This is a genomic window from Saccharopolyspora sp. NPDC047091 (assembly GCF_040643635.1).
Lineage (GTDB): Bacteria > Actinomycetota > Actinomycetes > Mycobacteriales > Pseudonocardiaceae > Saccharopolyspora_C.
This window is the reverse complement of sequence record NZ_JBEYUS010000013.1, coordinates 56915-110339: the sequence shown is the minus strand read 5'-3', so window position 1 is coordinate 110339 and position 53425 is coordinate 56915. Positions and strand designations below refer to the sequence as shown.

Here is a 53425-nt window from a genome sequence, read left to right as displayed (position 1 = left end):
GCCCGGCGGGGCCCCTCCCCCCCGGCGGGCCTCCACCCCCCCCGTCGGGTTTTAACCGCCCCTTACCACAAATATTTCTGGACGAACGGTCCGTTCACTCCCGCTCAGCCGATGGCGCGCCCCGCGTACTCCGGCGCCGGTTCGGTGCACTCCGCGATGCGCGCCGCGATCTCGTCCGGGAACGGCACCGCGCGGCCCGCGGCCGAATCGACGTGCAGCGCCAGCAGCTCCTCGGTGGCCACCGCGGTCCCGTCCACCACCATCTCGTGGCACAGCACCAGCTTCTTCGGCCCGCCGCCGACGATCCGCGAGGTCACCACCAGCTCTGCGTCCGGCCCGACCTCGCGCAGGTAGCGGACGTGCGCCTCCACGGTGTATAGCGACCGGCCGGTCTCCAAATACGCGGCGTCCAGGCCGAGCCGGTCCATCACCGCGTCGGTGGCGAAGCCGAACACCAGCACGTAGTAGGCCTCGCTGAGGTGCCCGTTGTAGTCGATCCACTCGGGCCGCACCCGCTGCCGGAACTCGGTCACGCGCCACCACTCCGGACGGCCCGCACCGCGCGCAGCACCGCGATCACCGCGCGGTCCCGGTCGGCGACCAGCTCGGCGATGCTGCGCCCGTCGGCGGTCTCCTCGCAGCCCTGCACCATCCGGTCCCGCAGCTCGGCGGTCAGCTCCGGTGCCTCCAGCCGGGTCCACGGCGATTTCAGCGAGGGCCCGAAGTGGTCGAGCATGTGCGCCATGCCGCCTTCGCCGCCCGCGAGGTGGAAGGTCAGGCAGGGCCCGAGGAACGGCCAGCGCAGCCCCGGCCCTTCGGTGATGGAGGCGTCGATCTGCTCCACGGTCGCCTCGCCTTCGGCGACCATGTGCAGCGCCTCCCGCCACAGCGCCTCCTGCAACCGGTTCGCGATGAACCCGGGCACCTCCCGGTCCATCGTGATCACCGATTTCCCGGCGACCTCGAAGAACCGGGACGCCCAGGCGACCGCCTCCGGGGAGGTGCGCTCGCCGCCGACGACCTCCACCAGCGGGATGAGGTACGGCGGGTTGAACGGGTGCCCGACCACGAGGCGTTCCGGGGTGGCGCAGCGCTGCTGCATCTCGGTCATGCCGTAACCGGAGGTGGACGAGGACACCACGACGCCGGGCGGGGTGGCCGCGTCGATCCGGGCCAGCAGGTCCTGCTTGAGCTCCAGGTCCTCCGGCGCGCTCTCCTGCACGAACTCGGCGCCCGCGACCGCGTCCTCCAGGGTGGCGGTGACGGTGAGCGCGTCCCGGGACGCGCCGGGGGCCAGGTCCAGTTCGGTCAGCGCGGGCCACGCCGCGTCCACCAGCCGCCGCAGCTTCTCCGCCGCGTCCGGCGCCGGGTCCCACGCCGTGACCCGGTAACCGCGGGCCAGGAAGTGCGCCGCCCAGCCGCCGCCGATCACGCCTGCGCCGATGCAGGCGACCTCGCGCACCGCCTCCGGTGCCACCGGGGCCGCCATCAGGCGGTCCGCCGCTTCAGGCCGAGCTTCGCGCGCGCCTGGTCGGGGGTGGCGATCCGTGCGCCCATGCCCTCGATGATCGTCACGGCGCGCTCGACGAGCTGCGCGTTGGTGGCCTTCACGCCCTTGCTCAGGTAGAGGTTGTCCTCCAGCCCGACGCGGACCTGGCCGCCGAGCAGCGCGGACTGCGCCACCCACGGCAGCTGGTTGCGGCCGATCGCGAAGCTCGCCCAGTTGGCGCCCTCCGGCAGCATGTTCACCATCGCCTGCAGCACGCCCGGGTCGGCGGGGGCGCCGTACGGGATGCCGGTGCACAGCTGGAAAAGCGGCGGCGGGTCGATGAGGCCCTCGTCGATGAGCTTGGTGGCGAACCACAGCTGCCCGGTGTCGAAGATCTCCAGCTCCGGCTTCACGCCGAGCTCCTGGATGCGCTTCGCGCCGGCCCGCAGCATGTCGGGGGTGCTGATGTAGAGCTGGCTGCCCTCGCCGAAGTTCAGCGAACCGCAGTCCATGGTGCAGATGTCCGGCAGCAGCTCTTCGACGTGCGGCAGCCGGTCGAGGCCGTTGACCAGGTCGGTGCCGTCGACGGGCTTGAGCGGGTCGTCCGGGTCGATCACCAGGTCGCCGCCCATCCCGGCGGTCAGGTTGATGACGACGTCCACATCGGACTCGCGGATGCGGCGCACGACCTCGCGGTAGAGCGGGACCTCGCGGGAGCCCTGGCCGGTCTCGACGTCGCGCACGTGGATGTGCACCACGGCGGCGCCCGCGTTGGCGGCCTGCACGGCGGACTCGGCGATCTGCTCGGGGGTCACCGGTACGTGCTCGCTGCGGCCGACGGTGTCGCCCGCTCCCGTCAACGCGGCGGTGATGATCACTTCCTCGTTCATGCGCCCTCCCTGTCGCGGTCGGCCCGGCGCGGGCCGCGGTGACGCTAGCAAGCGAGTTGCGAAATTCGCAATGCTCCGTCCGGGGAGGGATGCACCGGGAGGCAGAAAGGCCGGAAATCCAGCGAAAGAACCGGCCGCGAGTGCGGGGGAGAACTGATCATCGAGTCAGTCGATCGCACGGTCCGGCCGCCGCGCCCGTTGGCCGGCGAACCGGGGGAGCGCGAACAAGGCGGACCGCGACCGGCCGGATCAAGAGGAGGACCCCGACGGCCGGATCGAGGAACGGACCGCGAGGGAGCGGATCAAAAGGCGGACCGCGAACGGGTGAACCAAGGGGCGGACTGCGAGTGAGCGGGCCGAAGGGCGAGCCAAGGACGGGCCACGAACGTCCGGATCAAGAGGAGCCCTACGAACGTCCGGACCAAGGGGCGAACCAGGATCCGGCCTACGAGCGAGCGAACCAGCGAGCGGATCACGAACGCGCCGACCACGAGCGGACCCGGCGCGCCGACCGCGCCGCGCTCACCGGCTGAACCAGAACGCCTTCGTCACGGCCAGGAACTCGCGCCGCGCACCGCGCGCGGACACCCGCCGCAACCCGTCCGCCGCCGCGTCGTGCCCCACCCCGCAGGCGTCCATCCCGGCGCGGCGGCACAGCGCGATCGACCGGCGCAGGTGGAACTTCGAGGTCACCACGGTCACCGCGTGCAGCCCGAAGTCCGCGACCGCGCCGCGGCAGGACGCCCAGGTGTCCACACCGGACTCGTCCATCACCACCGCCCGCTCCGGAATCCCGTGGCGCAGCAGGAAGTCCCGCATCACGACCGGTTCGCTGTACCCGCGGGAGTGCGGGCTGCCGCTGACCAGGATCCACCGCACCCGGCCCGCCCGGTGCAGCTCCACCGCGACGGCGAGCCTGCCCTGCAGGATCCGGCTCGGCAGCCCGTCGCGGCGCACCCCGGCGCCCAGCACCAGCGCGACCTCGGCGTCGGGCACGTCGGCCACCGTCCGCACCCGGCCACGGCTGCGCACCAGCACCCACCACGACGGCGCCGCGGCCACCGCCGCCGCCATCACCGCCGCACCACACCATCGCCCGCGCACCCGGCAAGTGTGCCGTGCCGCGGCCGGGTCGCCGACAGCGGCTGAACGGGTGCCGCCCGGACCGCGCCGGACGGCACCCGCGCCGGATCAGGCCCCGCGCAGCCTCGGTTCGCCGTCGGCGACGGTGAAGCTCTGCGCGGTGCTCGCCGCGCCGTCCGGCTTCGTCACGTGCGGCACCGTCCGGTAGTCCGCCCGCAGCTCGTCCGCGCCGAACCGGGTGCGCACGTAGCCGCGGCGGTTCCGGTGGAACTTGATGTGCGGGTTCTCCGCCAGCACGGCCGACTTCGGGTCGTCGTCCCCGTCGCCGCCGCTGGTGATCGAGGTGGTGACCAGCTCGGTGCCGACCACCGCCGAGTCCGGGTCCTCGTGCGCGGCCTGCACCTCCGCGGCCCAGTGCCGGTGCACGTCGCCGGTCAGCACCACCGCGTTGCGCGCCTGCGCGAGCCCCGCGGCGATCCGGTCCCGGTTCGCCACGTAGCCCGCCCACGAGTCGGTGCTGAACGCGACGCCCTCGTCCACGTCGTTGTCCAGCCGGGAGAAGAACACCTGCTGGCCCAGCACGTCCCAGCGCGCCTCCGAGGCCGCGATCCCGTCCAGCAGCCAGCGCTCCTGCTCGGCGCCGGTGATCGTGCGGTCCGGTTCCAGCCGCTCCGCGCAGTCCACGTTCCCGGCGTCGTCGCAGGGCTGGTCGTCGCGGTACTGGCGGGTGTCGAGCATGTGGAACGTGGCCAGCCCGCCCCACTCCAACCGGCGGTACAGCCGCATGTCGGCGCCGACGGGCTTGGCCGAGGAGCGCAGCGGCATGTTCTCGTAGTACGCCTGGAACGCGGCGGCGCGCCGGTCGAGGAAGTGCTCGTCGGGCGTCTCCGGCACGTCCCCGGCCCAGTTGTTCTCGGTCTCGTGGTCGTCCCACACCACGATCCAGGGCGCGGTGGCGTGCGCGAGCTGCAGGTCGGCGTCGGTCTTGTACTGGGCGTGCCGCTGCCGGTAGTTCGCCAGCGTGCGGGTCTCCGGCCCGAGCACCCGCCGCACGTCCTCGTCCTCCGCGGCGTACTCGTACTGGTAGTCGCCGAGGTGCAGGATCAACCCGGGCTGGTCCTCGGCCATCCGCCGGTAGGCGGTGAAGTGGCCCTGGCCGAAGTGCGCGCAGGACGCGAAGCACATGGTCAGCGGGTCGAGCGAGCCGGGCGCGGGGGCGGTGCGGGTGAAGCCGGTGCGGGACACGGCGCCTCCGGTGCGGAACCGGTAGTAGTACTCGGCGCCGGGCCGCAGTCCTTCGAGCTCGACGTGCACGCTGTGGCCGAGTTCCGGGGCGGCCTGGGCCCGCCCGCGCTGCACGACGCGGCTGAACCGCTCGTCCTCGGCGACCTCCCACTCCACGTCGACGGCCTTGCCGGGCATGCCGCCGCGGCCGTCGTCGGCGGTCGGGTCGGGGGCGAGCCTGGTCCAGAGCACGACGCCGTCCGGCGCCGGGTCGCCGGAGGCGACGCCGAGGGTGAACGGGTCGCCGAGCGGGCGGCCGGTGCCCGCGCCGGGCAGCGAGAGCGGTCCGGCGAGCGCGGTTCCGGCGAGTGCGGTGGTGCCCAGCGCCGCGGCGCCGCCGAGCAGCACGGCACGGCGGGACACGGATCGGGACGTGGTGGGGTCGGGCATTCGGGCGGTCCTCCCAGAGACGTCGGTGGTCGCCGCGGCCGACGTGCTCGGTGCACGTCGAAGCAGGGTTGCGTCCTGCTTTCGGCTTCACTCGAACGAGTGGAAAGGTATCCGCGCCCGGTGGGCATCCGGTTAACTTCTGGCGAAGACGGGTTGTTGATCACCGCGACCGCGCCGGAGGGTCCTCCCGAGGAGCGGGAGGAACGTTCAGCGCGGGCGCCAGCCGGACCGGCCGGGAGGCCCGGACGGGCCGGGTGGACGAGAGGGGCGAGGGCGGCGTTCCCACGGACGGTTCGTGGGCTTCGTCGGAGCCATGCGGCAGAACCTAAGCCACAGCCCCTCGATGGTGTGAACCGCCATCGGGTTCCGGTGACATTTCCCGCATGCCGATCTACCTGCGAAGATCGGCAGCAGGGGCCGGTCGGCGGCGACCGCGCCGCGCCGCCGGCCGGCCCGCCCCTCGCGGGGTGGACCCGGCCCCACCTCGGCGGTTCCGCGCCGGGAAGATCGGCTGCCGGAACGTCCTCCGCGATCACCGGAGATCCACTCCTCGGTATCCGAGCGCGCACTGCGGGTGTCCGCCGTCCGGAGCGGGGCCCGGGAGCGCCCGGCGTCGCGCGCTCCGCGCCTTCGAGTGACGGCGGATCGGGTGCCCGGTTGTTGAGGCTTGGCACTCGCGTGGGTAGAGTGCCAATCAGCACGGCGCCGCTGCGCCCCGGCACCCGCGACGACGGGGAGCCACGGAGCCGTCACCCAAACCACAGCCAACGCTTACGCAGGCCCCAGAAGGTGGAGGTCACACCGTGGCGAGCATCAAGCCGCTTGAGGACAAGATCGTTGTCCAGGCGAGCGAAGCCGAGACGACCACTGCGTCCGGCATCGTGATCCCGGACACCGCCAAGGAGAAGCCCCAGGAGGGCAAGGTCCTGGCCGTCGGCCCGGGTCGTGTCGACGACAAGGGCAACCGCGTCCCCGTCGACGTGCAGGAAGGTGACGTCGTCATCTACTCCAAGTACGGCGGCACCGAGGTCAAGTACAACGGCGAGGAGTACCTGATCCTCTCCGCCCGCGACGTGCTGGCCGTCGTCAACTGACGATCCCGCACCATGCGCATCCCACCGCCCCGGTGGTCCCGCCTCCGGGACCCCGGGGCGGTGGTCTATCCCAGGCCGGACGTCGTGCCCGCACGCTGCGGCGACTCCGCCGACCCGACGCCGCACCCCGGCGGCCCACCGGACCGCTTCGGCGCGCCGGGTCGAACCGAGCTCGCGCCGGGGCGATCGCGACCGGCCTCCGAACACCCCATGCTGAAGGGCTGTTGAAACATGGCTAAGCAGATCAGCTTCGACGAGCAGGCGCGCCGCGCGCTGGAGCGCGGTGTCAACCAGCTCGCCGACGCCGTGAAGGTGACCCTCGGGCCGCGCGGCAGGCACGTGGTGCTGGACAAGCAGTTCGGCGGCCCGCAGGTCACCAACGACGGCGTCACCATCGCGCGCGAGATCGAGCTCGACGACCCGTACGAGAACCTCGGCGCCCAGCTCGCCAAGAACGTCGCCACCAAGACCAACGACGTCGCGGGCGACGGCACCACCACCGCGACCGTCCTGGCCCAGGCCCTGGTGAAGGAAGGCCTGCGCAACCTGGCCGCCGGCGCCAACCCGGCGTCGCTCGGCAAGGGCATCCAGGCCGCCACCGACGCGGTCGTCGAGGCGCTCAAGGCCAAGGCCACCCCGGTCAAGGGCCGCGACAACATCGCCCAGATCGCCACCGTCTCCTCCCGCGACGAGAACATCGGCGCGCTGGTCGGCGAGGCGATGGAGAAGGTCGGCGAGGACGGCGTCATCAGCATCGAGGAGTCCTCGACGCTGGCCACCGAGCTCGAGGTCACCGAGGGCGTCCAGTTCGACAAGGGCTTCGTCTCCCCGTACTTCGTCACCGACGCGGAGCGGCAGGAAGCGGTCCTCGAGGACACCCAGATCCTGCTGCACCGGGACAAGATCTCGAACATCCAGGACCTGCTGCCGCTGCTGGAGAAGGTCGCCCAGAACGGCAAGCCGCTGCTGATCATCGCGGAGGACGTCGAGGGCGAGGCGCTGTCCACCCTGGTCGTCAACGCGATCCGCAAGACCTTCAAGGTCGTCGCGGTCAAGGCCCCCTACTTCGGCGACCGCCGCAAGGCGTTCCTGGATGACCTCGCCGCCGTCACCGGCGCGGAGGTCATCGCCCCCGAGGTCGGGCTCAAGCTCTCCGAGGCCGGCCCCGAGGTCCTGGGCAGCGCCCGCCGCGTCACCGTCACCAAGGACGACACCATCCTCGTCGACGGGCACGGCAGCAAGGACGACGTGCAGGCCCGGGTCGAGCAGATCCGCAAGGAGATCGAGGCCAGCGACTCCGACTGGGACCGGGAGAAGCTGCAGGAGCGGCTCGCCAAGCTCGCGGGCGGCGTCGCCGTGATCAAGGTCGGCGCGGCCACCGAGACCGAGCTCAAGGAGCGCAAGTCCCGCATCGAGGACGCCGTCGCGGCGTCCAAGGCGGCGGCCGAAGAGGGCAGCGTCCCCGGCGGCGGCTCCAGCCTCATCCACGCGTCCAAGGCGCTGGAAGGCGACCTCGGCCTCACCGGCGACGAGGCCACCGGCGTGCGGCTCGTCCGCAAGGCCCTCGAAGCCCCGCTGTTCTGGATCGCCAGCAACGCGGGCCAGGAAGGCGCCGTCGTCGTCTCCAAGGTCCGCGACCTGGACTGGGGCGCCGGCTACAACGCCGCGAACCTCACCTTCGGCGACCTGATCGAGCCGGGCATCGTCGACCCGCTGAAGGTCACCCGGTCCGCGGTCGCCAACGCGGCCTCCATCGCGCGCATGGTGCTCACCACCGAGAGCGCCGTGGTGGAGAAGCCGGAGGAGGAAGCGGAGCAGGCCGCGGGCCACGGCCACGGCCACTCCCACTGACGACCGGGTCGTTCCGCTCGTCCCGCTCGGCGGGGCGGGCGGCGGCCCGCCGGCGGCCGAGCCACCGAGCGGGAGCACCGGGTGCTTCCGGGCGGTGCGCCTGCCGCCGGGGGAGGACGTGAATCAGGGGCGGCACCTTCGGGTGCCGCCCCTGATCTCTTTTCGCGCTCGCCCCGGGGGCCGCCGCGGATGACGCCCCTCGCAGTCATCCGATTCGGCCCGCCCGGCGCGGGCACCGCCACCGCCGTTCGCGCGGCGGTCGCGTCTCAACCGGCCAGTGCGGCCACCCGGCGCTTGCGGGTCTTGATGATCACTTCGCGCTCGGACTCCGAAAGCCCACCCCAGATCCCGTAAGGCTCCTGCACCGCCAGCGCGTGCCGACGGCACTGGTCCAGAACCGGGCAGTGCTGGCACACCTCTTTCGCCTTCGACTCACGCCGTGCCCGTGCCGGGCCGCGTTCGCCGTCGGGATGGAAGAAGTACGCGCTGTCCATCCCGCGGCACGAGCCCTTGATCTGCCAGTCCCAGATGTCCGCGTTCGGGCCTGGAAGACGTCGAGTGTCGGCCATTGCGACAACCACCTCCCACCGGTGGATCCCCTCCCCGCCACGGCGGCTGCCGTGGCCTCGCATGATCCAAGGTAGAACCGCGCCAATGCTTGTTCAACCCCTTTCGCGCCGAAAGCTGTTCACTGACGGGTGATCTCTGACCGGTGGCATCCGGGTGCACCCGCTTGCCAGCGGCCGCCACGATCCGGAACATGACCGCGTGACCATGCGGGAGGAACCCCTGTCCGGGCAGCACGGCGCCGCCCGGGCGGTTGATCCACGACTTGCCGACCACCCGGACGGCCCGGCACCCGCCGGAGGAGCCGGGGCCGCCGACGAAGATCGGAACGGCGCCCGCCGCAAGATCGCGGAGGGGACGTCCGGGGCGGACGCGCACCGGGGCGGCAGGCACCGCCGCGACCCGGAGCCCGAGGCCCGGCCGGACGTGGAAACCGCGGGCTCCGCCGAGACCGGGACGACGTCGGGGGAGTCGGGTTCGGGAGCCGTGGCGGACGACCGGCGGGACCCGCCGCGCGCCGACTTCGCCGCCGGATCGCTCGGCACCGACGCGGAGCTCGACGCGAGCCCGTCCGGAACCGAGCCGCACGACGCGGTCGAGCCGGAGGAACCCCGCCTCTCCGTGGCCGCCGTCGCCCGCAGGCTCGGCGTCGCGCCCGCCACCCTGCGCACCTGGGACCGCCGCTACGGCCTGGGGCCCACCGACCACGCCACCGGCCGCCACCGCCGCTACGGCCCCGAGGACGTCGCGCGGCTGGAGCAGATGCAGCGCGCCCTGCTGCGCGGCGCATCCCCGGCCGAAGCCGCCCGCTACGCGCTCGCCGCGACCCCGCCGCTGCCCCGGCACGGCGACGGCGCCGCGGCGCCCGCGGTCCCCGCGACCGGCGAGCCGGTCCTCATCTCCGGCGTGCTCGACCCGCTCGACGAGGAACCCGTCGCGGAGTCCACCGCCAACCCGGGCGGGCGCGGGCTGCGCCTGACCGGTGCCGGGCCGCGCGCCCGCGGGCTCGGCCGGGCGGTGCTCGCGCTGGACGCCTGGCACCAGCAGCGCCTGCTCGCCGAGTCCATCGAGCAGCAGGGCGTGCTCGCGACCTGGTCCGAGGTGCTGTCGCCGGTGCTGGCCGCGGTGACCGGGCGCTGGCAGCACACCGGGACCGGGGTGGAGGCGCTGCGGCTGCTCACCGACAGCGCGGCGACCGCGTTACGCGCGGTCCTGGCCGCCGCTCCCGAACCGCGCAACCCGCGTCCGGTGCTGCTGGCGCCGGTGCCGGGGGAGCAGCAGGAGCTGGAGCTGGTCGCGCTGGCCGCCGAACTGGCCGCCCGCGGCGTGGGGATCCGGTTGTTCGGCGCGGGCCTGCCGCCGGAGGGCCTGAACGCGGCGGTGCGCCGGGCGGCGCCCGCGGTGGTGGTGCTCTGGGCGGAGCAGCCGCACTACGCGGCGCCCGCCCTGCTGGCGGGCTTGCCCGGAACGCGGCAGCGGGCCCGGGTCTTCGCCGCCGGCGCGGGCTGGGCGCCGGGCCGGTTGCCGGGTCACGCGGAGACGGTTTCGACGCTCGCGGAGGCCGCGAAAGGCGTCGTTCGAGTCGTGCTCGATTGACCTGTGACGCAAATCACTTTTGGCAAGTTTCGGCTGACTGCCGGGTGTCGCGAGATCGGGTGTCTGATCGCCCGACAGGGCCACAACAGAGTGAATATCGCAGGTATGGGCCTTGAGCGAGGGGTGACATCGTCTCTCGCCCGTGCCCGCGTCGGACCCTGCTCCGTTCCGGTGAATATCTCGAACGAGTGGCGTGAGCCGATCTCTGGACGGATTCAGCACTAGATCGTGTCAAGGTTCCCCGGCTTGCGTCCGATAGGGGAAGAGGAACGTCACTCGCCTGCAGGAAGGAGTTCCCGTGACGACGGTCCTGATCTGCGATGACCGACGCAGCGTCCGGGAAGGGCTCACTCGCGTGATGTCTGCTGTCCCAGGAGTGAGTCGGATTGATTGCGTAGCACACGGTGACGAGCTGCTCGCGCGCTTCGCGCGGCAAGCGGTGGACGTCGTGCTGGTCGGCACCCAACGCGCGGTGCCGAACGGTGTCGAGGCCACCAGGCGGCTCGTCTCCGCCCACCCCCAGGCCAATGTGATCGTCTTCGGTGCGCCGGACGACGCGGGCAGCATCGCGGCGGCCATCGCCGGCGGTGCTCGTGGATATCTGCGCTGGGACGCCTCGCGGCCGGAGCTGGTCGCCGCGCTGGCGCACACCTTGGCCAGCACGTCCGTCCCCGCACCGCGGCAGCCGTCCGATCCGGGCGTGCAGCTCACCGAGCGCGAGCTGCAAGTGCTGCGGGGGATGAGCCAGGGGAAGAGCAACGGCCAGATCGGCCGCGAGCTCTACCTGTCCGAGGACACCGTCAAGACCCACGCCCGCCGGCTCTTCCGGAAGCTCGGAGTGCGGGATCGGGCGCAGGCGGTGGCGCACGGGTTCAGACGAGGGCTGGTCGCCTGAGTCGAACGGGACTCCGCGGAAGCCCACCTGCTCGCTCGATCATCCGGGTTCCGGTCGGCGCACCCAGTGCACCGATCGCCCGCGGGCGGCGGGCCGCGCCTCGCATCGCGCTCGTCCAGGGCGGTACGCCCCGGACGACTCCGGTGCCCGGCACAGCCCGGCGACCGGGTCCTCGCTCGCGAGGGCTCGACGGATGAGCCGAGGAGGTTCTGCGGGAGCTCCTTCCTGCTGTGTGACGCCCCTCGCCGGAACGCGGCCAGCGGCCGCCGCCCGGTTCACCTCGACGCCGCCGTTCGGGCTCGGCGGCGTCGACAGGACTTCGGTGTCCACCGTCATGTCCCGGTGCCGCATCGCCGGGACATGACGGCGGACACGTCTCATGACCCGGCCGGGACGAGCCGGGAGCCGACCGCCGTGTCGCGAACGCCCCCTACCATCCGTCGATCAGTGCCGGTTCCGGACTGGGCGGACGATGCTCGGGTGGATATCTGGTAGTTATGGTTACGTGACAACGACCGCAGCTGGCCCCCACTCCCTGTTCAGGGATCAGTCCTTTCCCGGTACGGTGACCTCGGCGCTGCGTGCGGTGCACGTGATGTTCGCCGAGCAAATCCGAGTCGCTTGAACGCGTAACACCAGGGCTGCTGTCTGCGATGAGCAACGTGGGGGACGGGCTGGACGCACTTGTAGGCGCCGCCGTCGACGGCGATCGTCAGTCGATCGAGCGCTTGCTGGCCGAAATCCGTCCTTTGGTGGTGCGGTATTGCCGCGCCAGGGTAGGACGAAACGAACGGTCGTTCGCTTCGGCGGACGACGTCGCCCAGGAAGTGTGCCTCGCCGTGCTGACGGCGTTGCCCAGCTACCGGGATCAAGGTCGTCCTTTCCTGGCGTTCGTATACGGCATCGCCGCGCACAAGGTGGCTGATGCTCATCGGGCGTCGGCCCGCAACCGCTCCGAGCCGGTGGCGGATGTTCCGGACACCCCGGAATCCGAGGCTGGACCGGAGCAGCGGGCCATGCAAGGTGAGCTTTCGGGCAGGATGGCGCAGCTGTTGCGCGTCCTCCCGGCCAAGCAGCGGGAGATCCTGCTGCTCCGGGTGGTCGTCGGGTTGTCCGCGGAGGAAACGGCCGAAGCGGTCGGTTCGACTCCGGGAGCGGTGCGAGTGGCACAGCACCGCGCACTGGCCCGGCTGCGCAAGACGCTGTCCGCGGAGGAGGTGGTCTGAATGGTCGAGCGGGAAGAACCGGAGCGCGCCCCGAAACGGGAGCACGCCTCGGACGATCCCGTCGATTCCGGCCGGCAGGACGACCGTGCGGGCGGAACGCGTGCGCCGGAGGATTCTCCGGCCGTGCCCGCCGCTGGCGAGGGAGCCGAGCTGATCGACAATCGAGAGTCCGACTCCGCCACCCCGGCGGCGTCCGGGTCGCACATCGCCGACGTCGCCGACGGTCCGGGATCGGACGCCGGGGACCACCCTACCGTCCATTCGGCCCATTCGGCCACGTCTTCGGAATCCGCTGAACGGACCGGCGGCTCCGGACCGGTGGGCGAACACGGCGAAGCGGTCGCGGACGCGGCGGACGAGCAGCGCACGATTCGCGTGGCGCGCCCCGAGGACGAGGTCACGACCGAACTCGGCACCTCGGCCGCGGAGGCCGGCGCCACCGTGCTGGACTTCCGACGACGACCGCTGCTCACCGACGCCGACACCGAGCAGGCCGCGGTCGCGGGGCTGATCGACGCCGACGAGGTCGGCTCGGAACCGCTGAACCTCTCCGAGCTGCAAGCCGACGACGCGCTGCTCGACGCGCTCGGCGGCACCAACCCGAACGTGCCCGCGGAGTCGGCCGACACCGCGCCCGCGCTGGAATCACTGCTGGTCGCGTGGCGGCGGGAGGTGGACGCGGCGCCGATCGGCGACCTGGTGGACACCGATGCCGCGGTCGCCGCGATCGCCGCGGGCAGCAGGCCGCGCCGCAAGTCCCGCCGCAGGCACCTGGTCCCGGTGGCCTCGGCCGCCGCGGTGCTGATGATCGGGTTCACCGGGGTCGGCCTCGCCGCCCGGGACGCGATGCCCGGCGACATGCTCTGGGGCGTGGCGCAGGTGCTCTACAGCGACGACCACACGGAGGAGGCCGCGGCCGCGCAGCGGGCGCAGTCGCAGCTGGACGAGGCGGAGCGCCTCTTGAACTCGGGCTACTACAGCGACGCGAAGGTGTCGCTGCAGCTGGCGCACCAGACCATGCAGAACGCCGGTTCGCGCCTCAAGGACCTGGAGCTGCGGCACCAGCTGCTGGAGTACCGCGTCCAGCACCCGCAGGTGCCCGACGATTCCACCTCGGAGTCCTCGTCGAGCTCGCGCCCGACGTCGACCTCCACCGTCGAACCGCCCCCGCCGTCGAACCCGCAGCTGCCGCCGCCGGACTGGCCGACGCCGACCTCGCCGACCACGCCGAGCTCCTCGCAGGAGCCGACGGAGCCGACGACGCAGCCGAGCGAGACCAGCGACAGCACCGACATGCCGTCCAGCGGGAACCCGGACGGCTCCACGTCGGCGCCGAACCACGGCGGCGGGCTGTTCCCGACGCCGAACTGACGCACGCAGCACTGACGCACGAATCCGGATCCGCGCCCGCGAAGGGCGCGGATCCGTTTCACGTTCTGGTGGGGAGCGCGCGAGGATCGCCGGCCGACGCTGGACCGCCGCTGACCGGCCACTGCTCGACCGGTGGTCAGCGGGTGTTCTCGTTCTCCGTCTCGGTGACGCCGTCGGCGAAGCCGCGGCAGTACTCCCAGCTCATGTACTCGCTGGGGTCCGGGGCGAACGCGGGCTCGTGCGGGCGCATCCGGCCATCGTGCAGCAACTGCTCGAGGCTGGAGCGCAGCAGCTCCCAATCGTGGTAGTGCGGTTCACCGCAGTCGGTGCAGTCCACGACGATGCCGCGGACACCACGCGGTTCCAGCAGCGCCTGGTAGACGGCCAGGTCGGTGAGGTCGGAGAGGAGCTCGGCCCGTTCGTCCTCGCCCAGCGGCGGGCCGAACTCGGGCTCCTGGTCGTCGAGCGCTCTGCTCGGGTCGTCCGGGTCGCCCGCGAACGGGTCTGGGGGCAGCGGATCGTGCGGCACGCCCGGCACGGTACCGCCCACCGCGACCTGCACCGCCCCTCGGGGCGCCCGCGCGGGTGCGCCCGTGCGTTGCACCACCGCTTCCCATGTCTGACCAGCGGGGTCTCTATCATGGGTCAATCGCACCTGCCGCTCGCGCCGGGGACGTCGTCGAACCGCCGCCTCCGGTGCCCGGTATCGCCGATGAGCCCCCGCCCGGAACCTTCGGTCACCACACCGTTGCTTGCAGGAAGGCACACCGCCTCGCCATGACCAGCGAACTCACCGCCCCCGGTTTCCCTGCGAAGTTCGCGACGCTCGGGTTGACCTTCGATGACGTGCTGCTGCTTCCCGATGAGTCCGATGTGATCCCCAGCGGCGTCGACACGGGAACGCAGCTGTCGCGCAACGTGCGCCTGCGGGTTCCGCTGCTGTCCGCCGCGATGGACACCGTGACCGAGGCGCGGATGGCGATCGCCATGGCCCGCCAGGGCGGCGTCGGCATCCTGCAGCGGAACCTGTCGGTGGAGGAGCAGGCCGCGCAGGCCGAGGTCGTGAAGCGCTCCGAAGCCGGCATGGTCACCGACCCGGTGACCTGCTCGCCGGAGGACACCATGGCCGAAGTGGACGCGCTGTGCGCCCGCTTCCGGATCTCCGGCGTCCCCGTCACCGACCCCGACGGCACCCTCGTCGGCATCATCACCAACCGCGACATGCGGTTCGAGGTGGACCACACCCGTCGGGTGCGCGAGATCATGACGCCCGCGCCGCTGGTGACCGCGCAGGTCGGCGTCACCGCCGAGGCCGCGCTCGGCCTGCTGCGCAGGCACAAGGTCGAGAAGCTGCCGATCGTGGACAACGCGGGCAAGCTGCGCGGCCTGATCACTGTCAAGGACTTCGTCAAGACCGAGCAGTACCCCAACGCCACCAAGGACCCGGACGGCCGGCTGCTGTGCGGCGCCGCGGTCGGCGTCGGCGCCGACTCGCACGAGCGGGCCATGGCGCTGGTCGACGCCGGGGTGGACGTGCTGGTCGTGGACACCGCGCACGGGCACTCCCGGGCCGTCGTGGACACCGTGGCCACCCTGAAGAAGGAGCTGGGCCACTCGGTCGACGTCATCGGCGGCAACGTCGCCACCCGCGCCGGGGCGCAGGCGCTCGTCGACGCGGGCGCCGACGCCGTCAAGGTCGGCGTCGGGCCGGGCTCGATCTGCACCACCCGCGTCGTCGCGGGCGTCGGCGTCCCGCAGATCAGCGCCATCTACGAGGCCGACCAGGCTTGCAGGCCCGCCGGGGTGCCGATCATCGGTGACGGCGGCATCCAGTACTCCGGGGACATCCCGAAGGCCATCGCCGCCGGTGCCAGCAGCGTGATGCTGGGCAGCCTGCTCGCGGGCACCGCCGAATCGCCCGGGGACCTGGTGCTGGTCAACGGCAAGCAGTTCAAGGTGTACCGGGGCATGGGTTCGCTCGGCGCGATGCAGAGCCGCGGGCAGGGCCGGTCGTACTCGAAGGACCGCTACTTCCAGGACGACGTGCTGTCCGAGGACAAGCTGGTGCCGGAGGGCATCGAGGGCCGGGTGCCGTTCCGCGGGCCGCTCGCGCAGGTGGTGGACCAGCTCGTCGGCGGGCTGCGCTCCGGGATGGGCTACACCGGCTCGACCACCGTTCCCGAGCTGCAGCGGGCGAACCTGGTGCGGATCACCGCGGCGGGACTGAAGGAATCGCACCCGCACGACATCACGATGACCGTCGAGGCGCCGAACTACACGACCCGGTGAGGTGCGGGGCGCGGGAGCCGAGGGTTCCCGCGCCCTACTCCGCACCGGGTCACCCGCGCAGCTGCGCGGTCGCCCATTCCTCGAACGAGGTGGTCGGCAGGCCGAGCTCGGCCGCGAACTCCGGCCGGGCGGGTTGGCCGACCGCGTTCAACCACTCGTGCGTCGAACCCATCTCCGGCATGCCCGCCGCGCGCGCCGCCTCGACGTCCAGGTCGGGTGCGGTGAGCGGGACGCCGAGCGCGCCGGTGAGGATCTCGGCGATCCGCGTCATCGGCAGCCGGTCGCTCGCGAGCTCCAGCTCGACCCGGTGGAACCGCTCCGGTTCGGCGAAGGCCGCCGCGGCCGCCGCGCCGATGTCGGCGACCGCGATCAGGGCCAGCTCGGTGTCCGGCTTGATGACGCTGACCAGGCCGCCCTCGACGCCGCGGGGGAACAGGAACGCCATCTCGGGCCGGAAGTTCTCCATGAAGAACGGCGGCTTGAGCAACGTCCAGCTGGGGAAGTCGGCCGCCCGCACCAGGTCCTGGACGGCGCTCTTGGCGTCGAGAGTGGGGGCCATGTCGCGCCAGCGGCCCTCCGCCCAGCCGGGGGCCCGGGTGTGCTGACCGGCGCCGCTGACCGAGGTGTGCACGAATTGCGGCACCTCGGCGGCGCGCGCCGCCTCGACGAGGTTGCCGCCCTGGCTGACCTCACCGGCGAAGTCGAACCCGTCGGCGGTGATCTCGGGCATCTGCACCGAGAAGACGGCGCGGGCGCCGCGCACCGCGTCCGGCAGGGAGGCGGGATGGCGGAGGTCGCCGGTGACGAGTTCGGCGCCGAGCGCGCGCAGCTCGGTGGCGGGTCCGGTGGTGGCGTCGCGGACCAGGGCGCGGACGGGGACGCCCGCGGCGAGCAGGGCGCGGGCGGTGGCGCCGCCCTGCTTGCCGGTGGCGCCGGTGACCAGGACGGGTGCGGGGTTCGGGGGCATGCTCGGCTCCTCAGACGGTAAACGGCGGGGTCCGCCGTTTCTAGCATCGTACGATACGGCGGACCCCGCCGTTTCGGTAGCTGGAGGTACCGCCATGCCCGCCGGTCAACGCTCGGACGCCCGGCGCAACCACGCGCGCATCCTCGCCGTCGCCGCCGAGGAGGTCGCCGCCCGCGGCGCCGACGCCTCCCTGGAACGCATCGCCCGCACCGCGGGCGTCGGCTCCGCCACCGTTCGCAGGCACTTCCCCACCCGTCGAGCCCTGCTCGAAGCCGTGTCGCACGACCGCATCGACGACCTGCGCCGCCGTGCCGCCGAGCTGACCGGCGCCCCCGACGGCCGCGCCGCGCTGCTGGAGTGGCTCGGCGAGGTGCTCGCGTACTCGACCGACGTCCGCGGGCTCGCCGCCGCGCTGTCCTACGCGGACGCCGCCGAGCCGGTGCAGGGCAACTCGTGCGCGGCACTGCTGGAGGGCGCGGGCGCGCCGCTGCTCGCGCGGGCCGTGCGGGAAGGGGCGGTCCGGGCCGAGATCGACCTCGCCGACCTGATCACCCTCGTCGTCGGCATCGTGCTCGCCGTCGAGCACCGCGCCGACGCCGCCGCCGAAGCCGAGCGGCTGTTCCGGCTCGCCGTGACCGGACTCGCACCGCAGCGCTGAACCGTCCGGGGAGGGGCGGCTGCGAGACTGGGCGCGGCGGCAGCGAGAATGCTCCGTCGGAGTGCTGCGGTCCACCTAGGAGGAACTGACGTGCGGGATCTGGTGGAGATCGGCATGGGCCGGACGGCCATGCGCGGGTACGAGCTGGACGACATCGAGATCGTCCCGTCCCGGCGGACCCGTTCATCGCAGGACGTGTCGCTGTCGTGGCAGATCGACGCGTACCGGTTCGGCATCCCGCTGGTGACGCACCCGACCGACGCCGTGGTGTCCCCGGCGACGGCGATCCGCGTCGGCGAGCTCGGCGGCCTGGGCGTGCTCAACGCCGAAGGGCTCTGGGCCCGGCACGAGAACGTCGAGGAGCGGCTGTTCGAGGTCGTGCGCGTCGCGGAGGAGAGCGAGGAGCCCACCGCCGCGATCAAGCTGCTGCAGGAGCTGCACGCCGCGCCGGTGCGGCACGACCTGCTCACCCGGGCCATCAAGCAGATCAAGGACTCCGGGGTCACCGTCGCCGCGCGGGTCAGCCCGCAGCACGCCGAAGAGCTCACCCCCGACCTGCTCGCCGCGGGCGTCGAGGTGCTGATGGTGCACGGCACCATCGTCTCCGCCGAGCACGTGGCCCGGGACGGCGAACCGCTCAACCTGAAGCGCTTCATCGCCGACCTCGACGTGCCGGTGATCGCCGGTGGTGTCGGCGACTACCGCACCGCCATGCACCTGATGCGCACCGGCGCGGCCGGCGTGATCGTCGGCTTCGGCGAGTCGATGGCCACCACGACCACCCAGGTGCTGGGCATCGGCGTGCCGATGGCCACCGCCATCGCCGACGCCGCCGCGGCCCGCCGCGACTACCTCGACGAGACCGGCGGCCGGTACGTGCACGTGCTCGCGGACGGCGCGCTGTCCCACTCCGGTGACATCGCCAAGGCCATCGCCTGCGGTGCGGACGCCGTCGTGCTGGGCGAAGCCCTCACCGAAGCGGAGGAGGCGCCGGGCCAGGGCTACTACTGGACCGCGGCCGCCGCGCACCCGAACCTGCCGCGCAGCGAGATCATGGGCTTCACCGGCGCCGGTGTGGACCTGGAGACGCTGCTGTTCGGACCGAGCAGCGACGCGTCCGGCACCATCAACCTGTTCGGCGGGCTGCGGCGCGCGATGGCGAAGACCGGCTACTCGGAGCTCAAGGAGTTCCAGAAGGTCGGCCTGACGCTGCGGCGGTGATCCTGCCGCGCCGCTCCGCGGTCCTGATCGTGCGCGCCCGGTCTGCTCGGCAGGCCGGGCGCCGCTCGTCCTGAACCGGACGGATCGGGCCGAGGGGCGGAAATTCGTCGGCGGGGGAGCGCCGGAAGGTCTAGCTACCCGCGAGTAATGAAGGCTAACGTGTCCGGCATGGCTTCCAGCAACGGTGCTCAGGGTCAGCGCGGTCCGCAGCACTACGACGTCGTCGTGATCGGCTCCGGGTTCGGCGGCAGCGTCGCCGCGCTGCGGCTCACCGAGAAGGGCTACCGGGTGGCCGTGCTGGAAGCGGGCCGCCGCTTCAGCGACGACGAGTTCGCCAAGACCTCCTGGGACCTGCGCCGATTCCTGTGGGCACCGCAGATCGGCTGCTACGGCATCCAGCGCATCCACCTGCTCCGCGACTGCCTCATCCTCGCCGGAGCCGGGGTCGGCGGCGGTTCGCTGGTGTACGCGAACACGCTGTACCGGCCGCTGAAGCCGTTCTACAACGACTCGCAGTGGGCGCACATCACCGACTGGGAGGACGAGCTCTCCCCGCACTACGACCAGGCCAGCCGGATGCTGGGCGTCGTCACCAACCCGACGACCACCCCGTCCGACGTGGTGATGAAGAAGGTCGCCGCCGACATGGGCGTCGGCGACAGCTACCACCCGACGCCGGTCGGCGTGCACTTCGGCGAACCGGGGCGCACCGTCGCCGACCCCTACTTCGGCGGCGCCGGACCGGAGCGCACCGGCTGCACCGAATGCGGCTCGTGCATGACCGGCTGCCGCGTCGGGGCGAAGAACACGCTGGTCAAGAACTACCTGCACCTCGCCGAAGCCGGGGGCGCGGAGGTGTTCCCGCTGACCACCGTGCACCGGCTCGCCGAAGGCCGCGACGGCCGCTGGCGCATCGGCACCCGCCGCACCGGCGCGAAGACCGCGCTCGGCAGCCGGGTGTTCACCGCCGACCAGGTCGTCGTCGCCGCCGGGACCTGGGGCACCCAGAACCTGCTGCACCGGGCGCGGGACCGGGGCGACCTGCCGCGGCTGTCGGCGAAGCTCGGCGAGCTCACCCGCACCAATTCCGAAGCCATCATCGGCGCGCAGGTGCCGCAGCTCGGCGAGCAGGACTACTCCAGCGGCGTCGCCATCACCTCCTCGTTCCACCCCGACGAGGACACCCACATCGAACCCGTCCGCTACGGCAAGGGCAGCAACGCGATGGGGCTGCTGCAGACCTTCCCGACCAAGGGCGACCACCCCGACCCGCGCTGGAAGCAGTGGCTGCGGTTCGTGCGCACCGACCCGCTGAAGGCGCTGAAGATGGCGGTGGTGCGGAACTGGAGCGAGCGCACGATCATCCTGCTGGTGATGCAGAGCCTGGACAACTCGCTGATCACCCGGGTCAAGCGCGGCCTGTTCGGCTCCCGGCTCACCTCCCGGCAAGGCCACGGCGCGCCCAACCCCAGCTTCATCCCCGCCGGTGAGGAGGCCAACGAGCGGGTCGCCGAGCAGATCGGCGGCATCGCGGGCGGCACCTGGGGCGAACTGGTCGACATGCCGATGACCGCGCACTTCATCGGCGGTTGCGCCATCGGGGAGGACGCCGAGCACGGCGTCATCGACCCGTACCACCGGGCCTACGGGCACCCGACGCTGTCGATCGTGGACGGCTCCGCGATCACCGCGAACCTCGGGGTGAACCCGTCGCTGACGATCACCGCGCAGGCGGAGCGGGCGTTCTCGATGTGGCCGAACAAGGGCGAACCGGACCGGCGCGCCGCGCAGGCCGACGGCTACCACCGGATGACCCCGATCGCGCCGAAGCACCCGGCGGTCCCCGCCGAGGCGCCCGCGGCGCTGCGCCTGCCACTGGTCTGACCGGAGCCGCTGCCCGGGCGGTGGGGGCTAGCTGGGATGATGGGTCCCAGCGCACGCATTCGCCTGGAGGTTTCGACGACGTGTCCGGTAACGCCAACACCCCTGACCAGTCCCCGGCATCGGGTCCGCCGCGCGAGGGGAAGGGGCCGGTGCTCGTCGTCGACTACGGCGCCCAGTACGCGCAGCTGATCGCCCGCCGCGTCCGCGAGACGCAGATCTACTCCGAGGTCGTCCCGCACGACACGCCCGTCGAGGAGATCGTCCGCCGCGACCCGGCGGCCCTGGTGCTCTCCGGTGGCCCGTCCAGCGTGTACGCCGCGGACGCCCCGCAGGTCGACCCGGCGCTGTTCGAGGCGGGCGTGCCGGTGTTCGGCATCTGCTACGGGTTCCAGGCCATGACCGCGGCCCTCGGCGGGACGGTGGAGCACACCGGCACCCGCGAGTACGGCCGCACCGAGCTGGAGATCACCGGTGACGGCGGTGCGCTGCACGAGGAACTGCCCGGCCACCACCCGGTGTGGATGAGCCACGGCGACTCGGTCAGCAAGGCCCCCGAGGGCTTCACCGTGACCGCGGGCAGCAAGGACACCCCGGTCGCCGCCTACGAGGACCGGAACCGCCGGCTGGCGGGCGTGCAGTACCACCCGGAGGTCGCGCACTCGCCGCACGGCCAGGAGGTGCTGCGCCGGTTCCTGCACGACATCGCGGGCATCAAGCCGCAGTGGACCACCGCGTCGATCGTGGACGACACCGTCCAGGCGATCCGCGAGCAGGTCGGCGACCGGCGCGCGATCTGCGGACTGTCCGGCGGCGTGGACTCGGCGGTCGCGGGCGCACTCGTGCAGCGCGCCATCGGTGAGCAGCTGACCTGCGTTTTCGTCGACCACGGGCTGCTGCGCGCGGGCGAGCGGGCGCAGGTGGAGCGGGACTTCGTCGCCGCCACCGGCGTCAAGCTGGTGACGGTCGACGCCACCGAGCAGTTCCTGGGCGCGCTGGCCGGGGTCACCGACCCCGAGGAGAAGCGTAAGATCATCGGGCGGGAGTTCATCCGCAGCTTCGAGCAGGCGGCCCGCGACCTGGTGCAGGGCTCCGAAGGCGACGTGGACTTCCTGGTGCAGGGCACCCTGTACCCGGACGTCGTCGAATCCGGCGGCGGCAGCGGCGCGGCGAACATCAAGAGCCACCACAACGTCGGCGGGCTGCCCGACGACCTGCAGTTCGAGCTGGTCGAGCCGCTGCGCGCGCTGTTCAAGGACGAGGTGCGCCGGGTCGGCCTGGAGCTGGGCCTGCCGGAGACCATCGTGCACCGGCAGCCGTTCCCCGGGCCGGGCCTGGGCATCCGGATCATCGGCGAGGTCACCGCGGACCGCCTGGAGACGCTGCGCGCCGCCGACTCGATCGCCCGCGAAGAGCTGACCGCGGCCGGGCTGGACCGCGACATCTGGCAGTGCCCGGTGGTGCTGCTGGCCGACGTCCGCTCGGTGGGCGTGCAGGGCGACGGCCGCACCTACGGGCACCCGGTGGTGCTGCGGCCCGTCTCCAGCGAGGACGCGATGACCGCGGACTGGACCCGACTGCCGTACGACGTGCTGGAGCGGATCTCCACCCGCATCACCAACGAGGTCGCCGAGGTCAACCGGGTCACGCTGGACGTGACGTCGAAGCCGCCGGGCACCATCGAGTGGGAGTGACCGGACTCCGGAGCCACGGGCCGCGCGGAACACCGCGCGGCCCGTTCTCGTTCCCGGGCCGGGACGGCGGTGCTCTCCCGGCAGGCGAACGGGCCGTGCCGCCGGAAGGGAGCCTCGGGTGCGACCGCGTCCGGGGGTGGACGTGCGTGAACGGACCGTCCGTCCAATCGGGTTGGGCGAACGGTCCGTTCACTCGGAGGTCGGGGGCGGAGCCGCGGTGCTGCCGGGATCGGACCGGGGCGCACCGGGCCCGCCTCCACCCGGTTCACGGGCGTCGCGGGCGCGGGTCACGACGCACGTGAGCGGGAATCACTGCTCGACGCGGACCCAGTCGACGAGGTAGCGCGCATTGCCCGCCTTCACCTTGTCCACCGATTCCTGCGGGAGACCGAAATAAGGTTCGGTGACGCCGTTGACGCCGTTCGGGAACTGGCCGCCGAGTGCGAAGTTCAGAATCATGAACTGCGGGTCGTCGTAGACCCAGGTCCAGCCGTTCTGCTCCATTTCGGCCTTGGTGATCTTGTAGATCTCCTTGTCATCGACGAGGAAGGTGATTCCTTCCGGCGTCCAATCGGCCGTGAAGACGTGCCAGTCGCCCGGGTCGGAACCCTCGAATTGCTGCTGCCCGTTGATCGGGGTGTCGCCGTTGTACTCGGGACCGTGCAGCGCGACGCTGGTCCACGGCTCGCCGACGCTCTCCATGATGTCGACCTCGCCGCACTGCGGCCAGTTCACCTCGTCGATGTTGGCGCCCAGCGACCACCACGCCGGCCACAGGCCCTGGCTGGTGCCGCCCTCGGGCAGCTTCACCTTCGCCGAGTAGCGGCCGTAGGTGAACTCGAAGTTGTCCTGGGTGTTGACCCGGCCGGACTGGAAGTCGTAGGTGTTCCCGTCCGGGGCCTGGAAACCGGGAGTGCTGCGCGCGTGCAGGGCGAGTGCGCCGTTCTCGGCGCCGGTGTTCGCGTCGTCGTGATCGATGTAGATCGTCTCGGGCGAGTCCACGTAGGCCTGCTGCTCGGAGTTCACCGTGGTGAAGTTGTCCCCGGTGACCTCGACCTTCCACTTGGAGCGGTCGAGCTGGTCGCCGGAGAAGTCGTCGAAGAACACCTCCTTCTTCGGCGCGGCCGCGGGCTCGGCCGGAGCCGCCACCGCGGAGGTGGCCGAAGAGGTGACGAACGGGAACAGGCACAGCGCGGCGAGGGTCGTTCCTGCCGCCTTGAATCCGGTTCGGGGCACGAGAAGTCTCCTTCGGGGGGACGTTGAAGGATGAGAGCGCTCTCAACGGGACAGGCTGCTCACCTGAAACGTTCCGGTAAAGGCTATATCGATGCAGTCCGGAACTGATTAGGCCGATCGGCTGCTATTCGCCGCTCAACGGGACCCGGTTGCGCAATTCGAGGTACTGAATATCGCCGTTTTTGCCAGTTGCGGCGAGCGCGTGATCACGGTTCGAAGTCGGGCGAATGCGATTGGTTCGTTCCCATTATTCCTGCCCGCGGATTGCGAAGATCAATTGCGCGGGAGTCGCGCGGGCTCGCGGCGGATCGGTACCACCGGCAGCGCTTCGCGGGGCGGAATCACCGGCCGCGGTGTGGCGACCGGCCGTTGCGCCGAGACCGGCCGGAGTGCTGAGACCAGCCGGAGTGCCGAGACCGGCCGGAGTGCCGAAACCGGTCGCAACGTCCAGAGGGTCCGCAGCGCCCGAGGGAGTCGGCCGCGCCCGGCAGGGTCCGCCGCGCCAAGACCGCCCACGCGCCAAGACCGCCCACGCGCCACACGCCACCACCGCCCGCGCCACCACCGCCCGCGCCACCACCGAGGCGGCAGCGCGGGCAGCGGTCAGCGATTCAGCGGCGGCGCATCGACGCGATGAGCAGGAAGATCCCCACCACCACCGCCAGCCCGGCCAGCGACCACTCGATCCAGAAGTCCCGCGTACCGCCCAGCAGCACCGACGCCGAGATCATCAGCGCCACCGCGCCGGAAGCCAGCAGCATCGTGTCCGGCGACTGCGCACGCCTCTCGTTCTGCTCAGCCACGGAGCACCTCCACCATTCCTTCGGTCACGGACGCGTTCACGGTGAGGTGGCCGGCGCCTACCCCGTCCGCACCGGGATCCTCGATGTCGAGCCGGGCGGACCCGTCCCCGTGCTCCTGGTCGCCGAGGCAGTTCACCGAGCCGCTCTCGGCGGTGCACGACGCGGTGACGTCCAGGTCCCGCGGGAGCAGCACCCGCACCTGGCCGTCGCCGACCTCCGCGGTGGTCTCGATCCGCTCGTTCCCGCTGAGCCGCAGCTGCCGCAGGTCCAAGGTCAACGTGCCGTGCTCCAGGTAGGGGTAGTTGTCCTGCAGCCCGGCGGAGGTCGTCGCGACCACCCGCTGGTCCTGGACCGGTTCCCGCGCCTCGTCGTGCGCCGGGCCCAGCAGCAGCGCCAGCGCCCCCACCGGTAGCGCGAACGCGATGAGTGCCCGCCCGCCGTGCAGGAACGCGGCGGCCAGCATGCCCGCGCCGAGCACGCCCAGCGCAACCGCGAGCGCCTCCCCGGGACCACCACCCGCGATCAGCACCGCGCCACCGGCGAGCACGGCCAGCCCCAGCGCGAGCCAGGTGATCCAGGTCCGCTTCTGCGGTGGCTCCTCCGGCTCCGCCCCCGGGCTCGGCAGGTCCCAGGCGAACGGCGCGGCGCCCAGCGGGTCCCAGGACGGCGGTTCGGTGCGCTGCTGGGCGCCCGGGTACACCCAGGTGTTCTCCCCGGACGGGGTCGCCGTCGCGCTCATCGCCGGTTCGGGCGGTGCGGCGGTCGCGGCCGTCGCGGCCGGAGCCGAGACCTGCCGGTCCCGGTAGCCGCGGTGCAGCAGGTACAGCCCGCCGAACGCGGCCCCGAACACCAGCCAGCCGTGCGGGTAGAGCATGGACAGCGCGGTGGGAATCCCGATCAGCACCAGCAACGCCATCCCGGCCAGCCAGCGGAACCGGCTGGTGCTCGGCGCGTCCGGATCGGACGGCAGCAGCAGCCACAGCAGCAGGTACAGGGCGAGCCCCCCGCCGCCCGGGATGGTGGCGACCACGAACGCCACCCGCAGCAGCACCGGATCGATGCCGTAGCGCCGCCCGATCGCGCCGCACACCCCGCCGAGCTTGCGGTCCCGGCGCAATCGCGCGGGCCGCGTCTCCCACATCTCCCGGAGGGTGTCGCCGACGTCGTCATTCCCACTCATGCGTCCACTATCGAGCCGAGCCGTGCGGCGGGACATCGGGGACGCCCCTGAGCGCGGCCCGGAACGCCCTGGGAATTCCCCGATGCGGTTGATCACCCGCGCGTGTGACCATCGCAGGGTGAAGAACCGGTACCAGCGGAAACAGGATCGCGAGTCGCGGCGGGCGCGCGCGCAGCAGGCCGCCGCGCCCACCTGGGGCGATCGGCGGGAGGACGCCGTCCGCGCTCCGCACCCGGGGTTCGCCGCACCTGGCCAGGCCGCGCCGGGGCAGGGGACACCCGACCGGACCGCGCCGATCCGGACCGCGCCCGGCCAGGTCGAGCCGGGGCAGGCCGTGCCGGGCCGGACGGCACCGGGGCAAGCCGCACCCGGCCAGCCCGCACCCGGCCAGCCCGCACCGATCCGGACCGCGCAGCCCCCGCGGTTCTCGCCCGGCGCGGTCGAGCCGGACACGAGCCCGTTCCACCTGGACCCGGACCGGCCCACCGACCCGCACGGCCACCTGGCCCGGGACACCGCTGACGCCGCCCGCCCGCCGACGCTGTACCGGCGGCGGGGCGGCAGGCTCGTCGCCGGGATCTGCGGCGGGCTCGCCGACCACCTCGGGGTGTCGGTGCTGTGGGTCCGCGCCGCGTTCGCGTTGCTCGCCGCGTTCGGCGGGGCCGGGGTGCTCGGCTACGGGCTGCTGTGGATCTTCGTGCCGCAGAGCGGCGGGAACGAACCGCCGATGTCCGACCGGGAGCGCCAGCAGGGCCTCGGGCTGATCATCCTCGGCCTGGGGCTCGCGGTCGCCGTCGGACTGCTCGGCATCCTGCCCGGCTGGCTCACCGGCCCGTTCGGGGTCGCGATGGTGGGCGCCGCCGTGGTGTGGCGCGAGGCCGACGAGTCGCAGCGGCGGCGCTGGCGGGAAGGCGCGCGCTCCGGAGTGGCGGGCGCGGTGCTCGGCGGTGGCGGGCGGGCCGCGGTGGTGCGGATCGTGTCCGGCGCCGCGCTCGTCGTGATCGGCGCGGTGGTGTTCCTCGCCGGGTCGGCCAGCGTGAGCGACCTCCAGTTCGCGCTGCTGTCCACGGTGACCGCGCTGGTCGGCGCCGCGGTGCTCACCGTGCCCTGGTGGGTGCGGCTGATGCGGGACCTCGACGTGGAACGGGCCGGTCGGGTCCGCTCCCAGGAACGCGCCGAGATCGCCGCGCACCTGCACGATTCGGTGCTGCAGACGCTGGCGCTGATCCAGAAGCAGGCCGGTTCGGAGCGCGAGGTGCGGCGGCTCGCGCGCGGCCAGGAGCGGGAGCTGCGGACCTGGCTCTACGGCCCCGGCGGCTACGGCCGCGGCGACGACGCCGAACCGGAGAGCCCGGCCGCGGAACCGGGGCCGATGCTGTCCGCGCAGCTCACCAGGGCCTGCGGCGAGGTGGAGGACGCCTTCGCGATCACCGTGGGGCAGGTCGTCGTCGGCGACTGCGAGCTGGACGAGGCCCTCACCGCGCAGCTCGCCGCGGCCAGGGAAGCCGTGGTGAACGCCGCCAAGCACGCCGGGGTCGCCGAGGTCAGCGTGTACGCCGAGGTCGAACCCGAGCAGGTGTCGATCTTCGTGCGGGACCGCGGCACCGGCTTCGACCCCGACCGCGTGTCGGCGGACCGGCACGGGATCGCCGATTCGATCCGGGGCAGGATGGAGCGCAACGGCGGCTCGGTCCGCATCAGGACCGCGCCCGGCTCCGGCACCGAAGTGCAGATGGACATGCCGCGCAAGGCCCGCCGATGACCCGGCGGCCGGTGGAGGAGGAGAACGTGACCAGCGAAGCAGCAGACCAGCGCCCGGTGCGGGTGTTCCTGGTCGACGACCACGCGTTGTTCCGCTCCGGCGTGCGCGCCGAGCTCGCCGCCGCGCCCGACCAGGTCGAGGTCGTCGGCGAGGCGGGTTCGGTCGCCGAGGCCGCCGCGGGCATCGCGCACTACCGGCCGCAGGTGGTGCTCCTCGACGTGCACATGCCCGACGGCGGCGGTGCCGAGGTGCTGCGGCGGGTCCGCGGCGAGCAGCCGGACGTCGTGTTCCTCGCGCTGTCCGTCTCGGACGCCGCGGAGGACGTGATCGCGGTGATCCGCGGTGGGGCGCGCGGCTACGTCACCAAGACGATCTCCGGCCGGGAGCTCGCGGACGCGGTGTGCCGGGTGGCGGCCGGGGATCCGGTGTTCTCGCCGCGGCTCGCGGGGTTCGTGCTGGACGCGTTCTCGCAGGGGCCGAACTCGGCGCCGGTGGGCGACCCGGAGCTGGACCTGCTCACCCCGCGGGAGCGGGACGTGCTGCGGCTGCTCGCGCGGGGCTACGCGTACAAGGAGATCGCCGCCGAGCTGTTCATCTCGGTGAAGACGGTGGAGACGCACGTGTCGAGCGTGCTGCGCAAGACGCAGCTGTCGAACCGCTACGAGCTGTCCCGGTGGGCGAGCGACCGCAGGCTCGTCTGACCCGAGCGGCGCGGGTGAACGGCCCCGGACGAACGGGCCGTTCACCTCCGGCTCGGTGATCACTTCATCGGGTGCTCGGTGGCGAGGTCGGCGTACGGGGCGCGGGCCGGTGCCTTCCGGGCCGGACGGTTCCGGGTGAGCGCCACGCCCGCCAGCACCAGGCCGATGCCGAGCAGCACTCGCCAGCTCGGCTGCTCGCCCAGCACCAGCCATCCGAGCAGCACCGACACCACCGGCATCAGGTAGGTGACCGTCGAAGCGACCGTCGCGCCCTCATCGGCGATGAGCCGGTAGTTCAGCGCGAACCCCACGCCGGTGCCGAACACCCCGAGCACCGCCACCGCCAGCAGCGCCACCGCGTCGAACCGCACCGCGGGCAGCCCCTCCAGCGGGAGCACCAGCGCCGCCAGCCCGGCCGCCGCGACCAGCTGCAGCGCCGCCAGCACCGGCGCGGGCGCTCCCGTCCCGGTCAGCTTCCGGCCGATGTGCACGTAGCCGACGCCGTAGCTGGCCGCCGCCGCGAGGCAGGCGAACACCCCGGCCCCGGCCGACGCGCCCTGCCACGGCGCGAGGATCAGCAGCACCCCGCCGAACCCGACGGCCAGCCCGCCGAGCATCCGCGGCGAGATCCCGCTGCGCGCCCCCAGGAGGTACCCGAACAGCAGCGTCCACAGCGGGGTCGTCGCGTTCACCGCCCCCGCCAGCCCCGAGTCCACGGTCCGCTCGCCGACGCCGAGCAGCACCCACGGCAGCGCGCTCGCGAAGAACCCGGCGACGACGACGTGCGGCAGCAGCCGCCGGTCCAGCCGCACCGGCAGCCCGCGCACCGCGCAGAGCACCACCAGCACCGCCGCGCCGAGCGCGATGCGGGTGAACGCCACCTGCGCCGGGGACATCGCGGTCAGCGCCACCTTGATCAGCAGGAAGCTCGCGCCCCACAGCAGCGCGAGCACGCCGAGCCGCAGGTGGCTCGTCCGGTGGTTCATCGTGTCTCCCTCGGTCGCGGGGCGGTTCCGGGAACCACGATCCGAGAGCCGACGTGTAAGGACAAGCGAAATAATCTGAAGTGAAGTTTCAGATTTGCTGTACTGTCGGGCCATGTTGGACGCCCGCCGCATGCAGGTCCTCCGCGCCGTCGTCAGCGGCGGCTCGATCAGCAGCGCCGCCACGAACCTCGGCTACACGCCCTCCGCGATCAGCCAGCAGATCGCCACCCTCGAACGGGAGGCGGGCACCGCGCTGCTGGAGAAGGTCGGCCGCGGCGTGCGGCCCACCGCCGCCGGGCGGCTGCTCGCCGAACGCGCCGCCGACCTCGCCGGGCTGCTCGCCGACACCGACGCGGAACTCGACGACCTGCGCGCCGGCCGCACCGGACGGCTGCGGCTGCGCTACTTCACCTCGGCCGGGGTCGGGCTCGTCCCGCCCGTCGTGGCGAAGTTCCGCGCCGAGCACCCCGACGTGCGGCTCGACCTGAAGATGATCGACGACGGCATCCTCGGCGACGTCGCCACCGGTGCCGCCGACCTCGCCGTGATCGTCGTCGGCCGGGAACCGCCGCAGGCGCGCGGCGTCCGGATCGAGCACCTCGTCGACGAGCCGTACCGCGTGCTGCTGCCGCAGGGGCATCCGCTGTGCCAGGAGGAGGAGATCGACCTCGCCCGGCTCGCGGGCGAACCGTGGGTGCTGGAGGCGCTGGGCGACGGGCCGTGCGCCGAATCGCTGCGGGACGCCTTCGACTCGGCCGGGTTCACGCCGCGGCTGGAGCTGGAGACCGGCGGGGACTACGCGGCGCAGGGGTTCGTCGCGGCCGGGCTCGGCATCGGGCTGCAACCGCGGCTCGCGCTCGGCGTGCTGCACCCCGGCGTCGTGGTCCGGCCGGTGCGGCGGCCCGAACCGGTGCGGCGCATCCACATCGCGGTGCGGGAGACGATCGCCGACCAGCCGGCCACCCGGTCGCTGCTCGCGGCGCTGCGCGACACCGCGCGGGCGTGATCGGGCGCGTGCGTGATCGGGCGCGAGCCGGGCGGCGGACGGTCCGGTGGCGGGACCGCCGGGCTCAGACCCGGGAATCGCTGTTGATCAGTGCTTCGCCGTCGCGGGCCACCATGCCCAGCAGGTGGCGTTCCTTGCTGGTCTTGCCGTCCTTCTCGAACTCCAGGATCACCAGCACCTTCGCGCCGATGACCTTCGGGCCCGAGGTGATCTTGACGTCGTCGACGGACTTCCAGAACGACTCGTAGCTGTCCTTGCCCGCCGCCTGCATGTCCGGGCCCAGCAGCGACCAGGACTTGTCGAGGTCGTCGGGGACGGACGAGAAGTAGGTCTTCACCGCGTTCTCGATCTCATCCTTGGACGGCTGCTCGTCCTTCTTCTCGCTGGAGGTCGTCGTGGGCGTGCTGCTCGTCGTGGTCGGCGCGGCCGAGGACGTCGGCGCGGACGTCGTCGGCGGTGCGGTCGTCGTCGACACGGGATCCGCGGGCGCCATCGGCTCGGAAGCGGGCGGCGGCTCCGACTGCGGGGAACGCTGGTTCCCGGCGCCGAACGCGCTCGCCGTCAGCACCCCGACCAGCACCGCCACCAGCAGCGCCGCCGCCCACAGCAGCACCGCCTTGCGCGAGGTGCCGCTCCCGGAGGGCTCGGACACCGCGGTCTGCCCGACCTGGGTCGGCGGGTTGCCCGCGCCCGCGGGCACCGCCGCGCCCACCCGGGTCGGCTGCGCCTGCTGCGGCCTGCCCTGCGGGGCGGCCGCCGGGCGCTGCCAGCCCCCGGCCGGCGTGGAACCGCCGGGCAGCGGACGTCCCTCCGCCACCGCCAGCAGCATGCTCCGGGTCTGCGCCATCGTCGGCCGGTCCACCGGGTCCGGCTGCAGCAGCTGCATCAGCGCCGGGGCCAGCGGGCCCGCCTGCCGCGGCGGCTCCACCTGACCGCGCGCCACCCGGTGCAGCAGGCTGATCGCGTTCTCGTCGGTGCCGAACGGGGGCTCGCCCTCCACCGCCGCGTACAGCGTCGCGCCCAGCGAGAACACGTCCGAGGCGGGAGCCGGGTCGCGGCCCAGCGCCACCTCCGGCGACAGGTACGCCGGGGTCCCCGCGAGGATGCCGCTCTTGGTCACCGCCACGTCGCCGATGGCGCGGGAGATGCCGAAGTCGGTGATCTTGGCGATGCCGTTGTCGCCGAGCAGGATGTTCCCCGGCTTCAAGTCGCGGTGCACGATGCCCGCCATGTGCGCCGCCGCCAGCGCGCCCGCGACCTGCGAGCCGATCCGGGCCACCGACTGCGGCGGCAGCACGCCCTGCTCGCTGAGCACCGTCGCCAGGCTCTGCGACGGCAGGTACTCCATCACGAGCACCGGCTGGCCCTCGTCCTCGGCCACGTCGAACACCACGATGGCGTTCTGGTGCTGCAGCCGGGCGGCGATGCGGCCTTCGCGCATCGAGCGCTGCCGCGCCTCCTCGGTCTCCTCATCGGTGTAACCGGGCTGGAGCAGCAGCTGCTTGACCGCGACGGTGCGGTGCAGCCGCTCGTCGACCGCGCGCCACACGATGCCCATGGCGCCGCTGCCGATCCGCTTCTCCAACCGGTAACGGCCCGTGATCAAACGGCCCTCGGCGCTCACAGGTCTCTCCTGATGCTGGGGTGCTGGCGGCTAGGACGGTACTGACCGGGCCCCCGAGACCGGCTCGTGCTCATCGGCCCCACGTTACTGGTGGGCGACTGGGGGAACGCACCAGGTCGGGGTGAACGGATCGCCCCTGGCGAAAGCACCGGGCCGGGGCCACGCATCGCGAGATGCCTGTCCCCGGCCCGGAAAACGACCACCTGGTGCTCAGCCCGGAAGCTGGAACGCGGAGGCACCGGATTGCGGTGAGGTGGCCTCCGACTGCGTCGGCTGATCCGCGGAGGACTCGCCGCCGTCGTCGTCGCCGTCGTCACCGGAGGTCTCGGTCGGCTGGGACTGCTCCGTCGAGGTCGGCTGCTGCGTCGTCGTCGGCTGGGAGGTCTGCTCCGTGGACGTCGGCGTGCTCGACGTCTCCTCGTAGGTCTGCTCCTCCGAGGAACCGGAGCTCTCCGACGACTGGGTCGTCGGCGGCGGCAGCGGCGGCGGTGCCTGCAGCGAGGGGTTCGAGTCGTTGCCGGTCGGTTCCGGCGTGTTGCTGTTCAGGAACGCCGAGGTCACCAGCACCGCGACCACGGCGGCCGCGACCAGCGCGATCCCGGACAGCACCAGCGGGCGCCTGCTGCGCCGCGGCCGGTCGTCGAACGACGTCTCCGCACGCGAATCCGGGCCCAGGTACGAGGTCCGCGGGTTCGAGTCGTACTGGCCGTACTGGTCGTCGTCGTAGTAGGCGGTCCCACCGTGGTGGTCCTGCCCGACGACGCTGGTCGGAGCCAGGTCGGGCCTGCTGTCCGGGCCGATCGCGGGCGGGATCGGCGCGGCCATCGTGGGCACCGAGTTCGCCGAACCGCCCTCGGCGACCGCCAGCAGCATCTCCCGGACCTGCGCCATGTCCGGCCGGTCCTCGACGCGCACCTGCATCATCGCCATCAGCGGCTGGGCCATCGCGCCCGCCTGCTGCGGCGGTTCGATGCGGCCCGCGGCCACCGAGTGCAGCAGCGCCAGCGTGTTCTCGTTCAGCCCGAACGGCGGCCTGCCCTCGATCGCCGCGTACAGCGTCGCGCCCAGCGAGAACACGTCGGAGGCACCACTCGGCTCCCGGCCCATGGCGACGTCCGGCGACAGGTAGGCGGGCGTGCCCGCGAGCATCCCCGTCTTCGTCACCTGCACGTCGCCCTGGGCGCGCGAGATGCCGAAGTCGGTGATCTTCACCGTGCCGTTGTCGCCGAGCAGGATGTTGCCCGGCTTGATGTCGCGGTGCACCACCCCGGCCGCGTGCGCGGCGCCGAGCGCGGCCGCGGCCTGCGCACCGATCCGGGCCACCTCGCGCGGTGGCAGCGGTCCGTGGTCGGACATCATCGCCGCCAGGCTGGTGGAAGGCAGGTATTCCATGACCAGCACCGGCTGGCCTTCGTCCTCGGCTACGTCGTAGACCGAGATCGCGTGCTGGTGCTGCAGGCGCGCCGCGATGCGGCCTTCCCGCATTGCCCGCTGCCGCGCTTCCTCGGCCTCACCCGGGTCCAGTCCGGGCTGCAACAACAACTGCTTGACCGCGACAGTGCGGTGCAGGCGTTCATCCACACACTCCCACACCACGCCCATCGCGCCACTGCCGATGCGTCGCTGCACTCGGTAGCGTCCGGCGACCAGGCGACCTTCGTCGCTCACCGACGTCTCCCCGTACTGCTATCGATGCCCGCTCGAGCGCGGTCCCGAACCGGACGGATCCGGATCGGCACCGTCCCGTCGGGCATCGGGCGGTTTAGCGGACCGGTTCGGCCCTCCGACAACTACACGTTCGTTCAGCGCGGCCCGGTTCGGCCGGTGGCCGCACATCCGGCCGCGGTACGGCAGCCTAGCCGACGCCTTCTCGGCGCAGACCCGAAGTCGTGAGATCGGTGTGCCCGATTCCACGCGCGTCCGGCGAAGTGCCGTCGTCCTCCTGATCGCTCCCGAGGCCCGAAGTGTTTCCGCAGTCCACACGTGGCGTGCTCGGTCCGTCGGCGGAGCGTGTCCGCGCCGGTCCCGGTGCGGACCGCAGGTGTCCGGTTCGTACCGGGATGACCTCGGCGGTGATCGGGGAGGAGGCGGGCACCGCGGCGTCGTTGCCGCATTGTTGTGATTCGCGCCCCACGGTACGCGTCGCGCGCACCGTGCGGGGTCAGCGGGGGAAGTGCTGGAACGACCGCAGCTGCACCTCGACCCGGCCGTCCGCGCCGAGGTGCAGCAGGTGCCGCAGCAGCGAGTGCGAGCCGTCCGGGTGCTTGACCTCCACGAGCGCCCGCACCAGCTGCGGGGACTCGGCGCGCAGCAGCAGCGGCCGCACCGCGACCGCCTCGCGCCACGCGCCGTCCGGCCCGCCGCGGTCCGTCGCGGGCAGGCCGGGGGCGAGGCGGGGCATGGCGAGCGCGGGGGAGCGGTCGAGGTGGTCGTAGAACTCGCGGGCCGTCGTCACCGCGTCGACGTCCGCGGCCGGTTCCGGGGCGAGCACCTGCCGCGGGTGCTGCGGGGACTGCACGGATTCCACGGCGGGCTCGGCGGGTTCCGGGTCGCCGCCGAGCAGGTCGTCGCCCGTGGCCGGGGACACCCCGGTGAGCGTGGCGGTGGCGACGGCCGCGCCGACCAGCAGCGCGGTGCACAGCGTGCCCACCGCGGCCCGCACGCCCGGCGAGTCCGGGGTGCCGCTCGCCGGTGCCGCGGTGTCGAGCAGTGCGTTGACGAGCTCTTCGGTCTGCGCCGATTCCTCCGCGCTCAGCCGCAGCGGTTCCGGGGCGAACCAGAGCGGCTTCGGCTTGCGCAGCACCAGTTCGGCGACCGCCGCCCGGCGGGAGGACGCGGGCGGTTCGGTGGCGGGTGCGGCGAGGAACGGTGGCAGCGGCCGGGTGTCGGTGTCGTCGATCCGGCCGATCGGGCGGGTGATCGCACCGCCGCCGTCGCGGCCGCACCGGCGGCAGCACCGGCTCGCGGTGGCGGTCAGGTGTTCGTGGTCGGAGGCGCGGCGGGGGAGCGGCGGGAGCGGTGCCTGCTCGCGACCCTCGGCGCGGGTCCCACCGGTGTCTTGCGGGCTGTCGCGGAGCAGGGGTATTCGGTGCCGCATCTCGATTCGCCGAGCCTCCTTCGTCTCGAACCGGCCGGGTACGTGGCCGGGTCGGGGGTCGCACGGTCGCTGCGATTGCACTCGTACTCCTCACCGAACGTGTTCGGGGGGTTCGGGGCGTGACTTCACCTGAAAGAGAAGCGCTGGCCGGAGCGGGCGATCTCTAACAGCCCATCCGGTCACCGTCGGTCACCTCGTGTCGGGCGTCAGGCCGCGTCGTCGGCGTACACCCGCGGGTTCGCGCCGGGCGTGAAGCGCAACCGCCGCTGCTGCTCCCGCACCGAGCCGTCGGCGCCGGTGATGCGCAGGGTCGTGACGGTGCTCGCCGAGGTGGCCGACACGGACAGCACCTCCACCGCGGCCGCGTCCCGGTACCGCTCGGCGAACGCGTCGAAACCCGCCGCCCGCAGCCGCCCGGTCGTCCCGGCGTAGGCCCCGGCGAGGTCGTGGGAGCTGATCGCGCCGAAGTAGTCCGCCGAGCGGGCCGCCACCAGCTGCGGATCGGCGAAGGACAGCAGCTCGTCCCGGTAGGTGACCGGCGCGGGTGGCCGCGGCGGTGCCTGCGGTGCGGCCTCCGGTGCCTCGTCCACCGGAGCGGGGTAGTCACCCGCGCCCGGAACCGGCCCGGGAGCGCCGTGCTCCGGAGCCGGGGCGGGCGGGAGGTCCGCCGCGCCGGGGGCCTCCGGCTGCGCCGGGCCGGGCGGCGGCGCGATCCCCGGACCCGGTACCCGGTCGGCGAGCGCGTCCGGGCGCTGGGTGTGCGGGTGCCGGGCGTGCGGTTCGGGGGCGGGCGCCGGGAACTGCGTGGCCCGCGGCATCCGCGGCAGCTGCAGGGCGTCGATCGAGGTGGTCGGGCTGACCAGCGTGGTCGCGATCAGCAGCAGTCCGCTGAGCACGGCACCGGCGGACAGCACCGCGAACCAGGCCGCGCGGCGCGAGGAACGCGGTGGCGTGACGGAGGCGGGCACCATGCCGAGGTCGAACTTGTGCAGGCCGCCGACCGGGGTGGTGTCGCTCAGCGGATCGGTACCCGGCGCGGCGGCGGGCGCTGGGGCGGCGGCCACGGTGGCTGCCGCCCTGGTGGTGGCAGCCCCGGTGGCGGCGCCGGTCGCTCCGGTGGCGGCCTCGGTGGTGGTGCTCGCGACGGTGCTCGCCACCGCGGGCAGCGGGCCGGTGTCCGCGAACGGGTCGTGCACGCCGGTGTCGGCGGCGCACGCGCTGATCGCGCGGATCCGGTGCGGGCCCGCGCCCGGCGCGGGCTGTTCGATGAGGCCGCTCCAGCTGACGCCGGTGCTCGTGGCGCGGCCGAAGTTCGTCGGCCACGCGCCGTAGGAACCGGGAGCCGGGCCGACGGCCGCACCGCCCGGCCAGGGCGGAGCGGGGAGGTCGTCGTGCTCGGTCGTGGTCGCCGAGGGGGACACCGCCGAAGGGGTCATGGTCGGCGAGGCTAGGCAGCGCCGCGCGCCCCTCGCGTCACACGAGTCGGTGATAACACTGACTACCGCCCGAAAGAGGGACGGCGCGCGGCGATTTTTGACTTGCGATCACAGCCCGGAGTAGTTCCCGCTCAGGCAGCCACTCGGGTCGGTGAGGATCAGTAGTCGTTGTTGCGGAACTTCGTCTGGGTGGTCTGGAGCGCCTTGAGCGCGCCGACACCCCCGCCCGCACCGAGCAGCATGGCGAACACGTCGGCCCCGCCGGACCCGCCGAGCGCGATGAGCAGCGCGACCACCGTGACCGCCAGCGTCGCCCCCGCGACCGGCAGCCGCTTCCGCGCGAAGTCGGCCACCGGCTGACCGCCCGGCCGCTTCTTCGCCGCCGAGGTCAGCATTCCGAGGTAGGCCCCGTGCCCGGCGGCGGCGGCGACCGCCACGAGCGTGACGAGCAATGCGACGATCCCGATGAGTGCACCCATGCCTCCAGTCTGCCCTGTCGCGGACCGGTCCGGTATGGGTGGTTTCCCCGAGGCCCGTCCGGGCAAGTTCGGCGCTGAGCTGGGCCTGCGCCGCCGCCCGCGGAAGCGGTTGTGCCGATCCACTGGATTGAGATCGGCATCACGCATAGGTTCTCAGGCTATGAACGATCGCCCCGCCGAACTCCCGGACCAGTACTCCCTCGCCGGCAAGCGGGCGGTCGTGACCGGCGCGGCCAGCGGCATCGGTTCCGCCACCGCCCGCAGGCTGGCCGCGAGCGGGGCGACCGTGATCGTCGTGGATCGCGCGGCGGAAGCGGTGGAGCGGATCGCGGCGGAGATCGACGCCGAGGCGCGCATCGTCGACCTGGAGGACCCGGACGCGGCGGCCGGGCTGGGCGAGCACGCCGACATCGTGGTCAACAACGCCGGCCTGCAGCACGTGGCGCCGGTGCACCAGTTCCCGCCGGAGATGTTCGCGAAGCTGGTGACGGTGATGCTGGAGTCGCCGTTCCGGTTGATCCGCGCCGCCCTGCCCGGCATGTACGAGCGGGGCTGGGGCCGGATCGTGAACATCTCCTCGGTGCACGGCCTGCGCGCGTCCCCGTTCAAGAGCGCCTACGTGGCGGCCAAGCACGGCCTGGAAGGGCTGTCGAAGACGGTCGCGGTGGAGGCCGCGGGCTACGGCGTCACCTCGAACTGCGTCTGCCCGGGCTTCGTGCGGACCCCGCTGGTGGAGCGGCAGGTCGCCGAGCAGGCGGAGCTGCACCGGGTGCCGGAGGAGCAGGTCGTGGAGGACGTGCTGCTGGCGCGCACCCCGGTGAAGCGGCTGGTGGAACCGGACGAGGTGGCCGACCTGGTGCACTGGTTGTGCGGCCCGAGCACGGCGTCGATCACCGGCTCGTCGTTCCCGATGGACGGCGGCTGGACGGCGCACTGACCGCCCGGCCGTCCGCGCCGGGTGCACGGCCCGCCGCCGGGCCGTGCACCTCGGATGATCAGTGCACCTCGGGCGATCAGCGGCCCAGGCGGCCGCGGCCGAGGCGGAGCAGGATCATCGCCAGCTCGCGGCCTTCCGGCCCCAGCTCCCGGTAGCGCGCCAGGACGTCCATCTCGCGGTTGTAGACGATGCGCGGTCCGCCGTCAGCCATCCGCGCCTCGCCCACCTGCCGGGAGACGTCGGCGCGGCGCTTGATCAGCCGCAGGATCTCGGCGTCCAGGTAGTCGATCTCCTCGCGGAAGTTCGCGATGGCCTCGGTGGCGGGACGCGCCGGGGTATCCGGTGCGTCGTTCGGCTCGGGCTGGTGCTGCTCACCGTCCACAGCGGCGTTCATGACTCGTCCTCCGAATCGGCCCCACCCCGGACCGGACATGTGAAACGCCCCGAGTCCGAGGACCCCGGGGCGTCGTAGTGGTGTGCGCGCTCACACGGCTACGGGCGTCGGAATCCCGGTCCGCCCGTAGTAAAAGTTCGCGCAAGCGAGGCGCGTCCGCGTCAGCACGCCGCCAGTCTGCCACAACCCGAGCTCCGGTGGCCATCCACCGGGACGACGTTCCCGATCGCTGGGACCGCCGTCGGCGGCCGGGCTGTCGGGGGCGGCCGGTAACGTGGAGCGACGATGAGCACCCTCTTCGATCTCCCGCACGACGGTTCCTCCGAGTCCGGTTCCGGCCCGGCGGGGCACGAACCGGACGCGCTGCTCGCGGGCCTGAACTCGCAGCAGCGCGACGCCGTGGCGCACACCGGTTCCCCGCTGCTGATCGTCGCGGGCGCCGGGTCCGGCAAGACCAGGGTGCTCACCAGCCGCATCGCGCACCTGCTGGCGCAGGGCGTGCACCCCGGCCAGATCATGGCGATCACGTTCACGAACAAGGCCGCCGCGGAGATGAAGGAGCGCGTCGCCGACCTGGTGGGCCGCCGGTCGAACGCGATGTGGGTGTCCACGTTCCACTCGATGTGCGTGCGGGTGCTGCGCCGCGAGGCGAAGGCGCTGGGGCTGTCGTCGAACTTCTCCATCTACGACTCCGACGACTCCAAGCGGCTCATCACGATGATCGGCCGCGAGCTGGAGCTGGACTCGAAGCGGTACCCGGCGAAGACGCTGTCGATCCACGTGTCCAACCTGAAGAACGAGCTGGTCACGCCGGAGGAGGCCGCCGAGCGCGCGGGCAACGACCTGGAGCGCAAGGTCGCGCAGGTCTACGCCGCCTACCAGCGCAGGCTGGCCGATTCGCAGGCCGTGGACTTCGACGACCTGATCATGCGCACGGTCGACCTGCTGCGCGGCCACCCGGACATCGCCGAGCACTACCGCCGCCGCTTCCGGCACGTGATGGTCGACGAGTACCAGGACACCAACCACGCCCAGTACGCCCTGGTGCGCGAGCTGGTCGGCACCGAGGACACCGAGCTGGGCACCCCGCCCGCCGAGCTGTGCGTGGTCGGGGACGCCGACCAGTCGATCTACGCGTTCCGCGGCGCGACGATCCGCAACATCGAGGAGTTCGAGCGGGACTACCCGCAGGCGCGCACGATCCTGCTGGAGCAGAACTACCGCTCGACGCAGACGATCCTCACCGCCGCGAACTCGGTGATCCGCCGCAACCCCAACCGCCGGGACAAGCGGCTGTGGAGCGATGCGGGGGACGGGGCCCCGATCGTCGGCTACGTCGCGGACAACGAGCACGACGAGGCCGCGTTCGTCGCGGGCGAGATCGACCGGCTCGTCGACGACGGCGAGGTCACGTTCAACGACATCGCGGTGTTCTACCGGACGAACAACCAGTCGCGGGTGTTCGAAGAGGTCTTCATCCGGCTCGGCCTGCCGTACCGCGTGGTCGGCGGCGTGCGGTTCTACGAGCGCCGCGAGGTCCGGGACGCCCTCGCCTACCTGCGCGTGCTGGACAACCCGGACGACACGGTGAGCCTGCGCCGCATCCTCAACGTGCCCAAGCGGGGCATCGGGGACCGGGCGGAGGCCGTCGTCGCCGCGCACGCCGACCAGGAGCGCACCTCCTTCGCCACCGCGCTGCGGGCGGCCGCGGCGGGCCGGGTGCCGGCGCTGGCGACCCGCGCGCAGAAGCAGATCGCCGGGTTCGTGGCGCTGCTCGACGAGCTGGGCGAGGTCGCCGCCGAAGCCGACGTGGCCGAGGTGCTCGACGCGGTGCTGGAGCGCACCGGCTACCGCGGCGAGCTGGAGGCCAGCGACGACCCGCAGGACGCGACGCGGGTGGAGAACCTCGTCGAGCTCGTCACCGTCGCCCGCGAGTTCATCGAAGCCCGCGCGCCGCAGGCGGGCGAGGTCGCCACCGAGGGCACTGACCCGTCCGCGGAGGCCGTCGTCGCTCCCGCCGAACCGGCCGCGGAGGACCCCGAAGAGCAGGACCTCGGCCTGCCCGCCGACGACTCGCTCGCCGCGTTCCTGGAGCGGGTGTCCCTGGTCGCCGACGCCGACTCGCTGCCCGAGTCCGGCGACGGCGTGGTCACCCTGATGACGCTGCACACCGCGAAGGGCCTCGAGTTCCCGGTGGTGTTCTCCACCGGCTGGGAGGACGGGATCTTCCCGCACATGCGGGCGTTGAGCGATCCCGCGGAACTCGCCGAGGAGCGCAGGCTCGCCTACGTCGGCATCACCCGCGCCCGGCAGCGGCTGTACCTGTCGCGGGCGCTGATGCGCTCGGCGTGGGGCCAGCCGATGGCGAACCCCGCGTCCCGGTTCCTCACCGAGATCCCGGACGAGCTGATGGAGTGGCGGCGCATCGAACCGGAGCGCGCCGCACCGCAGGTGCGCAGCACCTGGGGCGGTCGCGGCGGCTTCGACCGGGGCGGTTCGGACTCGGCGCAGGCCTCGGTGGCCTCGCGGGGCCTGCGCAGCACCGGGGCGCCCGGCTGGAAGGACACCGTCGCCATCAAGCTCGACGCCGGGGACCGGGTCACGCACGACAAGTACGGCCTCGGCACGGTGCTGGCGACCGAGGGGGAGGGGCCGCGGGCCACCGCGACCATCGACTTCGGCAGCTCGGGCACGGTCCGGCTCATGCTCATCGGCAGCGTCCCGATCACCAAGCTCTGAGTCCTCTCCCGCGAGGCCGGCCCTCAGCCGAAGTGCATGGTGAGGATGAGGGCCAGCCTGCGCAGCGCGGGGATCCCGCCCATGCCGCGCAGCAGCGCCCGGTAGGCGGGGTGCACGCGTTCCAGCCCGGGGACGTCGAAGAAGGTGCGCTCCTCGTCGAGGACCAGTCCCGGCACGGCCCGCTCCAGCTCGGCGCCGCCGCGCACGCCCCAGGTCAGCCGGGCCCCGGCCGCGCGAACCGCGCCGTTGAGCAGGTGCGCCCAGCGCGTCGCGAGCGGGCTCTGCACGTCGCAGATCAGGTGCCCGGCGGGGAAGTGCTCGGTGATCCGGCGCAGCAGCGCGGTCCCGTCCGCTTCGGTGAGGTACATCAGCAGTCCTTCGGCGACGACCAGCACCGGCCGGTCGCCGGGAATGCCGTCCAGCAGGTCGGGCGCGGTGACCGAGGCGCCGAGGACGTGGTGGTGCGGCCGTGCCGGGTAGATCCGCTCCCGCAGGTCGATGACCTCGGGGAGGTCGATGTCGTACCACTCGACGCTCGGCGGCGGGTCGAGCCGCCGGCCGCGGCTGTCCAGCCCGCACCCGAGGTGCAGCACGACCACGTCCGGGTTCGCCGCGAGCCGCACCGCGGTGAGGTCGTCGAACAGCCGCCCGCGCAGCGCCACGGACAGCGCGTCGTTCCCGCGCAGCCCGGTGGCGGCGAAGTCGTGGTCGATGCGCCGCACGGCCTCCTCGGCGTACGGGTCGTGCAGCACCGGGTTCGCGGTGCGGCTGTGCAGCGCGCGCCCGTAGAGGGTGGCGAGCATGGTCGCCGGTGCTCCGGTGAGGTCGGCTCGTTCGCGGTCCATCGGTTGCTCCCCAGGTGAGTGCGGTCCTGCGGAGCTGAAGCTACGCTCTTTTCACAACTTCGTGAAATAAAGGAAGCGTATAAAATCATGCGGGTGGAGCACGGGGAGCCGGACGCGGCGGGCAGGTTCGTGGAGCGCTTCGCGCTGGACCTGGCGGCCGCCGGGATGCCGCGGATGGCGGCGCGGGTGTTCGCCGGGCTGCTCATCGCCCCCGACGCGCGCCGCACGGCCGCGGAGATCGCCGAGCGGCTGCGGATCAGCCCGGCCGCGGTGTCCGGCGCGGTCCGCCACCTGGTGCAGGCGGGCATGGTCGTCCGGGAGCGCGAACCGGGGCTGCGCCGCGATCACTACCGGGTCCGGGACGACCTCTGGTACGAGACGATCATGCAGCGGGACGGGATGCTCGAAGCCTGGGTGCGCACCCTCGCGGTCGGCGTGGATGCGGTGGGCGCGGACACCGAGGCGGGCCTGCGCCTGGACGAGACGCGCCGCTTCTTCGACTTCCTCCGCGCCGAGATGCCCGAGCTGATGCGGCGGTGGCGGGAGCAGCGGTGAACCGCCGATGACCTGCCGGACGGCCGGAGCGGACGGCTCGCCGGACCGTCACCGGCCGGGCGGGTCGTCCGCTCGCGGAACCGGGTGGATCAGGTGACGTCGACGCCGCGCTCGCTCAGCCACGGCAGCGGGTTGATCTTCTTGCCGCTGGAGTTCCACACCTCGAAGTGCAGGTGGGTACCGGTGGAGAAGCCGCGGTTGCCCATGGTGGCGATCTGGTCGCCCGCCTTCACCTTCTCGCCTTCGCTGGCGGTGATGGTGTTGACGTGGCCGTAGACGGTGATCGTGCCGTCCTCGTGCTGCACGCGCACCCACAGGCCGAAACCGCTCGCCGGGCCCGCGTCGATGACCACGCCGTCGGCGGCGGAGACGATCGGGGTGCCCTTGCTGTTGGCGATGTCGATGCCGTAGTGCGTGGTGCCCCAGCGGCCGCCGAAACCGGAGGTGAAGGTGCCCTCGGCCGGAGCGACGATCTTCGGTCGCTTGGCCTCCTCCTCGGCGGCGATGCGGGCGGCCTCTTCCTCCGCGCGCTGCTCGGAGATGCGCTCGCTCTTGGCCAGCTTCTGGACTTCGGAGTCCGCGCTGCTGACCTTGGCGACCGGCAGCATCTCCGGGGCCGGGGCGGAACCGCCCATGCCGCTGGAGGAGTCGTCGGCGGCGGAGCTGAACGAGGCGGCCGCGTCCTGACCGGAGGCGAGCGGGGTGATGCCGTCCTGGTCGGGGGCCGGGTCGCCGCTGGCCATCGACTGGCCGGCGGCGGCGAACGCGCCTGCTGCGACGGCTGCGACGACGAGCCGACCGCGGATGACCGAAGGCGGGGTGGACATCCGCCGCTGGCGCTGTTGCGGAAGATCGTGCGGGGACGACTCCTCGGCGATCGGGGCGCCGCCGGGGGAGCGGTGTCGAGACAAGGCCTGCCCTTCCGTCTCGGGGAGTCCGTCACTGGCTCCCGGACGGGGTTCCGGGGCGCCGGTCGGGGTAACCGGCGTTCGTGATCGGACCGTGACAACGGACCGGGGGACAGTAACCAGGCTCATCCCCTAGGGGCAAATCCCGATCAGTGCTTGTTTCACTACACGGAGTGACCGACTCGAGGCGTGCTGACGCGGCCGCGTGCCGTGCGGCTGCGCGGTGGGCGGTGTTACCGAGTGGCACTGCCTGGCGGTTCGTGATCGAGGAAGACGGTCCCGTTCGGACTAGAGGAACGGGGTGGTTCCGCTTCGGGCAGTGATGCGCCACGCCTGCGAGTGATGCAAGTCACATAAAAATGCTCGCAATGCACTCAACCCCGATGACCCGTCCGGGGCCTCAAGTCGGACAACCCGCCCGGCGCTCCCGCTATTCCCGGCCCTCCCGAAGCGCCCCCGCAGCGGCCACGGTCCCGGCGCAACCGCCGCCCGAGCCGACATCCCCGACACCGTGCGTAGCCGCCGCAGATCCCCGGCGGGCCTCGGGGCGATCAGTTGCTAGCGTCGGCGCGGTGAGTGCCCGGCCCGATCTCCCGTTCGAATCCCCGGAGACGCAGATGAGCCGCCCGACGGCGCCCGAACCCACCGGTCCGCCGACCGGTCTCACCGCAGCGATCGCGCTGTCCGCGCTCGGCGCGCTGCTCGCCGCGTTCGCCCCGCTGCTCGGCCTGGTCGCGCCGGACATGCCGACCGGGTTCACCTCCTGGCCGTGGCTGCTGGTGCCCGCGCTGATCCCGGCGGTGCTCGCCGCGGTGTTCCGCGGGAGCAGGCCCGCGCTGGCCGCCGCCGTGCTGCTCGGACCCGCGGTGCTCGCGCCCGGCCGCCTGGTGCAGGACGCGCAGCTCGTCGTCGACGCCGGGCTCGCGGCCCGGCCCGAGCTGCTGCTGCCCGACACGCTCGACCCGCTCGGCCCGGCGCTCGGCACCTGGTTGCTGCTGGCCGGGCACCTGCTCGCCCTCGCCGCCGGGGTGCTCGCGCTGATCGCGGGCCGCGGGCTGTTCGACCACGCCGACGGCTCCTCCGATGCGTTCGGCTCGTTCGGCGAGGACGCCTTCGCGGGCAGCTCCGTCGCCGAGGCCGCCGCCGACGGCGCCCCCGGGCGCGGGCGCGCCGGCGCGCGCAGGCAGGGGCTGCTCGCGCTCGTGCTGTGCGCGACCGCCATCGCCGCGGTCGGGCTGCTGATGGGGCCGTTCACCTCCGAGGACCCGTACCTGCTGGCCAAGCCCGCCGTGGAAGCGCCGGTCCCGGTCGCGCTCGGCAGCCTGCTGCTGGCGATCGCCGTGCCCGCGGCCGCCGCGTTCATGTCCGGTTCCGCCGACCGCGACCTGGTGCGCGGCGGGCTGCTCGGGCTCGCCGCCGGGCTGGCCGCCGTCGCGGTGCCGCCGCTGGTCGCGGTGGCGCTGCTGCCCCGGCTGCAGTTCGGCTGGGGACCGGCGCTCGAACTGGGCGCCGCGCTCGTGCTGGTCGGGCTGGCCGTCGAGGGCGGTCGCGACCCGGCCCGCGGCTCCGGCGACGTGCGGCTGCCCGCGCTGACCCGGCTGCTGCGGACCGCGGGCGCGCTCGCGGTGCTCGCCGGCGCGCTGGCCATCACCGGCGCGCTCACCCCGCACCTGGAGATGCCCAGCTGGGTCGACGACCCGTCGCTGTACCCGGCGCGGCTGCTGTGGCCCGGTGGCGTCCTGCTGGTGCTGCTCGGCGCGGCGCTGCTGGTGCCCTCGATCGCCGCCGCCGTGCGCCCCGCGCTGGCCGTGGCCTGGACGGCGGTGCCGCTGGCCGGAGCCGCCGCGCTCGACACCGTGCTCACCGCCACCCAGGTCGCGGGCGCGAACGCGGCCCCGGGCGCGTGGATCTCCGGCGGAGCCATGGCGTGCGCGCTGCTCGCCGCGATCACCGCCGCGCTGGCGGGCGGCGTGGAACGCGAAGAGGTCGACCTGGCCGAACCGGACTGGCACCCGGAGCGCGGCGCCGACGACCTCGCCGAGCGGAGCTGGCGGCCTGCGGTCGCGGTGCCCGCCGCGGTCGCCGCGCTGCTCGGGCTCGCCGCGGTGCTGCTGCCGGTGCTCGCCGCGCCCGACTACACCGCGCCCGGGGTGTTCACCCGGTTCAGCACGTCCTCCTGGGGGCTGATCGGTGCCGGGGTCGCGGTGCTGGTCGCCGCGGTGCTCGCCGTCCGCAGCAGGCCCCCGCGCGCCGCCGCGCTGCTCGTCGGCGCCGCGCTGGTGATGGCCGTGCGCGCGCTGGAGTTCCCGCTCACCGCGGGCCGTGCCGAGGGTGCCGTGCCGGGGCCCGGGCTCTGGTGCGCGATCGCCGCCGCCGTCGTGCTGCTGGTCGCCGCGGCGCTCGCCGCCCGCTCGCCGGAGCGCTGACGCCGGAGCCGCTGACGCCGGAGCGCTGCTCGTCGGAGTGCTGACTCCGGAAGGCTGCTCGTCGGAGTTCTGGTCGCCGCGTTGACGTCGGAGCGCCGCTCGCGGTCCGCTCGCCGGAGTGCTGATCGCCGCGACAGCTGACGCCGGAGCGCTGACGCCGCAACGCGGGCGCGAAATCCGGCGGTGCGCAAAAACGGGCGAAATTGCGCGCCGGGTCCCCTTGACGCGCGCCGAACCGGTGTTCCGTTCGTCACTCCGCGGCCCGGTCCAGCGGTTTTCCAGCACCGAAATCCCCGGTCTGGATGCATCCACCTGCGGCGATCGGGCGAACGGGGTGAGCCAGTTCACCGGGTGCGGCGCACCGGTCGTCCTCGCAGGTCGCTATGGTCGCCCAGTCCGACACCGACGTCGCAGGAGAGTCGAGTGGACCTGTACGAGTACCAGGCGAAGGAACTCTTCGCTTCCCACGGAGTGCCGACGCTGCCCGGTTCCGTGGCCACCAATCCCGAAGAGGCCAAGGCAGCCGCCGACGAACTCGGCGGGCCCGTGGTGGTCAAGGCCCAGGTGAAGACCGGGGGCCGCGGCAAGGCCGGTGGCGTGAAGCTGGCCGAGACGCCGGACGAGGCCCAGACCAAGGCCGAGGCGATCCTCGGCTTGGACATCAAGGGCCACGTGACGCGTCGTGTGCTGATCACGACCGCCTCCGACATCGCCGACGAGTACTACTTCTCCTTCCTGCTCGACCGCGCCAACAGGAACTTCCTGGCGATGGCCTCGGTCGAGGGCGGGATGGAGATCGAGGAAGTCGCCGCGACCAAGCCCGAGGCGCTGGCGCGCATCGCGATCGACCCGATCCAGGGCGTGGACGCCGCCAAGGCCCGCGAGATCGTCGAGGCCGCGAAGTTCCCGGCCGAGGTGGCCGACCAGGTCGTCGACGTGATCGTCAAGCTGTGGGAGACCTTCGTTTCGGAGGACGCCACGCTCGTCGAGATCAACCCGCTGGTCAAGGACCCGCAGGGCAAGATCATCGCGCTGGACGGCAAGGTCACGCTGGACGAGAACGCCGCGTTCCGGCAGCCGCAGCAGGCCGAGCTGGTCGACGCCGAGGCGGAGGACCCGCTGGAGGCGAAGGCCAAGGCCAAGGGCCTCAACTACGTCAAGCTCGACGGCGAGGTCGGCATCATCGGCAACGGCGCCGGCCTGGTCATGTCCACGCTGGACGTGGTGGCGTACGCGGGCGAGGCGCACTCGAACGTCAAGCCCGCCAACTTCCTGGACATCGGCGGCGGCGCGTCCGCCGAGGTCATGGCGGCCGGGCTGGACGTCATCCTCGGGGACAACGACGTGAAGTCGGTGTTCGTCAACGTCTTCGGCGGGATCACCGCCTGCGACGCCGTCGCCAACGGCATCGTGCAGGCGCTGAAGATCCTGGGCGACGACGCGACCAAGCCGCTGGTCGTCCGGCTCGACGGCAACAACGTCGAGGAAGGCCGGCGCATCCTGGCCGAGGCGAACCACCCGCTGGTCACCCTGGTCGACACGATGGACGGCGCGGCCGACAAGGCCGCCGAACTTGCTGCTGCGGGGGCGTGACCCATGGCCATCTTCCTCAACGAGAACAGCAAGGTCATCGTCCAGGGCATCACCGGGTCCGAGGGCACCAAGCACACCGCGCGGATGCTGAAGTCGGGCACGAACATCGTCGGTGGCGTCAACGCCCGCAAGGCCGGGCAGACCGTCGAGATCGAGGGCAAGGAGCTCACGGTCTACGGCACCGTCGCCGAGGCGATGAAGGAGACCGGCGCCGACGTGTCGGTGCTGTTCGTGCCGCCGAAGTTCGCCAAGGACGCGGTCATCGAGGCCATCGACGCCGAGATCCCGCTCGCCGTGGTGATCACCGAGGGCATCCCGGTGCACGACTCCGCCTACTTCTGGGCGCACGCGAACGCCACCGGCAACAAGACCCGCATCGTCGGGCCGAACTGCCCCGGCGTGATCTCGCCCGGCAAGTCCAACGCGGGCATCATCCCGGCGGACATCACCGGCCCCGGCAAGATCGGCCTGGTGTCGAAGTCGGGCACGCTGACGTACCAGATGATGTACGAGCTGCGCGACATCGGTTTCTCCACCGCCGTCGGCATCGGCGGTGACCCGATCATCGGCACCACGCACATCGACGCGCTCCAGGCGTTCCAGGACGACCCGGAGACCGAGGCGATCGTGATGATCGGCGAGATCGGTGGCGACGCCGAAGAGCGGGCCGCCGACTACATCAAGGCCAACATCACCAAGCCGGTGGTCGGCTACGTCGCGGGCTTCACCGCGCCGGAGGGCAAGACCATGGGCCACGCGGGTGCCATCGTGTCCGGTTCCTCGGGCACCGCGGCCGCGAAGAAGGAGGCCCTGGAGGCCGCCGGCGTCAAGGTCGGCAAGACCCCCAGCGAGACCGCGAACCTGATGCGCGAGATCGTCAAGGGCTGAGCTCCACCCTTCCCACGACCGGGGCCGGGCACCGAACGAGGTGCCCGGCCCCGGTCGTTCGCGCTGCGCTCGTCCGCTGCGGTGAACTTCTCCACACCTGCCAACCGGACGGGGTTCCGGGCGCGCGGCGGGTCGGGCCGGGGGCGGGCGCGGCGCGGCCGGGTGGCCGGTGACCGGTGCGGACGGCTTCGGACGGGGCGTGCGCGGGGGAGGAATGGGCGATCCGTACCCGTTCGGTGGCCGAATCACAGTCCGATACCGTTTCGGGTGTCACTCTTCCGGGAGGACACTTGTGTTCTCCTGACCCTCGGCGAGGAGGAGTCCTCTCAACCATGTCCACGCCCTACGGTGCACCGCCGCCCCACCAGCAGGCACCTCCGCACGCAGGGCCTCCTCGTGCGGAGCCGCCGCAGCCGGCGAACGCCGGTGGCACCGACCTCAAGTCCGTCCTGCCGCTCGTGGCCGCGGGAGCCGGGTTCATCGCCTACGTGCTCGGATTCTTCGACCAGGCCGCGGCCGGGCTGATCGGCGGCACGGCCGGGCTCGCCATCGTCGGGACCGCGGTGCTGATGGGGCTGCGCGTGCTGCCGAAGGCGCCGAACGTGCTGCCCGCGGCCGTCCCGCTCGCCGTCTACGGCGCGCTCGCCGTGCTGCAGGCCGTCATCGCCGGACTCGCCGGGGGCATCGCGATCGTCCAGCTCGTGCTGGCCCTCGTGCAGGCCGCCGTGGTCGTCGTGCTGCTGCTCGCCGAGTCCGAGGTCGTCGCGCTGCCCGGCGGCGGCGCCAAGGGCCCCGATCCGCGCGGCCGCCAGCAGGGCCCCGGCACCGGGCCGTTCCCGCCGCTCGGCCAGCCAGGGCCCGGCGGACCCGGCGCGCAGGGTCCGGGTACCCAGGGGCCGGGCGGTCCGGGACCGGGTGCGCCCGGTCCCGGTGGGCAGGGTCCGGGGCCGCAGGGTCCCGGTGGCCAGCCGCAGCAGCCGTGGGGACCGCCGCCCGGCCAGCCCGGTTTCGGCGGGCCGCAGGGCGGACCCGGCCAGCCGCAGCAGGGCCAGCCCGGCCAGCCGCAGCAGGGCCAGCCCGGCCAGCCGCATCCTGGCCAGGCCCAGCCGGGCCAGCCCGGCCAACCCCAGGGCGGGTACCCCGGCCAGGGCGGTCCCGGCCAGCCCGGCCCCGGCTACGGCCAGGGCGCGCCCGGCGGTTACGGGCAGGGCCCCGGCGGCGGCTACGGCGGCCCCGGTGCCTCCGGCGGTTACGCCCAGCAGCAGGGCCCGGACAGCCCCGCGGGCGGCTACGGCCAGCAGGGCCAGGACAGCCCCGCGGGCGGCTCGCCCGCAGGTGACCCCGGCCCGGCCTCCGCGCCGCAGCAGCAGGTCAACGACGGCCCGGAAGGCACCAGGCAGATGCCCTACCCCGGCCAGAACTGACGCAAGTCCCCCGAAGGGCGCCGACCGCATCCCGCGGCGGCGCCCTTCGCGCGTTCTCCGCCTTCTCCTGTCCGCGGCGAAGCCGCTGAGCAGCGACCACGCACGCAGCAGGACCACGCCCCACGCCGAGTCTTTTCGCCTTTCCTGTCAGCGGCGAAGCCGCTGAGCGCCGTCCACGCACGCAACCGGCACCGCCGCGGGTTCTCAGCGGCTTCCTCGCGAGGACGAGGACAGCGTTTTCTCATGTGGCGGAGCCACCTGTGAAAACGATCCCGCAGCGAGGAAGCCGCTGAGGTTCCGCCACCCGCCCCACCTCGCAGAACGAGCCCGGAGACAACCGGAGAGACGAACTCTGCGTGATCGTCGTCGCTCGATGGGCGGACGCTTGGGCGCGTCATGGGGTGAGAGCGGCTGTGCCGGTGCGAGATTCGGCCGCATGCCGCTGATCGAATCGCCGTCCGATCCGGATCTGGTGCCCGAGGACGATGCCGAGTACCGCGACCCGATCGGCGCGGTCCGGCTCGGTCTGGTCGCGGTGGCCACGGTGCTCGCCGGTTATCTGCTGTCCGCGACGCTGCTGGCGCTCGCCACCGGCACCGCGAGCGGGCCGGAGGTCGGCGCCACCGCGCTGTTCGCGGCCGCCGTACCGGGCTGGCTGGTGGCGCACCAGGTCCCGCTGGTGGTCCTCGGCGCCCCGCTGTCGGTGCTGCCGTTCCTGCCCACCGCGGTGCTGGGGTTGCTCATCGCCGCGATCACGGCGGTGTTCCTGCGCCGCACCGGTGCCGACACCGCGCGCGACGCGGTGCGGGTGATCGGCGCGGTCGCCACCGCGCACGCGGCCCTCGGCGCGGTGCTGGCCGCGCTGCTCAGCGGGTCCGTCGAGGCCTCGGTGCCGAGCGCGTTCCTGCGCTGCGGGCTGGTGGCCGCCGCGGGGGCGGCGGCCGGGGCGTGCCGCACGGATGAGTTCGCGGCGGCGGTGCGGTGGCGGGCCGGGCCGACGGTCAGCGCGGGCCTGCGCGGTGCGCTGCTGGGGTGGGCGTGCCTGCTCGTCGCGGGTGCGGTGGTGGCGGTGGTGGCGCTGTGCCTGTCGGCGGGACGTGCCGGGGAGGTGCTGGGACGAGCCGGTTCGGCGGGTGACGCGTTCGGGTTGCTGCTGCTGTCGCTGCTGTACCTGCCGAACGCGGCGCTCGCCGGGTGGTCCTTCGCGGCCGGGCCGGGGATCAGCGTCGGCGGGCTGACCGCGCGGTTCTACGAGACCGCGCCGGGAGCGGTCCCGGACGTCCCGCTGCTGGCGGCGCTGCCGACCGGAGCCGCGGCCTGGTGGTGGCCGGTGGCGCTGGTGCTGCCGCTGGCGGTGGGCGCGGTGGTCGGGCTGCGCTGCGGACGCGACCTGGACCAGCCGCGGCGTCCCGCGGCGGTCGCGGTGGCGGCGCTGGTCGGGGCGCTCGGCGTCCTGCTGGTCGCGGCGATGGCCGGGGGCAGTGCGGGCGGCGGGCGGTTCGATCCGATCTCGCTGCACTCGCCGGTGCTCGCGCTCGTCACGTTCGGCTGGGTGCTGGTGCCCGCGCTGCTCGCGGTGTGGCTGTTCCCGGCGGCTCGGTACGAGCCGGAGTTCGATGCCGGGGGCGAGCTGGACGGCGACGGCGGGCTCGCCGGCGACGGGCTCGACGGCGAGGAGCTGGACGGCGAGAACGCGCTGGACGAGACCGGTTTCGACGAGGACGGCGACTTCGACCAGGACACCGACTTCGACCGGGACACCGACTTCGACCGGGAGGCCGCGGACCCCGACGAGCTCGACGACCCCGACGGGCTCGACGACCCGGACGACCTCGACGATCCCGACGACCCGGCCGCCGACCCCGCGGCCACCGCGGACCGCGAATTCGACCTCGACGAGGAGGAGTGGGCCGACCTCGTCCGCCGGGCCCAGGAGGTCGAGGACCCGGACCAGGCCCGCTCCTGGTCCGGCGAGATCCACGGCGACACCGACGTCCCCGACCCCCGCCCCCGCGGCGAGGCGCACCGGCCCGCCGACGACGACGCCGACGGGCCCGGTTCCCGCTGACCGCGCTCGGTGAGGGCTGGGCCACTCGCCCGGGACCTGGCCGAGTACCGCGGCGGGCCGCCGCCTACGCTGCTCGGTGAGATCGTGACCAGGCACTGTCAGGAGTCAGAGCTGAGCACCCCCGCATCGAACGCGGCCTCCGCAGCACGACCGGACCCTGCCCCCGGCACCCCCGAACCGGACCCGTCCGCGCAGCCGCCGACGCGGTTCCGCCCCGGCGATCCGGCCCGCGTGGTCGTGCTGGTCTCCGGTTCCGGAACCCTGCTGCAGGCCCTCCTCGACGCCACCGCGCGCCCCGACTACCCGGTGCGCGTCGTGGCGGTCGGCGCCGACCGGCCCGGCATCGAAGGCCTCGCCCGCGCCGAGCGCGCCGGCATCCCGACCTTCGTGCGCCGCGTCGCCGACCACGCCACCAGGCAGGACTGGGACGAGGCGCTGACCGGAGCGTGCGCCGAGCACGAACCGGACCTCGTGGTGTCCGCGGGCTTCATGAAGCTCGCCGGGGAGCGCTTCCTCGCCCGCTACGGCGGCCGCTACCTGAACAGCCACCCGGCGCTGCTGCCCGCGTTCCCCGGCATGCACGGGGTGCGCGACGCCCTTGAACACGGGGTGCGGGTCACCGGCTGCACGCTGTTCGTGGTCGACGCGGGCGTGGACACCGGCCCGATCCTGGCGCAGGAAGCGGTGCCGGTGCTGCCCGACGACGACGAGGCGAGCCTGCACGAACGCATCAAGGCGGTCGAGCGACGGCTGCTCGTGGAGACCGTGGAACAGCTCGCGCGGCACGGCTGGACCGTGCAGGGACGGAAGGTGGAAATCCCGTGACCCAGAACTCGCAGGAACGGCGGCCGGTGCGCCGGGCGCTGATCGGCGTGTCCGACAAGTCCGGCCTGCTGGACCTGGCCACCGGGCTGCACGCGGCAGGCGTCGAGATCGTCTCGACCGGTGGTACGGCGCGCACCCTCGCCGATGCCGGAGTGCCGGTCACGCCCGTCGAAGAGCTCACCGGCTTCCCGGAGGCCCTCGACGGCCGGGTCAAGACGCTGCACCCGCGGGTGCACGCGGGCCTGCTCGCGGACCTGCGCCGCCCGGAGCACGCCGACCAGCTCGCCGAACTGGACATCCCGGCGTTCGACCTGCTGGTGGTCAACCTGTACCCGTTCGTGCGCACCGTCGCCTCCGGCGCGGCGCCCGACGAGGTCATCGAGCAGATCGACATCGGCGGCCCCGCCATGGTGCGCGCCTCGGCGAAGAACCACGCCAACGTGGCCGTCGTCGTCGACCCCGGCAAGTACGAGTGGCTGCTGGAGCAGGTGCGCGCCGGTGGCTTCACGCTGCCCGAGCGCGTCGAGCTGGCCGCGGAGGCGTTCCGGCACACCGCGTCCTACGACGTGGCCGTCGCGGGCTGGATGAGCCGGGTGCCCACCGGGGACGACGCCGCGTTCCCCGGCTGGCTCGGCGAGACCTGGGAGCGGCGGTCCGCGCTGCGCTACGGCGAGAACCCGCACCAGGCCGCCGCGCTGTACGTCTCCGGCGGGGAGGCCACCGGTCTGGCCGCCGCCGCGCAGCTGCACGGCAAGGAGATGTCGTACAACAACTACGTGGACGCCGACGCCGCGTGGCGCGCCGCCCACGACCACGACCGGCCCTGCGTGGCGATCATCAAGCACGCCAACCCCTGCGGCATCGCCGTCGCCGAGGACATCGCCGACGCGCACCGCAAGGCCCACGAGTGCGACCCGGTGAGCGCCTTCGGCGGCGTCATCGCGGCGAACCGCGAGGTCACCGTGCCGATGGCCGAGCAGATCGCGGAGGTGTTCACCGAGGTCGTGGTGGCCCCCGGTTACGCCGACGGCGCGGTCGACGTGCTGGCCCGGAAGAAGAACGTCCGG

Annotated in this window: 44 protein-coding genes (1 of these 44 only partly in view); 24 read left to right on the top strand and 20 right to left on the bottom strand. The window is 73.0% G+C overall.

The window, feature by feature from the left end; translation table 11 throughout:
• Window positions 1-104: 104 nt before the first annotated feature.
• The 5 genes from ABZ805_RS09225 to ABZ805_RS09205 all read right to left on the bottom strand — a co-directional run bounded on the left by ABZ805_RS09225 (window position 105) and on the right by ABZ805_RS09205 (window position 5136).
• Window positions 105-533, bottom strand: coding sequence for a thioesterase family protein (locus ABZ805_RS09225; RefSeq protein ID WP_358436670.1), 429 nt, complete (start codon window positions 531-533; stop codon window positions 105-107).
• Complete coding sequence (locus ABZ805_RS09220; protein WP_358436667.1) at window positions 530-1489, bottom strand: 3-hydroxyacyl-CoA dehydrogenase NAD-binding domain-containing protein; 960 nt, start codon at window positions 1487-1489, stop codon at window positions 530-532. The genes ABZ805_RS09225 and ABZ805_RS09220 overlap by 4 nt, the downstream gene beginning before the upstream one ends.
• Window positions 1489-2379, bottom strand: coding sequence for a 3-keto-5-aminohexanoate cleavage protein (locus tag ABZ805_RS09215; protein ID WP_358436664.1), 891 nt, complete (start codon window positions 2377-2379; stop codon window positions 1489-1491). The genes ABZ805_RS09220 and ABZ805_RS09215 overlap by 1 nt, the downstream gene beginning before the upstream one ends.
• A 522-nt stretch (window positions 2380-2901) precedes the next feature.
• Window positions 2902-3453, bottom strand: coding sequence for a YdcF family protein (locus ABZ805_RS09210; protein ID WP_358436661.1), 552 nt, complete (start codon window positions 3451-3453; stop codon window positions 2902-2904).
• Between the two features lie 117 nt (window positions 3454-3570).
• The gene (locus tag ABZ805_RS09205) at window positions 3571-5136 is read right to left on the bottom strand and encodes an alkaline phosphatase D family protein (RefSeq protein ID WP_358436658.1); all 1566 of its coding nucleotides are present in this window, start codon (window positions 5134-5136) and stop codon (window positions 3571-3573) included.
• 803 nt (window positions 5137-5939) lie between these two features.
• On the opposite strand from ABZ805_RS09205, the gene groES reads away from it, so the two are divergent.
• Both groES and groL read left to right on the top strand, forming a co-directional pair.
• Window positions 5940-6230 (top strand): co-chaperone GroES, encoded by a 291-nt coding sequence (groES, locus tag ABZ805_RS09200; RefSeq protein WP_184483059.1) that lies wholly within the window; start codon window positions 5940-5942, stop codon window positions 6228-6230.
• 231 nt (window positions 6231-6461) lie between these two features.
• A complete protein-coding gene (gene groL, locus ABZ805_RS09195; protein WP_358436654.1) occupies window positions 6462-8081 on the top strand; it encodes a chaperonin GroEL in 1620 nt (539 codons plus the stop codon).
• Between the two features lie 266 nt (window positions 8082-8347).
• On the opposite strand, the gene ABZ805_RS09190 is transcribed toward groL, so the two are convergent.
• Entirely contained in the window at window positions 8348-8650 is a 303-nt protein-coding gene (locus ABZ805_RS09190; protein ID WP_224956128.1) for a WhiB family transcriptional regulator, read from the bottom strand.
• Window positions 8651-8855: 205 nt separating this feature from the next.
• Between ABZ805_RS09190 and ABZ805_RS09185 the strand changes: the two genes are divergently transcribed.
• The 4 genes from ABZ805_RS09185 to ABZ805_RS09170 all read left to right on the top strand — a co-directional run bounded on the left by ABZ805_RS09185 (window position 8856) and on the right by ABZ805_RS09170 (window position 13736).
• Window positions 8856-10244 carry a MerR family transcriptional regulator gene (locus ABZ805_RS09185; protein WP_358436686.1) on the top strand — a complete coding sequence of 463 codons (1389 nt, stop codon included), beginning with the start codon at window positions 8856-8858 and terminating at the stop codon, window positions 10242-10244.
• A gap of 298 nt (window positions 10245-10542) precedes the next feature.
• On the top strand, window positions 10543-11139 hold the full coding sequence (locus ABZ805_RS09180; RefSeq protein WP_184483053.1) for a response regulator transcription factor: 597 nt from the start codon (window positions 10543-10545) through the stop codon (window positions 11137-11139).
• 653 nt (window positions 11140-11792) lie between these two features.
• On the top strand, window positions 11793-12365 hold the full coding sequence (locus ABZ805_RS09175; protein WP_184483051.1) for a sigma-70 family RNA polymerase sigma factor: 573 nt from the start codon (window positions 11793-11795) through the stop codon (window positions 12363-12365).
• A gap of 318 nt (window positions 12366-12683) precedes the next feature.
• Window positions 12684-13736: an anti-sigma-D factor RsdA gene (locus ABZ805_RS09170; protein WP_358436650.1), complete on the top strand. Its 1053-nt coding sequence runs from the start codon at window positions 12684-12686 to the stop codon at window positions 13734-13736.
• A 136-nt stretch (window positions 13737-13872) separates the two neighbouring features.
• Here the strand turns inward: ABZ805_RS09170 and ABZ805_RS09165 are convergent, their stop codons facing one another.
• The gene (locus tag ABZ805_RS09165) at window positions 13873-14274 is read right to left on the bottom strand and encodes a DUF5319 domain-containing protein (protein WP_224968014.1); all 402 of its coding nucleotides are present in this window, start codon (window positions 14272-14274) and stop codon (window positions 13873-13875) included.
• A 239-nt stretch (window positions 14275-14513) separates the two neighbouring features.
• Here ABZ805_RS09165 and guaB point away from each other — a divergent pair, with 239 nt between their 5' ends.
• On the top strand, window positions 14514-16025 hold the full coding sequence (gene guaB, locus ABZ805_RS09160; RefSeq protein WP_224956125.1) for an IMP dehydrogenase: 1512 nt from the start codon (window positions 14514-14516) through the stop codon (window positions 16023-16025).
• Window positions 16026-16074: 49 nt separating this feature from the next.
• On the opposite strand, the gene ABZ805_RS09155 is transcribed toward guaB, so the two are convergent.
• Window positions 16075-16992, bottom strand: a complete 918-nt coding sequence (locus ABZ805_RS09155; RefSeq protein WP_358436647.1) for an NmrA family NAD(P)-binding protein — start codon at window positions 16990-16992, stop codon at window positions 16075-16077.
• 94 nt (window positions 16993-17086) lie between these two features.
• On the opposite strand from ABZ805_RS09155, the gene ABZ805_RS09150 reads away from it, so the two are divergent.
• The 4 genes from ABZ805_RS09150 to guaA all read left to right on the top strand — a co-directional run bounded on the left by ABZ805_RS09150 (window position 17087) and on the right by guaA (window position 22446).
• On the top strand, window positions 17087-17650 hold the full coding sequence (locus ABZ805_RS09150; protein WP_358436644.1) for a TetR family transcriptional regulator: 564 nt from the start codon (window positions 17087-17089) through the stop codon (window positions 17648-17650).
• Window positions 17651-17740: 90 nt separating this feature from the next.
• The gene (locus ABZ805_RS09145; RefSeq protein WP_358436641.1) at window positions 17741-18871 is read left to right on the top strand and encodes a GuaB3 family IMP dehydrogenase-related protein; all 1131 of its coding nucleotides are present in this window, start codon (window positions 17741-17743) and stop codon (window positions 18869-18871) included.
• A 168-nt stretch (window positions 18872-19039) separates the two neighbouring features.
• Window positions 19040-20755: a GMC family oxidoreductase gene (locus ABZ805_RS09140; protein WP_358436638.1), complete on the top strand. Its 1716-nt coding sequence runs from the start codon at window positions 19040-19042 to the stop codon at window positions 20753-20755.
• 149 nt (window positions 20756-20904) lie between these two features.
• Window positions 20905-22446, top strand: a complete 1542-nt coding sequence (gene guaA, locus ABZ805_RS09135; RefSeq protein WP_358436683.1) for a glutamine-hydrolyzing GMP synthase — start codon at window positions 20905-20907, stop codon at window positions 22444-22446.
• 309 nt (window positions 22447-22755) lie between these two features.
• Here guaA and ABZ805_RS09130 read toward each other — a convergent pair whose 3' ends face one another.
• The 3 genes from ABZ805_RS09130 to ABZ805_RS09120 form a co-directional block, all read right to left on the bottom strand.
• Window positions 22756-23682: a glycoside hydrolase family 16 protein gene (locus ABZ805_RS09130; protein ID WP_358436635.1), complete on the bottom strand. Its 927-nt coding sequence runs from the start codon at window positions 23680-23682 to the stop codon at window positions 22756-22758.
• 611 nt (window positions 23683-24293) lie between these two features.
• Complete coding sequence (locus tag ABZ805_RS09125; protein WP_358436632.1) at window positions 24294-24485, bottom strand: hypothetical protein; 192 nt, start codon at window positions 24483-24485, stop codon at window positions 24294-24296.
• Window positions 24478-25665, bottom strand: a complete 1188-nt coding sequence (locus ABZ805_RS09120) for a PspC domain-containing protein (protein WP_358436629.1) — start codon at window positions 25663-25665, stop codon at window positions 24478-24480. The genes ABZ805_RS09125 and ABZ805_RS09120 overlap by 8 nt, the downstream gene beginning before the upstream one ends.
• Before the next feature lie 502 nt (window positions 25666-26167).
• On the opposite strand from ABZ805_RS09120, the gene ABZ805_RS09115 reads away from it, so the two are divergent.
• Window positions 26168-27427, top strand: coding sequence for a PspC domain-containing protein (locus tag ABZ805_RS09115; RefSeq protein WP_358436681.1), 1260 nt, complete (start codon window positions 26168-26170; stop codon window positions 27425-27427).
• Window positions 27424-28128: a response regulator transcription factor gene (locus tag ABZ805_RS09110; protein ID WP_358436626.1), complete on the top strand. Its 705-nt coding sequence runs from the start codon at window positions 27424-27426 to the stop codon at window positions 28126-28128. Before ABZ805_RS09115 ends, ABZ805_RS09110 begins: the two co-directional genes overlap by 4 nt.
• Window positions 28129-28187: 59 nt before the next feature.
• Here the strand turns inward: ABZ805_RS09110 and ABZ805_RS09105 are convergent, their stop codons facing one another.
• The gene (locus ABZ805_RS09105) at window positions 28188-29114 is read right to left on the bottom strand and encodes a DMT family transporter (RefSeq protein ID WP_358436623.1); all 927 of its coding nucleotides are present in this window, start codon (window positions 29112-29114) and stop codon (window positions 28188-28190) included.
• 112 nt (window positions 29115-29226) lie between these two features.
• Between ABZ805_RS09105 and ABZ805_RS09100 the strand changes: the two genes are divergently transcribed.
• Complete coding sequence (locus ABZ805_RS09100) at window positions 29227-30120, top strand: LysR family transcriptional regulator (RefSeq protein WP_358436620.1); 894 nt, start codon at window positions 29227-29229, stop codon at window positions 30118-30120.
• A 64-nt stretch (window positions 30121-30184) separates the two neighbouring features.
• Here ABZ805_RS09100 and ABZ805_RS09095 read toward each other — a convergent pair whose 3' ends face one another.
• The 5 genes from ABZ805_RS09095 to ABZ805_RS09075 all read right to left on the bottom strand — a co-directional run bounded on the left by ABZ805_RS09095 (window position 30185) and on the right by ABZ805_RS09075 (window position 36756).
• Window positions 30185-31744 (bottom strand): protein kinase, encoded by a 1560-nt coding sequence (locus ABZ805_RS09095; protein ID WP_358436617.1) that lies wholly within the window; start codon window positions 31742-31744, stop codon window positions 30185-30187.
• A 210-nt stretch (window positions 31745-31954) separates the two neighbouring features.
• Window positions 31955-33412, bottom strand: coding sequence for a serine/threonine-protein kinase (locus ABZ805_RS09090; RefSeq protein ID WP_358436614.1), 1458 nt, complete (start codon window positions 33410-33412; stop codon window positions 31955-31957).
• Window positions 33413-33905: 493 nt separating this feature from the next.
• Window positions 33906-34841: a hypothetical protein gene (locus ABZ805_RS09085; RefSeq protein WP_358436611.1), complete on the bottom strand. Its 936-nt coding sequence runs from the start codon at window positions 34839-34841 to the stop codon at window positions 33906-33908.
• A gap of 206 nt (window positions 34842-35047) precedes the next feature.
• Complete coding sequence (locus tag ABZ805_RS09080; RefSeq protein ID WP_358436608.1) at window positions 35048-36277, bottom strand: hypothetical protein; 1230 nt, start codon at window positions 36275-36277, stop codon at window positions 35048-35050.
• A 158-nt stretch (window positions 36278-36435) separates the two neighbouring features.
• Window positions 36436-36756 carry a hypothetical protein gene (locus ABZ805_RS09075; RefSeq protein ID WP_358436605.1) on the bottom strand — a complete coding sequence of 107 codons (321 nt, stop codon included), beginning with the start codon at window positions 36754-36756 and terminating at the stop codon, window positions 36436-36438.
• Window positions 36757-36916: 160 nt separating this feature from the next.
• Here ABZ805_RS09075 and ABZ805_RS09070 point away from each other — a divergent pair, with 160 nt between their 5' ends.
• Window positions 36917-37693 (top strand): 3-hydroxybutyrate dehydrogenase, encoded by a 777-nt coding sequence (locus ABZ805_RS09070; RefSeq protein WP_358436602.1) that lies wholly within the window; start codon window positions 36917-36919, stop codon window positions 37691-37693.
• Between the two features lie 76 nt (window positions 37694-37769).
• Here the strand turns inward: ABZ805_RS09070 and ABZ805_RS09065 are convergent, their stop codons facing one another.
• Window positions 37770-38087, bottom strand: coding sequence for a chorismate mutase (locus tag ABZ805_RS09065; protein ID WP_358436599.1), 318 nt, complete (start codon window positions 38085-38087; stop codon window positions 37770-37772).
• 285 nt (window positions 38088-38372) lie between these two features.
• On the opposite strand from ABZ805_RS09065, the gene ABZ805_RS09060 reads away from it, so the two are divergent.
• Complete coding sequence (locus ABZ805_RS09060) at window positions 38373-40826, top strand: UvrD-helicase domain-containing protein (RefSeq protein ID WP_358436596.1); 2454 nt, start codon at window positions 38373-38375, stop codon at window positions 40824-40826.
• Between the two features lie 23 nt (window positions 40827-40849).
• Here the strand turns inward: ABZ805_RS09060 and ABZ805_RS09055 are convergent, their stop codons facing one another.
• Entirely contained in the window at window positions 40850-41671 is an 822-nt protein-coding gene (locus ABZ805_RS09055; RefSeq protein WP_358436593.1) for a class I SAM-dependent methyltransferase, read from the bottom strand.
• 87 nt (window positions 41672-41758) lie between these two features.
• Here ABZ805_RS09055 and ABZ805_RS09050 point away from each other — a divergent pair, with 87 nt between their 5' ends.
• Window positions 41759-42226 (top strand): MarR family transcriptional regulator, encoded by a 468-nt coding sequence (locus tag ABZ805_RS09050; RefSeq protein WP_358436591.1) that lies wholly within the window; start codon window positions 41759-41761, stop codon window positions 42224-42226.
• An 89-nt stretch (window positions 42227-42315) separates the two neighbouring features.
• Here the strand turns inward: ABZ805_RS09050 and ABZ805_RS09045 are convergent, their stop codons facing one another.
• Entirely contained in the window at window positions 42316-43053 is a 738-nt protein-coding gene (locus tag ABZ805_RS09045; protein WP_358436588.1) for a M23 family metallopeptidase, read from the bottom strand.
• Between the two features lie 698 nt (window positions 43054-43751).
• Here ABZ805_RS09045 and ABZ805_RS09040 point away from each other — a divergent pair.
• From ABZ805_RS09040 to purH, 7 genes are all read left to right on the top strand, one after another.
• Window positions 43752-45560, top strand: a complete 1809-nt coding sequence (locus ABZ805_RS09040) for a hypothetical protein (RefSeq protein ID WP_358436586.1) — start codon at window positions 43752-43754, stop codon at window positions 45558-45560.
• Window positions 45561-45983: 423 nt separating this feature from the next.
• The gene (gene sucC / locus ABZ805_RS09035; RefSeq protein ID WP_358436583.1) at window positions 45984-47153 is read left to right on the top strand and encodes an ADP-forming succinate--CoA ligase subunit beta; all 1170 of its coding nucleotides are present in this window, start codon (window positions 45984-45986) and stop codon (window positions 47151-47153) included.
• Between the two features lie 3 nt (window positions 47154-47156).
• Window positions 47157-48041 carry a succinate--CoA ligase subunit alpha gene (sucD, locus tag ABZ805_RS09030; RefSeq protein ID WP_358436580.1) on the top strand — a complete coding sequence of 295 codons (885 nt, stop codon included), beginning with the start codon at window positions 47157-47159 and terminating at the stop codon, window positions 48039-48041.
• Between the two features lie 332 nt (window positions 48042-48373).
• Window positions 48374-49465, top strand: a complete 1092-nt coding sequence (locus tag ABZ805_RS09025; RefSeq protein ID WP_358436577.1) for a DUF5336 domain-containing protein — start codon at window positions 48374-48376, stop codon at window positions 49463-49465.
• Window positions 49466-49901: 436 nt separating this feature from the next.
• A complete protein-coding gene (locus ABZ805_RS09020; RefSeq protein WP_358436574.1) occupies window positions 49902-51533 on the top strand; it encodes a DUF6350 family protein in 1632 nt (543 codons plus the stop codon).
• A gap of 231 nt (window positions 51534-51764) precedes the next feature.
• Entirely contained in the window at window positions 51765-52358 is a 594-nt protein-coding gene (purN, locus tag ABZ805_RS09015) for a phosphoribosylglycinamide formyltransferase (RefSeq protein ID WP_358436679.1), read from the top strand.
• Window positions 52355-53425, top strand: partial view of a bifunctional phosphoribosylaminoimidazolecarboxamide formyltransferase/IMP cyclohydrolase gene (purH, locus tag ABZ805_RS09010; RefSeq protein WP_358436571.1) — the 5' portion only. Its footprint extends 495 nt past the window's final position; 1071 of the gene's 1566 nt are visible here — the first part of the coding sequence; the start codon lies at window positions 52355-52357; its stop codon lies off the right edge, out of view. The genes purN and purH overlap by 4 nt, the downstream gene beginning before the upstream one ends.

Bases quoted from the DNA above. Each gene is read 5' to 3' on its own strand.
- ABZ805_RS09220 (WP_358436667.1), bottom strand. From the start codon at position 1,489: ATGGCGGCCCCGGTGGCACCGGAGGCGGTGCGCGAGGTCGCCTGCATC.
- ABZ805_RS09215 (WP_358436664.1), bottom strand. From the start codon at position 2,379: ATGAACGAGGAAGTGATCATCACCGCCGCGTTGACGGGAGCGGGCGAC.
- ABZ805_RS09210 (WP_358436661.1), bottom strand. From the start codon at position 3,453: ATGGCGGCGGCGGTGGCCGCGGCGCCGTCGTGGTGGGTGCTGGTGCGC.
- ABZ805_RS09205 (WP_358436658.1), bottom strand. From the start codon at position 5,136: ATGCCCGACCCCACCACGTCCCGATCCGTGTCCCGCCGTGCCGTGCTG.
- groL (WP_358436654.1), top strand. From the start codon at position 6,462: ATGGCTAAGCAGATCAGCTTCGACGAGCAGGCGCGCCGCGCGCTGGAG.
- ABZ805_RS09190 (WP_224956128.1), bottom strand. From the start codon at position 8,650: ATGGCCGACACTCGACGTCTTCCAGGCCCGAACGCGGACATCTGGGAC.
- ABZ805_RS09185 (WP_358436686.1), top strand. From the start codon at position 8,856: ATGCGGGAGGAACCCCTGTCCGGGCAGCACGGCGCCGCCCGGGCGGTT.
- ABZ805_RS09175 (WP_184483051.1), top strand. From the start codon at position 11,793: ATGAGCAACGTGGGGGACGGGCTGGACGCACTTGTAGGCGCCGCCGTC.
- guaB (WP_224956125.1), top strand. From the start codon at position 14,514: ATGACCAGCGAACTCACCGCCCCCGGTTTCCCTGCGAAGTTCGCGACG.
- ABZ805_RS09155 (WP_358436647.1), bottom strand. From the start codon at position 16,992: ATGCCCCCGAACCCCGCACCCGTCCTGGTCACCGGCGCCACCGGCAAG.
- ABZ805_RS09150 (WP_358436644.1), top strand. From the start codon at position 17,087: ATGCCCGCCGGTCAACGCTCGGACGCCCGGCGCAACCACGCGCGCATC.
- ABZ805_RS09140 (WP_358436638.1), top strand. From the start codon at position 19,040: ATGGCTTCCAGCAACGGTGCTCAGGGTCAGCGCGGTCCGCAGCACTAC.
- ABZ805_RS09120 (WP_358436629.1), bottom strand. From the start codon at position 25,665: ATGAGTGGGAATGACGACGTCGGCGACACCCTCCGGGAGATGTGGGAG.
- ABZ805_RS09110 (WP_358436626.1), top strand. From the start codon at position 27,424: ATGACCCGGCGGCCGGTGGAGGAGGAGAACGTGACCAGCGAAGCAGCA.
- ABZ805_RS09105 (WP_358436623.1), bottom strand. From the start codon at position 29,114: ATGAACCACCGGACGAGCCACCTGCGGCTCGGCGTGCTCGCGCTGCTG.
- ABZ805_RS09100 (WP_358436620.1), top strand. From the start codon at position 29,227: ATGTTGGACGCCCGCCGCATGCAGGTCCTCCGCGCCGTCGTCAGCGGC.
- ABZ805_RS09085 (WP_358436611.1), bottom strand. From the start codon at position 34,841: ATGCGGCACCGAATACCCCTGCTCCGCGACAGCCCGCAAGACACCGGT.
- ABZ805_RS09080 (WP_358436608.1), bottom strand. From the start codon at position 36,277: ATGACCCCTTCGGCGGTGTCCCCCTCGGCGACCACGACCGAGCACGAC.
- ABZ805_RS09075 (WP_358436605.1), bottom strand. From the start codon at position 36,756: ATGGGTGCACTCATCGGGATCGTCGCATTGCTCGTCACGCTCGTGGCG.
- ABZ805_RS09070 (WP_358436602.1), top strand. From the start codon at position 36,917: ATGAACGATCGCCCCGCCGAACTCCCGGACCAGTACTCCCTCGCCGGC.
- ABZ805_RS09065 (WP_358436599.1), bottom strand. From the start codon at position 38,087: ATGAACGCCGCTGTGGACGGTGAGCAGCACCAGCCCGAGCCGAACGAC.
- ABZ805_RS09060 (WP_358436596.1), top strand. From the start codon at position 38,373: ATGAGCACCCTCTTCGATCTCCCGCACGACGGTTCCTCCGAGTCCGGT.
- ABZ805_RS09055 (WP_358436593.1), bottom strand. From the start codon at position 41,671: ATGGACCGCGAACGAGCCGACCTCACCGGAGCACCGGCGACCATGCTC.
- ABZ805_RS09050 (WP_358436591.1), top strand. From the start codon at position 41,759: ATGCGGGTGGAGCACGGGGAGCCGGACGCGGCGGGCAGGTTCGTGGAG.
- ABZ805_RS09045 (WP_358436588.1), bottom strand. From the start codon at position 43,053: ATGTCCACCCCGCCTTCGGTCATCCGCGGTCGGCTCGTCGTCGCAGCC.
- ABZ805_RS09040 (WP_358436586.1), top strand. From the start codon at position 43,752: ATGAGCCGCCCGACGGCGCCCGAACCCACCGGTCCGCCGACCGGTCTC.
- sucD (WP_358436580.1), top strand. From the start codon at position 47,157: ATGGCCATCTTCCTCAACGAGAACAGCAAGGTCATCGTCCAGGGCATC.
- ABZ805_RS09025 (WP_358436577.1), top strand. From the start codon at position 48,374: ATGTCCACGCCCTACGGTGCACCGCCGCCCCACCAGCAGGCACCTCCG.
- ABZ805_RS09020 (WP_358436574.1), top strand. From the start codon at position 49,902: ATGCCGCTGATCGAATCGCCGTCCGATCCGGATCTGGTGCCCGAGGAC.